Annotated in this window: 50 protein-coding genes (2 of these 50 only partly in view); 22 read left to right on the top strand and 28 right to left on the bottom strand. The window is 67.3% G+C overall.

The annotated features are described in order from the left end of the window. Positions 1-238, bottom strand: partial view of an ammonium transporter gene (locus DA1_RS04995; protein ID WP_034391392.1) — the 5' end (the start) only. Its footprint begins 1094 nt before the window's first position; only the first 238 of its 1332 coding nucleotides appear in the window; its start codon is at positions 236-238; its stop codon lies beyond the left edge, outside the window. 229 nt (positions 239-467) lie between these two features. On the opposite strand from DA1_RS04995, the gene blaOXA reads away from it, so the two are divergent. Further along, positions 468-1268 (top strand): class D beta-lactamase, encoded by an 801-nt coding sequence (gene blaOXA / locus DA1_RS04990; protein WP_255288103.1) that lies wholly within the window; start codon positions 468-470, stop codon positions 1266-1268. 38 nt (positions 1269-1306) lie between these two features. Here blaOXA and DA1_RS04985 read toward each other — a convergent pair whose 3' ends face one another. Beyond that, positions 1307-2047 carry an SOS response-associated peptidase gene (locus tag DA1_RS04985; protein WP_034391396.1) on the bottom strand — a complete coding sequence of 247 codons (741 nt, stop codon included), beginning with the start codon at positions 2045-2047 and terminating at the stop codon, positions 1307-1309. A 122-nt stretch (positions 2048-2169) separates the two neighbouring features. Here DA1_RS04985 and DA1_RS04980 point away from each other — a divergent pair, with 122 nt between their 5' ends. Further along, positions 2170-2577 (top strand): hypothetical protein, encoded by a 408-nt coding sequence (locus DA1_RS04980; RefSeq protein WP_034391398.1) that lies wholly within the window; start codon positions 2170-2172, stop codon positions 2575-2577. A gap of 39 nt (positions 2578-2616) precedes the next feature. Here DA1_RS04980 and DA1_RS04975 read toward each other — a convergent pair whose 3' ends face one another. Beyond that, positions 2617-3420 (bottom strand): PhzF family phenazine biosynthesis protein, encoded by an 804-nt coding sequence (locus DA1_RS04975; RefSeq protein WP_034391399.1) that lies wholly within the window; start codon positions 3418-3420, stop codon positions 2617-2619. 216 nt (positions 3421-3636) lie between these two features. Here DA1_RS04975 and DA1_RS04970 point away from each other — a divergent pair, with 216 nt between their 5' ends. The 7 genes from DA1_RS04970 to DA1_RS04940 all read left to right on the top strand — a co-directional run bounded on the left by DA1_RS04970 (position 3637) and on the right by DA1_RS04940 (position 9621). Next, a complete protein-coding gene (locus DA1_RS04970) occupies positions 3637-4236 on the top strand; it encodes a TetR/AcrR family transcriptional regulator (RefSeq protein ID WP_012204257.1) in 600 nt (199 codons plus the stop codon). A 78-nt stretch (positions 4237-4314) separates the two neighbouring features. Further along, positions 4315-5505, top strand: a complete 1191-nt coding sequence (locus DA1_RS04965) for an NAD(P)/FAD-dependent oxidoreductase (protein ID WP_013803503.1) — start codon at positions 4315-4317, stop codon at positions 5503-5505. Positions 5506-5556: 51 nt separating this feature from the next. Beyond that, positions 5557-5985, top strand: coding sequence for a helical membrane plugin domain-containing protein (locus tag DA1_RS04960; RefSeq protein ID WP_034391401.1), 429 nt, complete (start codon positions 5557-5559; stop codon positions 5983-5985). Between the two features lie 184 nt (positions 5986-6169). Beyond that, positions 6170-7081, top strand: coding sequence for an O-acetylserine/cysteine exporter (locus DA1_RS04955; protein WP_012204260.1), 912 nt, complete (start codon positions 6170-6172; stop codon positions 7079-7081). A gap of 244 nt (positions 7082-7325) precedes the next feature. Beyond that, the gene (locus tag DA1_RS04950; RefSeq protein WP_012204261.1) at positions 7326-7652 is read left to right on the top strand and encodes a DUF3649 domain-containing protein; all 327 of its coding nucleotides are present in this window, start codon (positions 7326-7328) and stop codon (positions 7650-7652) included. Next, a complete protein-coding gene (locus tag DA1_RS04945; protein ID WP_034391403.1) occupies positions 7649-9292 on the top strand; it encodes a PepSY-associated TM helix domain-containing protein in 1644 nt (547 codons plus the stop codon). Before DA1_RS04950 ends, DA1_RS04945 begins: the two co-directional genes overlap by 4 nt. Beyond that, positions 9289-9621 carry a DUF3325 domain-containing protein gene (locus DA1_RS04940; RefSeq protein ID WP_034391404.1) on the top strand — a complete coding sequence of 111 codons (333 nt, stop codon included), beginning with the start codon at positions 9289-9291 and terminating at the stop codon, positions 9619-9621. Before DA1_RS04945 ends, DA1_RS04940 begins: the two co-directional genes overlap by 4 nt. Before the next feature lies 1 nt (position 9622). On the opposite strand, the gene hpaI is transcribed toward DA1_RS04940, so the two are convergent. From hpaI to DA1_RS04920, 4 genes are read right to left on the bottom strand one after another with little or no spacing between them, the layout of a single operon-like run. Further along, on the bottom strand, positions 9623-10429 hold the full coding sequence (gene hpaI, locus DA1_RS04935; RefSeq protein WP_034391406.1) for a 4-hydroxy-2-oxoheptanedioate aldolase: 807 nt from the start codon (positions 10427-10429) through the stop codon (positions 9623-9625). Positions 10430-10459: 30 nt separating this feature from the next. Then, a complete protein-coding gene (locus DA1_RS04930) occupies positions 10460-11959 on the bottom strand; it encodes an NAD-dependent succinate-semialdehyde dehydrogenase (protein ID WP_034391408.1) in 1500 nt (499 codons plus the stop codon). Positions 11960-11994: 35 nt separating this feature from the next. Beyond that, positions 11995-13524: a UxaA family hydrolase gene (locus tag DA1_RS04925; protein WP_034398286.1), complete on the bottom strand. Its 1530-nt coding sequence runs from the start codon at positions 13522-13524 to the stop codon at positions 11995-11997. 42 nt (positions 13525-13566) lie between these two features. Further along, positions 13567-14562, bottom strand: a complete 996-nt coding sequence (locus DA1_RS04920) for a Bug family tripartite tricarboxylate transporter substrate binding protein (RefSeq protein WP_034391410.1) — start codon at positions 14560-14562, stop codon at positions 13567-13569. 137 nt (positions 14563-14699) lie between these two features. On the opposite strand from DA1_RS04920, the gene DA1_RS04915 reads away from it, so the two are divergent. Both DA1_RS04915 and DA1_RS30225 read left to right on the top strand, forming a co-directional pair. Next, a complete protein-coding gene (locus DA1_RS04915) occupies positions 14700-15629 on the top strand; it encodes a LysR substrate-binding domain-containing protein (protein WP_034391412.1) in 930 nt (309 codons plus the stop codon). Positions 15630-15682: 53 nt separating this feature from the next. After that, entirely contained in the window at positions 15683-16696 is a 1014-nt protein-coding gene (locus DA1_RS30225; RefSeq protein ID WP_155294192.1) for a hypothetical protein, read from the top strand. A 407-nt stretch (positions 16697-17103) separates the two neighbouring features. Here DA1_RS30225 and DA1_RS04910 read toward each other — a convergent pair whose 3' ends face one another. Genes DA1_RS04910 through DA1_RS04895 form a run of 4 tightly spaced genes read right to left on the bottom strand, consistent with a single transcriptional unit; the run spans position 17104 to position 20744 of the window. After that, positions 17104-17424 (bottom strand): 2Fe-2S iron-sulfur cluster-binding protein, encoded by a 321-nt coding sequence (locus tag DA1_RS04910; protein WP_034391415.1) that lies wholly within the window; start codon positions 17422-17424, stop codon positions 17104-17106. Then, positions 17421-18656 carry an NAD(P)/FAD-dependent oxidoreductase gene (locus tag DA1_RS04905; protein WP_034391417.1) on the bottom strand — a complete coding sequence of 412 codons (1236 nt, stop codon included), beginning with the start codon at positions 18654-18656 and terminating at the stop codon, positions 17421-17423. The genes DA1_RS04910 and DA1_RS04905 overlap by 4 nt, the downstream gene beginning before the upstream one ends. Then, positions 18653-19705, bottom strand: a complete 1053-nt coding sequence (locus DA1_RS04900; RefSeq protein ID WP_034391419.1) for an IolE/MocC family protein — start codon at positions 19703-19705, stop codon at positions 18653-18655. The genes DA1_RS04905 and DA1_RS04900 overlap by 4 nt, the downstream gene beginning before the upstream one ends. A gap of 10 nt (positions 19706-19715) precedes the next feature. Next, positions 19716-20744: an aromatic ring-hydroxylating dioxygenase subunit alpha gene (locus tag DA1_RS04895; RefSeq protein ID WP_034391421.1), complete on the bottom strand. Its 1029-nt coding sequence runs from the start codon at positions 20742-20744 to the stop codon at positions 19716-19718. A 116-nt stretch (positions 20745-20860) separates the two neighbouring features. On the opposite strand from DA1_RS04895, the gene DA1_RS04890 reads away from it, so the two are divergent. Continuing rightward, entirely contained in the window at positions 20861-21619 is a 759-nt protein-coding gene (locus tag DA1_RS04890; protein WP_034391423.1) for a TetR/AcrR family transcriptional regulator, read from the top strand. Here the strand turns inward: DA1_RS04890 and DA1_RS04885 are convergent. Further along, positions 21610-22689: a porin gene (locus DA1_RS04885; protein ID WP_062794103.1), complete on the bottom strand. Its 1080-nt coding sequence runs from the start codon at positions 22687-22689 to the stop codon at positions 21610-21612. The genes DA1_RS04890 and DA1_RS04885 overlap by 10 nt on opposite strands. 342 nt (positions 22690-23031) lie before the next feature. Between DA1_RS04885 and DA1_RS04880 the strand changes: the two genes are divergently transcribed. After that, complete coding sequence (locus DA1_RS04880; protein ID WP_373861016.1) at positions 23032-24366, top strand: MFS transporter; 1335 nt, start codon at positions 23032-23034, stop codon at positions 24364-24366. Positions 24367-24385: 19 nt separating this feature from the next. On the opposite strand, the gene gorA is transcribed toward DA1_RS04880, so the two are convergent. After that, positions 24386-25735, bottom strand: coding sequence for a glutathione-disulfide reductase (gene gorA / locus DA1_RS04875; protein ID WP_034391427.1), 1350 nt, complete (start codon positions 25733-25735; stop codon positions 24386-24388). A gap of 468 nt (positions 25736-26203) precedes the next feature. Between gorA and DA1_RS04870 the strand changes: the two genes are divergently transcribed. After that, entirely contained in the window at positions 26204-28162 is a 1959-nt protein-coding gene (locus DA1_RS04870; protein WP_230590733.1) for an Ig-like domain-containing protein, read from the top strand. A 40-nt stretch (positions 28163-28202) separates the two neighbouring features. Here DA1_RS04870 and DA1_RS04865 read toward each other — a convergent pair whose 3' ends face one another. Next, positions 28203-29291 carry a tartrate dehydrogenase gene (locus tag DA1_RS04865; RefSeq protein WP_034391429.1) on the bottom strand — a complete coding sequence of 363 codons (1089 nt, stop codon included), beginning with the start codon at positions 29289-29291 and terminating at the stop codon, positions 28203-28205. A gap of 130 nt (positions 29292-29421) precedes the next feature. Here DA1_RS04865 and DA1_RS04860 point away from each other — a divergent pair, with 130 nt between their 5' ends. After that, the gene (locus DA1_RS04860; RefSeq protein WP_170962064.1) at positions 29422-30336 is read left to right on the top strand and encodes a LysR substrate-binding domain-containing protein; all 915 of its coding nucleotides are present in this window, start codon (positions 29422-29424) and stop codon (positions 30334-30336) included. 25 nt (positions 30337-30361) lie between these two features. Here the strand turns inward: DA1_RS04860 and DA1_RS04855 are convergent, their stop codons facing one another. From DA1_RS04855 to DA1_RS04845, 3 genes are all read right to left on the bottom strand, one after another. Continuing rightward, entirely contained in the window at positions 30362-30808 is a 447-nt protein-coding gene (locus DA1_RS04855; protein WP_034391431.1) for a GatB/YqeY domain-containing protein, read from the bottom strand. Between the two features lie 122 nt (positions 30809-30930). After that, positions 30931-31143, bottom strand: a complete 213-nt coding sequence (gene rpsU / locus DA1_RS04850) for a 30S ribosomal protein S21 (protein ID WP_012204283.1) — start codon at positions 31141-31143, stop codon at positions 30931-30933. A 165-nt stretch (positions 31144-31308) separates the two neighbouring features. After that, positions 31309-32529: a BaiN/RdsA family NAD(P)/FAD-dependent oxidoreductase gene (locus tag DA1_RS04845; RefSeq protein WP_034391433.1), complete on the bottom strand. Its 1221-nt coding sequence runs from the start codon at positions 32527-32529 to the stop codon at positions 31309-31311. Positions 32530-32714: 185 nt separating this feature from the next. Here DA1_RS04845 and DA1_RS04840 point away from each other — a divergent pair, with 185 nt between their 5' ends. After that, a complete protein-coding gene (locus DA1_RS04840; protein ID WP_013803479.1) occupies positions 32715-33218 on the top strand; it encodes an acyl-CoA thioesterase in 504 nt (167 codons plus the stop codon). On the opposite strand, the gene DA1_RS04835 is transcribed toward DA1_RS04840, so the two are convergent. The 5 genes from DA1_RS04835 to DA1_RS04815 form a co-directional block, all read right to left on the bottom strand. Next, positions 33205-36246 (bottom strand): ATP-binding protein, encoded by a 3042-nt coding sequence (locus DA1_RS04835; RefSeq protein ID WP_230590734.1) that lies wholly within the window; start codon positions 36244-36246, stop codon positions 33205-33207. The genes DA1_RS04840 and DA1_RS04835 overlap by 14 nt on opposite strands. 149 nt (positions 36247-36395) lie before the next feature. Continuing rightward, positions 36396-37208, bottom strand: a complete 813-nt coding sequence (gene cobA, locus DA1_RS04830) for a uroporphyrinogen-III C-methyltransferase (RefSeq protein ID WP_013803477.1) — start codon at positions 37206-37208, stop codon at positions 36396-36398. A 27-nt stretch (positions 37209-37235) separates the two neighbouring features. Next, positions 37236-38150 (bottom strand): DNA-binding protein YbiB, encoded by a 915-nt coding sequence (gene ybiB / locus DA1_RS04825; protein ID WP_034391437.1) that lies wholly within the window; start codon positions 38148-38150, stop codon positions 37236-37238. A 98-nt stretch (positions 38151-38248) separates the two neighbouring features. Beyond that, complete coding sequence (locus DA1_RS04820; protein WP_034391439.1) at positions 38249-41086, bottom strand: nitrate reductase; 2838 nt, start codon at positions 41084-41086, stop codon at positions 38249-38251. Positions 41087-41130: 44 nt separating this feature from the next. Continuing rightward, the gene (locus DA1_RS04815) at positions 41131-42402 is read right to left on the bottom strand and encodes an NAD(P)/FAD-dependent oxidoreductase (protein ID WP_080736821.1); all 1272 of its coding nucleotides are present in this window, start codon (positions 42400-42402) and stop codon (positions 41131-41133) included. Positions 42403-42816: 414 nt separating this feature from the next. Between DA1_RS04815 and DA1_RS04810 the strand changes: the two genes are divergently transcribed. The 3 genes from DA1_RS04810 to DA1_RS04800 all read left to right on the top strand — a co-directional run bounded on the left by DA1_RS04810 (position 42817) and on the right by DA1_RS04800 (position 45894). Then, the gene (locus tag DA1_RS04810; RefSeq protein WP_034391441.1) at positions 42817-44544 is read left to right on the top strand and encodes a methyl-accepting chemotaxis protein; all 1728 of its coding nucleotides are present in this window, start codon (positions 42817-42819) and stop codon (positions 44542-44544) included. A gap of 130 nt (positions 44545-44674) precedes the next feature. Next, complete coding sequence (locus DA1_RS04805; RefSeq protein WP_034391443.1) at positions 44675-45331, top strand: DUF937 domain-containing protein; 657 nt, start codon at positions 44675-44677, stop codon at positions 45329-45331. Between the two features lie 122 nt (positions 45332-45453). Next, positions 45454-45894: a CBS domain-containing protein gene (locus tag DA1_RS04800; RefSeq protein WP_034391444.1), complete on the top strand. Its 441-nt coding sequence runs from the start codon at positions 45454-45456 to the stop codon at positions 45892-45894. Positions 45895-45954: 60 nt separating this feature from the next. On the opposite strand, the gene DA1_RS04795 is transcribed toward DA1_RS04800, so the two are convergent. The 4 genes from DA1_RS04795 to DA1_RS04780 all read right to left on the bottom strand — a co-directional run bounded on the left by DA1_RS04795 (position 45955) and on the right by DA1_RS04780 (position 50589). Then, entirely contained in the window at positions 45955-46761 is an 807-nt protein-coding gene (locus DA1_RS04795) for an ABC transporter ATP-binding protein (RefSeq protein ID WP_034391446.1), read from the bottom strand. Continuing rightward, complete coding sequence (gene ntrB / locus DA1_RS04790) at positions 46758-47693, bottom strand: nitrate ABC transporter permease (protein WP_034391448.1); 936 nt, start codon at positions 47691-47693, stop codon at positions 46758-46760. Before ntrB ends, DA1_RS04795 begins: the two co-directional genes overlap by 4 nt. 40 nt (positions 47694-47733) lie before the next feature. After that, complete coding sequence (locus DA1_RS04785; protein ID WP_034391450.1) at positions 47734-49014, bottom strand: CmpA/NrtA family ABC transporter substrate-binding protein; 1281 nt, start codon at positions 49012-49014, stop codon at positions 47734-47736. Positions 49015-49323: 309 nt separating this feature from the next. Next, positions 49324-50589 carry a nitrate regulatory protein gene (locus DA1_RS04780; protein WP_034391452.1) on the bottom strand — a complete coding sequence of 422 codons (1266 nt, stop codon included), beginning with the start codon at positions 50587-50589 and terminating at the stop codon, positions 49324-49326. Between the two features lie 330 nt (positions 50590-50919). Here DA1_RS04780 and DA1_RS04775 point away from each other — a divergent pair, with 330 nt between their 5' ends. Both DA1_RS04775 and tsaD read left to right on the top strand, forming a co-directional pair. Continuing rightward, positions 50920-52617 carry a putative bifunctional diguanylate cyclase/phosphodiesterase gene (locus DA1_RS04775; protein ID WP_034391454.1) on the top strand — a complete coding sequence of 566 codons (1698 nt, stop codon included), beginning with the start codon at positions 50920-50922 and terminating at the stop codon, positions 52615-52617. A 90-nt stretch (positions 52618-52707) separates the two neighbouring features. Next, complete coding sequence (gene tsaD / locus DA1_RS04770; RefSeq protein WP_034391457.1) at positions 52708-53748, top strand: tRNA (adenosine(37)-N6)-threonylcarbamoyltransferase complex transferase subunit TsaD; 1041 nt, start codon at positions 52708-52710, stop codon at positions 53746-53748. Between the two features lie 182 nt (positions 53749-53930). Here tsaD and DA1_RS04765 read toward each other — a convergent pair whose 3' ends face one another. Then, on the bottom strand, positions 53931-54311 hold the full coding sequence (locus DA1_RS04765) for an Hsp20/alpha crystallin family protein (RefSeq protein ID WP_034391459.1): 381 nt from the start codon (positions 54309-54311) through the stop codon (positions 53931-53933). Positions 54312-54409: 98 nt separating this feature from the next. On the opposite strand from DA1_RS04765, the gene DA1_RS04760 reads away from it, so the two are divergent. After that, complete coding sequence (locus DA1_RS04760; protein WP_034391461.1) at positions 54410-55720, top strand: branched-chain amino acid ABC transporter substrate-binding protein; 1311 nt, start codon at positions 54410-54412, stop codon at positions 55718-55720. Positions 55721-55747: 27 nt separating this feature from the next. Here the strand turns inward: DA1_RS04760 and mltB are convergent, their stop codons facing one another. Next, on the bottom strand, positions 55748-55961 hold the final stretch of the coding sequence (gene mltB / locus DA1_RS04755; protein WP_034398290.1) for a lytic murein transglycosylase B. Its footprint extends 965 nt past the window's final position; 214 of the gene's 1179 nt are visible here — the last part of the coding sequence; its start codon lies off the right edge, out of view — the gene reads right to left on this strand; it ends in the stop codon at positions 55748-55750.

Genomic DNA, 55961 nt, shown 5'->3' with positions numbered 1-55961 from the left:
TGTTGAGCACGTTCTTGCGGCGCACCATGCCCGCATAGAACAGCGCAATGCCGGGCAGCGTCATCAGCAGCACCAGCACGGTGGCCGTCATCAGCCAGACCGTGTCCACGGCGCTGATGGACTCCACCGCCACCAGCGACGGCCGCGTGATCGCCTGCTCGGCCGCCCGCGCCGCACCAAGGACTGCAGCCCATCCTCCCCCCACCAATGTTCTCAATGCCCGTGCGCACCTGTGCATGCAATGACTCCCTTGTTTGTTGTGGTCATGGGGCCGTCTGCCGTTGCCGCCATGGCTGCATTGGCCGGCCTGCAGCGGCCTTGCACAAGTCGTGCCAGCGCACACGGGGCCCTTGGGGCCCGTGCGATGCTGCCGGAACACCAAAACGGGAAAACCGCGAGTCAAAACAGGGCAGCCGGGCAGGCGGTGCACCATCGCCGTGCGGTGGTGCAGCTCTTAAACTGCCTGCATGAATCGAAGAAATCTGATGTGCGCCGCGCTGCTCGCCTGTCTGTCACAGGCGGCGCTGGCGGCTGCCGAACTGCAGGACAAGCCCGAGTGGGACCGCTTCTTTGCCGATGCCAAGGTCGATGGCAGCATCGTCGTGGTCGATGCCAGAGGCCAGGCCGAAGCCGTCTACGTCCACAACCGTGACCGCGCGGCGCGGCGCTACTCGCCCGCTTCCACCTTCAAGATCCCGCACAGCCTGTTCGCGCTGGACGCCGGGCTGCTGCGCGATGAATTCCAGCGCATTCCCTGGGATGGCGTGAAGCGCCAGTTGCCGGCCTGGAATGCCGATCAGGACCTGCGCTCGGCCATGCGCAACTCCACCGTCTGGGTGTACGAAGGCTTTGCCAGGGAGCTTGGCAGCGCGCGTGAGGCTGCCTACATGCGCAAGATCGACTACGGCAATGCGCTGGCCACGGGCGAGCAGCCGTTCTGGGTGGAAGGCGACCTGGCCATCTCGGCGCTGGAGCAGGTGGCCTTCCTGCAGCGGCTGTACCGCAATCGGCTGCCATTGCCGGTGGAGCACCAGCGGCTGGTGAAGGACGTGATGATCAACGAGGCAGGCCCGGACTGGATACTGCGCGCCAAAACCGGCTGGACGGGCCGTATCGGCTGGTGGGTGGGCTGGGTGGAATGGCCTGCCGGCCCCGTGTTCTTCGCCATGAACATGGACACGCCCCACCGGCTGGCCGACCTGCCCAAGCGCCAGGGCATCACGCGCGACATCCTGCGCTCCATCAACGCGTTGCCCAAGGCTCCGTAGCGCGCGGGACAAGGGCTATGCGTCAGCCCATCAGCCCATCAGCCCATCAGCCCTGGAGGCCGCTTGTCGGCCTTTCGCTCCACCGGATTGGCGGTGAGCCAGTTGGAGGGGTACTGGCGCATGAACTCGCGCGCCTTTTCCACGCGCGCGTTGAGCCAGGCGTCGTAGGCGCCTTCGTTGAGAATCGCCGGCATGCGCTTTTCCGCGCCGGGCTGCTGGTAGCGGTGCAGCAGCGCATGGCTGTTGGCGTTGACCGTGAGCAGGGCGTAGCTCAGCAGCACCTCGCCGTCCGGGCCCGTCCACTGCGCCCACACGCCGGCCACGCCCATGGGCTTGCCGTCGATGCGCGAGATGCGCGTGGGCAGGGCCTTGCCGTTGCGGTAGTCATCCTCGAAAAAGGCGGCCATGGGCACGATACAGCGCTGGCCATTGAGCCAGGCATCGCGGAAGGCCTGGGCCGTGGACACCGTTTCGGAGCGCGCATTCACCAGCTTGAGCGCGCGCAGCCGGCCGTCCGACGCCGACTTCACCCAGTGCGGCACCAGGCCCCATTGGGCGGCAACCAGCTCGCGTGCGGCAGTGGTGGGTGCTGCAGGCGGTGTGTCGGGAGCTGCAGGTTCTGCCTGTTCAGCGGCTGCCTCTGCAGCCACGGCGACGCTGCGGATGAAAAAGCCGGACTTGCGCGGCGTCATGTTGCGCTCGCTGGCCGCGGGCGCTTCCACGTCGAAGGCGTCGCGGTAGGCGTCGGCTTGCGACAGGGATTCGTAGTGGGTACTCATGCGCGGATGGTACCTGCGTGTCTCGGGGGTATCGGCAAGGCGAGAGACTATTCCCTGCGCATTGCGAGCCCGGTGCCGCGGCCGGGCCGATACACTGCCGCGGATCTGGAAAGGAAGCGTGAATGCGGATATGGGTACTGGGCCTTGCAGGCCTGTTGAGCGGCTGCGCAATCTCTGCAGGCATGTGCGATGCCCTGGGTCCCGGCACAACCGCGTCGCTGGTCCTGCCCCAAGGTGCCTCGGCCGAGCAGGCCTTTGCCTGCCTTGACGAAGCCATGGCTGGCAACGAGGGCGCCTACCACCTTGGCAACGGCCATGCCATCCGCGACACCCGGGCGGGCGTGCTGGAGACGGCTGACTACGGCGCGCCCAACGTGGCGGGCTTTCGGCTGAGGGCCGAGGTTTCCAGGAGCAAGCCAGCCACTCTGGATCTGTCACTGCGCGGGGCGGGTGCCTATTGCACCGACCTGGGCGTGGACAGGGAAATGGCCCGCCTTGTCGATGGCGCCGGTCGCTGCCTTCGGCGCTGATGCGCCTTCCGCGTCGGCTCCATCGGGACGAGCCCGGTGTCAGACGGTGATCGTCCCGGTCAGGTAACGCGCGCAGTGGCCAGCCACCTCGACGCTGGCATCCGTCACTTCGCAAAACAGCGTGCCCGTGCGGCGCGAGGCCTGGTGGCCGACCAGACGGTTCTTGCCCAGCCTGCCTGCCCAGTAAGGTGCAAGCGCCGCATGGATGGAGCCCGTGACGGGATCTTCCTCGCCGCCATTGGCGGGCCAGAAGTAACGGCTGACGAAGTCATACGAGGCGCCCGCATCCGCAGGCGCCGTCACCACCACGTCCAGCGGTCCCAGCGATTTGAGGCGCTCCAGGTCCGGCTTGACGGCCAGCACATCGGCCTCGGCGGCGTAGACCGCCACGTAGGCCTGCTGGTTCACAAGATAGGCCGTGGGTGCGGGCGTCAGGCCTTCGCGCAGCGCGGCAGGCACCTCGTCCACAGGCTTGGCGTCGCGGCGCGGGAAGGTCATGACGATGCGTCCGCCATCCTCCTGCGTGGCGGTGACCTTGCCCACGGCAGCGGCCCAGAACGTGATGCTGCGCAGCGCGGGGTCGGCCTCGAACAGCACGAAGGCGCTTGCCAGCGTGGCATGGCCGCAGAACGCGATCTCCGTGAGCGGGGAGAACCAGCGGATCTCAAAGGCGTCGCGCTCGGCACTCCAGACCAGGAACGAGGTTTCCGAGAGATTGTTCTCTGCGGCAATGGCCTGCAGCATGGAATCGGCAAGCCATGCATCCAGGGGAATGACGGCGGCCTGATTGCCCTTGAATCGTTCCGATGTGAATGCGTCGATGACGTGGATGGGGAGTTGCATTTGCAAAAGGCCTTTGGGTCGGATTCGTGTGCAGCCCGTCATTGTTGTCTCTGTCTCCAATGGCTGCGCGCGGATTCTACGGTCCCGCAGGGCAATGGCCGGGAATGGGCAAGGCATTGCGGCTGATGCACTGGGTACCGTCTTTTCTGGAAAACCCTGTGTAGTTTGCAAGTGCTTGTGAAAATAGAATGAAGATTCGTTCTACGATCATTTCCCATGCAAGACGAGGCCTGGACCTTCTTTCCGCATGCGGGTTCGCGCCATGTGCAGACGCTGCGCGTGGCGCTCAGGCTGTTTGTGGAGCGGGGCTTCTTTAATACCTCGATACAGGACCTGTGCGCCGAGGCCGGCGTGTCCATCGGTTTCTTCTACAACCACTTTGCCGACAAGGAAGGCATTGCGCGCGAGCTGTACCGGCATTTGCTGGCGCGCATGAATGTGCTGCTCGACGATATCGAGGAGCGGCACGCGGGCAGCGCCCAGCGCTGCCGCGAGGTGCTGCGCATGCTGTTCGGGCTGGCCGAGGCAGAGCCCGAGGCCATGGGCTTCGTGGTCAATGCGCGCCACCGCGAGTTTCTGCCCGACGAGCAGGCCATCTGCTCGGCCTCGGCCTTCGTGCGCATGCGCGGCTTCGTGTTCGCCGGCATGACCGATGGCGAGATCCGCCAGATGGAGCCCATGGTGGCGGCCAGCCTGATGTACGGCAGCGCGATCCGCATGATCTGCCTGCGGCTGGACGGCATCATCGACACGCCCATAGAGCCCCTGTTCGACGCGCTCTGGGACGGGGTGTGGCGATCGCTCAAGCCTGACTGAGCGGCGCATTTTCCGGCGCTGGCGCCGTGCGGCGCCAGCGGTTGTTCCACTGAGGCGAAAGCACAAGGAGTAGCAGGGATGGCGCATCACATCTTGATCATCGGAGGTGGCATTGGCGGCACCATGACCGCCAACCACCTGGTCAGCAAGCTGTATCCGGAGGTGGTCACGGGCAAGGTGCGCATCACCATGCTGTCGAACTCGCCCTGGCATTACTACAAGCCGGCCTTCATGTACGTGGCCTTCAATGCCTTCTTCCGCGACGAACTGCGGCGCAGGCAGCGCGGCCTGCTGCGGCCCGAGATCGACTTCCAGGTGGAAGAGGTGGAACGCTTCGACTTCGCGCTGCAGGCCGTGCACTGCAAGAGCGGCAAGCGCTTCGGCTACGACCATCTGGTGATCTCCACGGGCTGCGTGCCCTCGCCCGAGCGCATCGAAGGCCTGGCCGAGGCCGGCGACCACTTCTACCAGCACGCGCCCGCGCGGCAGCTGGCCGACAAGCTGGCGCGCATAGAAAAGGGCCGCATCTTCGTCACCGTCACCTTTCCCAAGACGCCCAATGTGCCGCACCAGTGCGGCATCGCGCCCATAGAGACCACGCTGATGCTGGACGACCTGCTGCGCCGGCGCGGCGTGCGCGACAAGGTGGAGATCGTCTACACCTATCCCACGGTCTCGCAGCTGCTGCGCAACTGCCTGTTCCTGCAGAAGGACACCTGCGAGATCCTGCCCACGGTGTTCGAGCAGCGCGGCATTCGCCACCAGCGCGGCTTCACGCTGGCGCGCGTGGACCCCGAGGCCAAGGTGGCTCATTCGGAAGAGGGCCAGGCCGAGGACTTCGACATCCTCATGGCCACGCCGCCCATACGCGCCGTGCAGGCCGTGCGCGACTGCGGCCTGTCGCAGGCGCAGGATGGCGAAGGCTGGCTGCCCACCGACCACGAGACCATGCAGGTGCTGGGCCAGAGCCATGTCTATGTGCTGGGCGATACGGTGGACCTGCCGGTGAGCAAGGCCGGCGGCGCCTGCCACAACCAGTCGCCCGTGGTGGTGAACAACATCGCCTCGCAGATCCGCTTCGGCCGCACCAGCGATGCCTACGACGGGCGCGTGGTGGCCATCGCCCAGATGGGCCTGGACGGCGGCATGCCGCTTTGGTACGACTACCAGGTCGACGTCAAGCCCACGCCGCCGACCAAGGTCGGCTCGATGATGCGCAAGGGCTTCAACCGCGGTATGTACTGGGCCGTGGCCCGCGCCCTGGTCTGAGGCCAGGGCCTTTGCATTGTCATTCCAAGCACGAAGACAAGGAGCACCGAGATGAACATCGCTTCCGACATTCCCGTGGCGCAGCCCGCCGCCGGCGGCCTGCTGCAGGACGACGCCGCGCTGCAGGGGCTGGCCGAACTGATGGGCAAACTGGAGCCGCTGCTGGCGGGCCGGCGCCTGAACCGCGTGGTCGATCTGCTGTCGGCCACGGCGGACCTGGTGGACATGGCAGACGACTACATGGTCGAGAAGGTCGCCAAGGCCTTCGAGGATGGCGTGGGCGGGGCCTGGGCCGCGGGCAATGCCGCACGCATGGCGGCGGCCCAGGTGCAGGCCATGGAGGAAACGCCCACCCTGATCGGCCTGATGCGCATGGCACGCGAGCCCGATGTGCGGCGCGGCCTGGCCTTCATCCTGGCCATGGCCGGCGCGCTGGGGCGCCAGCATGCCCACGATCCCATCGACTACGCGGCGGACTGAAACGCAGGGCCGAGCCACGGCCGCCCGGCAGTGCACGGGCTGCGGTGGTACAAACGCCGGGGGCGGATGTGATCCGCCCCTTTTCTTTTTGCCCATTGCCCGCCATGCCTTCTTCCTGTTCCTTGCCGGTGCTGCCGGCCGCTGTCCCTGACCATTGCAGGCCCCGCCGCACCGAGGGCAGGGCATGACCGCGCAGCACCTGAGCCGTGGCGACTGGGCGCGTGCGCTGCTGGTCATCCTGATCTGGGGCACCAACTTCGTGGCCATGAAGTTCGGTCTGCTGACGCTGTCGCCCATGCTGCTGAGTGCGCTGCGCTTTGTGGTGGCGTCGCTGCCCTTTTTGCTGTTCGTGCGCCCGCCCAAGTCGGTGGGCTGGCGCTATCTGGCCGCCTATGGGCTGGTGCAGGGCGTGGGCCAGTTCGGCATGCTGTTCCTGGGCCTGAAGCTGGGCATGCCGGCCGGCATGGCCTCGGTGGTGCTGCAGACGCAGGCCTTCGTCACGCTGCTGCTGGCCGCCTTCCTGCTGGGCGAGCCCGCGCGCCTGTGGCATTGGCTGGGCCTGGTGGTATCGCTGGGCGGGCTGGTTGCCATTGGCAGCGCCCATGGCGAAGGCGACAACGCCATGACGCTGGCCGGCTTTTTGCTGACCGTGGGCGCAGCCTGCATGTGGGCCGTGTCCAACATGATCACGCGCTATGCGGCGCGCAGCGGCCCCTACGAGCCCTTCCCCTTCATCGTCTGGAGCAGCATCTTTCCCATCGCGCCGCTGATGGCCCTGGCCGTCTGGACCGATGGCGCGGATACGGTCGTGCAGCAACTGGCGGGGATCGACCTGACCGCCGTGGCCTCCATCCTGTACCTGGCGCTGCTGGCCACGCTGCTGGGCTACGGCCTGTGGACGCGCCTGCTGCAGCGCTATGCGGCCGGCACGGTGGCGCCGCTGTCTCTGATGGTGCCCGTGGTGGGCCTGGTCTCGGCCATGCTGCTGCTGGGCGAGCGGCCTACCTTGATGCAGTGGATGGGCACGCTGGCCGTGCTGGCGGGCATGGTGATCAACCAGTTCGGCGGGCGCTGGCTGGCGGGGCGGGCGCGATAGGGGAACAGGCGCCAGGGAGATGGCCGGGGCCGGTGACAGGAGGCCGGCTTTGCATTTCTTTAAATGACTCGGGTAATAAAAATAATTATCATTCCCGCTCTTTGAGAGGCGGCGTGCTCCAGGCGCGCGGCCAACGCCCGGCGCCGCACAGACCTTGAACTGTTGTGGCGCCTTTGTCCGTCCGGGCCTGCGCTGCGGCCACGGCGTCCATGACGGGCAACGATCCGCAAGAAAGGTCATCCCCATGCAAGCCTCGACCCCGGGAGGGTCCTCTCCATCCTTGCTGCGCTACCGCGTGGCCGTGGCCTCGCGCGCCTTGGCGGCGATCGGCGGCGGCTATCTGCTGTCGGCCGCCTGCGCCGCTACGGGCGCGCGCGCCATGGTCTGGCTGGGCGTGGAACGGGCCGATGCGGCGCTGGGCTCGACGCTGCTGGCCTTCATCATCTACGCCGTGGCGGCCATGTGGGCCTTTGGCTGCGCCAGCGCCTGGCGCGCCTGGGCCGTGATCGGCCTGCCGGGCGCGGGCCTGGGACTTCTGGCCTGGATGCTGTCGAACGGAGCCGCCGCATGAGGGCAGACGGCAAACCCGAGGGACTGCGCCAGTCCATGTCCTGGCTGCACACCTGGAGCGGCCTGCTGCTGGGCTGGCTGCTCTACGCGGTGTTCTTCACGGGCACCCTGAGCTATTTCCGCGACGAGATCAACGACTGGATGCGGCCCGAGCTGCACGGCTCGGTGCAGGACGCCGACACCGCGCAGCGCGCATTGAACGCCATGCAGCGCATCGCGCCGGAGGCCACGACCTGGACGCTGGGCCTGCCCGGCCCGCGCCAGGTGGCGGTGGCCGCATCCTGGCGCGAGCCCGGCGCCGCCACGGGCCGCGCAGGCACCAAGCGCGCCGAGATCGACGCCGCCACGGGCGAGAAGCTGGAGCCGCGCGAGACACGCGCCGGCAACTTCTTCTACCGCTTCCACTTCGAGCTGCACGCCATGCCGCGCATCTGGGGCCGCTGGATCGTGGGCTTCGCCACCATGCTGATGTTCGTGGCCATCATCACGGGCGTGATCACGCACAAGAAGATCTTCACGGACTTCTTCACCTTCCGCCCGCGCAAGGGCCAGCGCTCCTGGCTGGATGCGCACAACGCCACGGCCGTGCTGGCATTGCCGTTTCACATCGTCATCACCTTCAGCGGCCTGGTGCTGCTGATGTTCATGCTCATGCCCTGGGGCATACAGGCGGCCTACAACGGCGACACCAATGCCTACTTCGCCGATGTGCGCGGGGCACGCGGGCAGGCGGCCAACCAGGGCCCGGGCGCGCGCGGTGGCAAACAGGAGCGCCAGGCCGCCGCGCTGGCCGATATCGCGCCCATGATGGCCGAGGGCGCGCGCCGCTGGCCCGAGCACGGCGTGGGCAGCATCACGGTCAACGCGCCCGGCACCTCGCGCGCGGTGGTCGAACTGCGCGAAGGCGGTGGCATGAGCCTCATCAACCGCGGCCAGTCCGAGACCCTGCGCTTCGACGGCGTGACCGGCCAGTTGCAGGCCAGCCCCGAGGCGCCCGCCATCTCCTGGGTGCGTGCCACCGGCAACGTGATCACCGGCGTGCACCTGGGCCGCTTTGCCGAGCCGGCCATGCGCTGGCTGCTGCTGCTCAGCGGCGTGGTCGGCACCTTCATGGCCGCGTCGGGCATGGTGCTGTGGGTGGTCAAGCGCATGCCCGAGCGCCGCAAGCTAGGCCGCACGCCCTTCGGCCACAGGCTGGTGGAGGTGCTCAACGTGGGCTCCATCGCGGGCCTGTCGGTGGCCGTGGCCGGTTTCTTCTGGCTCAACCGCCTGCTGCCCGTGCCCATGCAGGCGCGCAGTGATTGGGAGATCAACGGCTTCTTCATCATCTGGCTGCTGTGCCTGCTGCATCCGCTGCGGGTCTCGCACCGCAATGCCTGGCTGCAGCAGATGGCGCTGGCCGCCGTGCTGTATGCGCTGCTGCCCCTGCTCAACCTGCTGACGGGCGGTGCTTCGCTGGTGCAGACCCTGGCCAACGGGCAGTGGAGCATCGCCAGCTTCGAGCTGCTGATGCTGGGCCTGGCCGCCATCCACGGCGTGGTGGCCTGGTGGCTGCTGCGCGGCAAGCCGGCAGCGGCTGCAGTGCCCCGCACGCAAGCCCGGGCCGCCAGCCATGCCCCCACGCTGGAGCGCGCGTCATGATGATTCTTGCCACCCTTTGCCTGGCCTTTGCAGGCTTTGCCGTCATCGCCGCTTCCATGGACCGGCACCAGGACCAGCTGGGCACCGAAGGCCTGGCACCCGCGCGCCTGAAGGCCTGGCGGCTGGCCGGCTACGCGCTGCTGGCCCTATCGCTGGCGCCCTGCCTGCTGCGCTGGAATGCCTCGGTAGCCTTGGCCGCCTGGCTGGGCCTGCTGACCTTTGCGGCCCTAGCCTTGGGCCTGCTGCTGACCTATGCGCCGCAGTTCGTGCGGCGTGTGGCGGCCGCTGCAGCGGCGGCGGGGCTGCTGGCCTGGCTGGTGGCTGGCTGATTCAATAGGCGGCAGCTGCCTGCTGTGCAGGCGCGGCCACCGGCGAATCATCGAACTGCCCCCGCAGCCTTCGCGCCGCATTCGCAAACAGCAGCACATCCACGCCCACGGCCACGAAGCTGCAGCCCAGGTCCAGGTAGCGGCGGGCCAGGGCGGGGTCCGAAGTCAGGGTGCCGGCCGCCTTGCCGCTGGCGATGATGGTCCTCATGGCGCCCTCGATGGCGGCCTGCACTTCGGGGTGGCCCGGGTTGCCGCGGTGGCCCATGGAGGCGGCCAGGTCGGCGGGACCGATGAAGACGCCGTGCACGCCGTCCACCGCGCAGATGGCTTCAAGGTTGTGAAGCGCGGCCACGGTCTCGGCCTGTACCAGCAGGCAGACCTCGTCGTCGGCCACTTGCAGGTAGTCGGCGCGTGCGCTCCACTGCGATGCGCGGCCCACGGCGCTGCCCACGCCGCGCACGCCCAGCGGCGGGTAGCGCGTGGCGGCCACCACGGCGCGCGCCTGTTCGGCCGTGTCCACCATGGGCACGAGCAAGGTGGTGGCGCCTATGTCCAGGATCTGCTTGATCAGGGCCGTGCTGCCTTCGACCACGCGCACCACGGCCTGGGCCGGGTGCGGGGCCACGGCCTGCAGCGCGGCCAGGGTGCTGCGCACGTCGTTGGGGGCGTGCTCGCCGTCGATCAGCAGCCAGTCGTAGCCGCAGGTGGCGGCAGCCTCGGCCAAGTAGGGGTCGGCCATGGACAGCCACAGGCCGATGCGGGGCTGGCCTGCGGCCAGGGCGGTCTTGAAGGGGTTATGGGCTGGCATGGTGTCCGGTGATGTCGTTGAGGGAAAGATTCAGTCCAGCAGGCCCTGGCAGACGTACTTGGTGTGCAGGTAGTCGTCCAGGCCGTGGGTAGAGCCCTCGCGGCCATAGCCCGATTCCTTGACGCCGCCGAAGGGCGCTGCCTCGGCGGCCAATGCGCCTTCGTTGATGCCGACGATGCCGGTCTCCAACGCATCGGCCATGCGCCAGATGCGGCGTGCGTCGTTGCTGTAGAAGTAGGCGGCCAGGCCGAAGGGCGTGTCGTTGGCGGCGGCGATGACCTCGTCCTCGCTGTCGAAGACGGTGAGCGGCGCCACGGGGCCGAAGGTTTCCTCGCAGGCGCAGGCCATGGAGGCATCGGCGCCCGTGAGCACGGTGGGTGCGTAGTAGTTGGCGCCCAGGGCATCCAGGCGCCTGCCGCCCGTGAGCACCCTGGCGCCGCGCGCCACGGCGTCCTGCACATGGCGCTCGATCTTTTCCACGGCGCGCGCGTTGATCATGGGGCCGATCTGCGAGGCCGGGTCGCTGGCCGGGCCCACGTGCAGCGCGGCCACGCGCGCGGCCAGCTTCTGTGCAAACACGTCGTGCACGCTGCGGTGCACGAAGACGCGGTTGGGGCACACGCAGGTCTGGCCGCCATTGCGAAACTTGGCGGCCATGAAGCCGTCGACGGCGGCATCGATGTCGGCATCCCCGAAGACGATGAAGGGCGCATTGCCGCCCAGCTCCAGCGAGAGCTTCTTGAGCGTGTCGGCGCTGCGCCGCGCCAGGTGCTTGCCCACGGGCGTGGAGCCCGTGAAGGTGATCTTGCGCACGCGCGCATCGTCCAGCCAGACATCCACCACCTCGGGCGTCTTCTCGCGCGAGGCCGTGACGATGTTGAGTACGCCGGCCGGCACGCCCGCCTCCTGGGCCAGCAGCACCAGGGCCAGCGAGGTCAGCGGCGTGTCTTCCGCGGGCTTGCAGACCACGGTGCAGCCGGCAGCCAGTGCGGGCGCGATCTTGCGGGCGATCATGGCGGCCGGAAAGTTCCAGGGCGTGATGGCGGCCACCACGCCCACGGGCTCGCGCAGCGCAAACATGCGCCGGCCCGGCACGGGTGCGGGAATGATCTCGCCGTTCATGCGCGTGGCCTCTTCGGCAAACCATTCGATGTAGCTGGCCGCATAGGCGACCTCGCCCTTGCCCTCGGCCAGGGGCTTGCCCTGCTCGCGGCTGATGAGGCGGCCCAGGTCGTCCTGGTGGGCCAGCACCAGGTCGTTCCAGCGCTTGATGATGGCGGCGCGCTGTTTGGCAGGCGTCTTGCGCCAGGCGGGGAAGGCGGCATGCGCGGCGTCCAGCGCGGCGCGGGCATCGGCGGCGCCGGAGTCGGGCACCTCGGTGATCAATGCGCCCGTGGCGGGGTCGGTCACGGCCAGGCGTGGGGTTGGGGCGGAGGGCGTGGCAGTCGCAGTCGCAGTCGCAGTCGTCCATTGGCCGGCGATGAAGTTGGCGCTGCGTAGCAGCTCGGGGCGGGTCAGGGTCAGTGGCATGGAATCGGTGGATGCAGGTGTTGTAAGGGGGCCGCTCAGCTCACGATGCCCAGGTGCCAGGGCACGAACTCATGGTCGCCCAGGCCCAGGGCCTCGCTCTTGGTGGGCTCGCCGCTGGCGTGGCGCAGGATCTGCGCGAAGATGCGCTGCCCCATCTCGGGCACGCCGCATTCGCCGTCCACGATCAGGCCGCAGTTGATGTCCATGTCTTCCTCCAGGCGCCGGTACATGGGCGTGTTGCTGGCCAGCTTGATGGTGGGCGCGGGCTTGCTGCCGAACATGGAGCCGCGCCCCGTGGTGAAGCAGATCAGGTGCGCGCCGCTGGCAATCTGGCCCGTGGAGGCCACGGGGTCGTAGCCCGGCGAGTCCATGAAGACGAAGCCCGGCTCGGTGATGGGCTCGGCGTATTCGTAGACGGCGCGCAGCGGCGTGGTGCCGCCCTTCATGGCCGAGCCCAGCGATTTCTCGAAGATGTTGGCCAGGCCGCCGGCCTGGTTGCCGTGGCCGACCACGCCGTTGAACTGCGCGTTCTGGCCAGCCGCGTAGCGCTCCCACCAGGCCAGGCGGTCCAGCAGCTTCTGCCCCACGGCAGGCGTGATGGCGCGGCGCGTGAGCATGAATTCCACGCCATGGATCTCGGGCGTTTCCGACAGGATGGCCGTGCCGCCGTGGCGCACCAGGATGTCCATGGCCGCGCCCAGGGCCGGGTTGGCCGTGATGCCCGAAAAGCCGTCCGAGCCGCCGCACTCCAGCCCGATCTTCAGGTGGCTGGCGCTGACCGTGCTGCGCCGCGCGGCGTCGGCCTCAGGGAGCATCTCTTCGATGGCGCGGATGCCTGCCTCTATGGTCACGCGCGTGCCGCCCACTTCCTGCATCACCAGGGTGCGCATGAGCCGGCCTTCGCTCAGGCCCTGCGACTCCACCAGGGCATCGACCTGGTTGCGCTCGCAGCCCAGGCCCACGATGAGCACGCCGGCCAGGTTGGGGTGGCGCGCATAGCCGGCCAGCGTGCGGCGCAGCACGTCGAAATGCTCGCTGGGCGAGGACATGCCGCAGCCGCTGGTCTGGGCAAACGCCACCACGCCGTCCACGTTGGGGAATGCCGCCATGCGCTCGGCCGTGAAATGCGCGGCAATGCGCTTGATCACCGTGGCCGAGCAGTTCACCGACGACAGGATGCCGATGAAGTTGCGCGTGCCCACGCCGCCGCCCGCGCGCACAAAGCCCTGGAAGCTGGCGCGCTGCGCCTCGGGCACATAGTCCACGGGCCGCACATCGGCGCCGAAGGCCGGGTCGCGGTAGTAGTCCACGATGCGCAGGTTGTGGCTGTGCACATAGTCGCCGGCCTCCAGTTCGCGCATGGCCACGCCGATCACGGTGTCGTACTTCTTCACCTGCTCGCCCTCTGCGATGCGGCGCGCGGCGATCTTGTGGCCCGCGGGCACCTGGGCGCGGGCGCGCACGCCCAGTTCGGGAATCTCCTGGCCCAGCGACAGAGCGGTCTTGGCGACCAGCACGTTGTCGTTGGGATGCAGGTGCAGCAGGGGGCTATCGGTGCGGGACATGCGGGGCATGAGGGGCTTTCATCGATGTGGGTTCGCGGGCTGTCAGCCCTTCATCAATTCGCGCAGCTTGAGCTTGTCGATGAGGACGGTCTCTTTTTGATAGACCGTGTTGACGTATTTCTCGTAGTCCGGGCCGTCCAGGTAGAGCAGCGGCGCATCCAGCTTCTCGGCCACGGACTTGAACTCGGGGCTGGCCACGGCGGCGCGGAAGGCCTCGCGCAGCCTGGCCGCCACGGCCGGGTCCAGGCCACGCGGCGCGCCAATGCCGTTGGGCGCATCGACCACCACGTCGTAGCCGCATTCGCGCAGCGTGGGCACGTCCTTGAAGCGCGCCGTGCGCTGCTCGCCCCAGGTGGCCAGCAGGCGCAGCTTGCCGGCCTCCACATGGGGAGCCCAGGAGCTGGAGTCGGCCAGCGCATCCACATGGCCGCCCAGCACGCCCTGCAGTGCCTCGGCGCCGCCCTTGTAGGGCACATGGTTGAGCTGTATGCCGGCCACGCCCGCAAATTCCTCCATGCCCACATGCGTGGCACCGCCCACGCCTGCATGGGCATAGGTCACCTGGCCAGGCCGGGCCTTGGCGGCGGCCACGAAGTCCTTGAGCGTCTTGAAAGGCGAATTGGCGGGCACGGCAATGCCGAAGGTCTGGCCCGAGGTGCGCGCGATGTAGGTGTAGTCCTTGCGCGGATCGGCCTGCAGGCTGCCCAGCTGCGAAAAGCGCGTGACCGAGATGGGAATCTGGCCGATGGTGTAGCCGTCCGCCCTGGCCGAGGCCAGCGCCTTGGCGCCGATCATTCCCGATGCGCCCGCGCGGTTCTCCACCGCGATCGGCTGGCCCAGCAGCTTGCCGGCCACCGTGCACAGCGCGCGCATGGACTGGTCGGCCGTGCCGCCCGCTGGCCAGGGGCAGATGAAGGTGATGGGGCGTTCGGGCCAGTTCTGGGCGAAAAGAGGTCCGGTGGCGGCCAGTGCGCTGGCGCCGAGCGTGGCGAGCACGAATTCGCGCCGGCTTGCATGGCGTGTGCGTGGGGTGTTCATCGCTTGTCTCCTGTATTGGCTTTTTGCAGCCCTGTGATCCGGGCCTTGGGCTGACTGGCGCGATTGTTCAGCGCCTGATCATGACAATCCAATGAAAAGATAGACTGGCTTCATAACCTCAAAGCTATGAAGACCCCATGAGCAAGATAGACCGCGTGCTGCGCTCCAACCTCAAGCTGCGCCACCTGCAGCTGCTGGTGGCCCTGGACCAGTTCCGCCACCTGGGCCGCGCCGCCGAGTTCCTGGCCGTCACCCAGCCCGCCGTCTCCAAGACCCTGGCCGAGATAGAGCGCATGCTGGACATGACGCTGTTCGAGCGCTCCACGCGCGGCACCGAGCCCACGGCGGCCGGCGTCAGCATGGTGCGCTTTGCGCGCTCGGTGCTGGCGGGCTTTGAACGCACGCGCGATGAAATGGCGGCCGAGGCCAGCGGCACACGCGGGCGCACCAGCGTGGGCGCCATGGTGGTGGCCACGCCCGTGCTGCTGGCCCGGGCCGTCGAGCAGTTGAAGGCGCGATCGGCCCAGACCACGGTGCTGGTCGAGGAGGGCGATCTCACGCGGCTGCTGCCCAAGCTGCGCATGGGCGAGCTGGACCTGTTCGTGGGCCGGCTCGAACCCGGCTATGCCTCGCCCGACCTGGAGACCGAAGCCCTGTACGACGAGCCCATGGTCGCCGTCGTGCGCCCCGGCCATGCGTTGCTGGCGCAGGCTGCGAGCTGGCAGGCGCTGGCCGACATGCCCTGCGTCATGCCCCCGCCCTGGGCATCGCTGCGCGTGAAGCTGGAGCAGCAGTTCTTCGCCCACGGCCTGCATCCGCCGGCCGATCTGGTCGAGTCCGCCTCATTCCTGTCGCAGATCAGCTTCCTGCACCAGCGCGGCGCCGTGGCCTTCATGGCGCGCGGCGTGGCGCAGCATTTCGCGCAGCAGGGGCTGGTCGCCGTGCTGGACCTGCCCGTGCCGATCGACCTGCCGCCCGTGGGCCTGATCACCCTGCGCGGCCAGCCGATGACGGCGACGACGAGATTGCTGGTGGAGTGTTTGCGGGCGGTAGCGGGTAGACGCTAAGACTGATGGAGTGTCAAATGTGGTGGGATTTAAATTTGGGATGAGAAAGAATTATGTTGAAGGTTTTTTGCGTTGTTTTGATTGTTTTTATTTATTTGTTGGTGAATGTGTTTCTTGCAGCTTGGATATGCAGGAGTTGGAGTTTTTACAGAAGGATGGCTTCTGTTATTTTTGAAAAACAGCTCAGATCAATATCTGGTACATGGGTCTGGATTATATCTTTTTTACATATTTCATCGATGGCTTTATTGTTTTTTTCTCTGAATAATTCGTTTAATCTATTTTGGTTTTTAGTGATTGTTCTGGGTTATGTTTTCTTGGTTTCTTCTTTGACCTTGTCTGTTTTTTCAAAAATAAATTTCTTCAGAATTCTCTGGGCTGATGTATTCTTTAGAATTGCTTTGTTGGTTCTTCCTGTATTTGTTGTTTATCTGGCCAGAGGTTATGCATCTGTAATGGTTGGCGATATTTTGAAAATTCATGCCTCAACTGTGCCTATGGCAAGTATTGCGGCAATATGTATTTTTTTGTTGACGTTTGTTTCTCTTTTATTGAGTATTTTTGCGTTGATGTTTGAGGTTGCCTTTCTTACTGTGTTTTCTAAAATAGGTGATAAGAAGCGAAAATCCACAGGTAAAATATTTCCTGTGTTGTTTTCTTTGAATAGATCAAGTGATGTCGGAATACTTGTTCATACGCGGGTCCATTTGAGAAAGATCGGAATGGCTATTTTGCTGTTCATGAGTTTTTTGGCCTCTTATACAGGTGTGCACGTGGCAACAATGGGGTTTTCTAAAAATTTCGTAGAGATTATTCTGTCGGCAATAGTTTTTGAATTTGATGCTGGCCCAGCAAATAAGTGTGCTCTCACCGAAGAAGAAATGAAATTGGTAGTATCTACTGATCCAGTAATGAAAGTGATCCCTGTTCCTAGCAATCACGAGAGGGCCTTTTTGATAAGCAGAAAAAGCGATCTTTTTAGGAAAATCTCATGGAATCAGATGAAAGTAAAATCGGCAGAGCAAAGGGGGATTATTTTTCATAGAATGGTGGATTGCTATAAGTAAGGGCTAATGGTGTGGGTGAGTAGTAGATCCGAAAGAATCTAAGACTGTATGCGGGGCTTCATCAGTCGTCTTGCTCTAGGCAACGGGGTTTGGGATTGCTGGTCACAGTGGCCTGAGTACGATATAGCTCAAGTCTCGAGTGCAGCAGTAGCGCCCCCTTCTTAGTTGCAGAGCAGCGAGAGTCTAGATCTAGAATTCCAAATAGTTGAGTCGGCGTTTGACATGTTCAAGACAGTGGCTCCGGTGATGGCAGAGAGTGGGATTCTGCTCACGATAGCAGCAGCTATGTCTGTCTTGGTCGGTCTCTCACCCATTGCAATGCTAGTCAACGCGCAGGAATATCCAGCCATACGCGTTCAAAGGCAGTTTCTGAAGATGCCTCCCGAATGCCGAGGGCGGTACCTGCGTCAGCTTTGCGCCACCGGCATGCCCACTACCAGCCCATTCAGCTGTGGCGATACCGTGATCTGGCAGGCCAGCCGCGAGTCGCCGCGCACGTCGAGGGCGAAGTCCAGCATCTCCCTTTCGCCGCCCTGGGCCGGGCCCACGCGGTCCAGCCACTCCGGTTGTATGTAGACATGGCAGGTGGCGCAGGCACAGGCGCCGCCGCATTCGGCATCGATGCCCGGCACGCCGTTGGAGACGGCGGCGCGCATGAGGCTCTGGCCGTCCGTGGCCTGTACCACGTGCTCGCGGCCGCTGTGTTCTATGAAGGTGATGGTGGTCATGGCGTGGGTGGGGCTTTTGGGGGGAGGGGCGGGAAACTGGGGTGGGCGCAGTGCGTGGCGGCGATGGCCTTGCGCGCTGCCATGAATTCGCCCGGTGAGTTCACGCATTCGGCGGCGCGCAGCTGGCCACCGCGCAGGTGCAGGACGGCGAACCTGCCGCTGGCCGGGTCGCCGCGCAGCACGGTCTGGTCGCCATGGCCGGGCAGGCCGGCGATCTGCAGCTTGGTGTCGTACTGATCGGACCAGAACCAGGGCGCTTCATGGGCGGGCAGTGCGCGGCCCGTGATGGAGCAGGCTGCGCGCCGGGCCTGTTCGAGCGCGCTGGGCACGCTTTCGAGCCGGTGCAGCCCGGGGTAGCCGGCCAGGGGGCGGCGCGTGGCATCGCCTATGGCGTAGATGCCGGCCATGGCGGTACGGCCTTCGCCGTCCACGGCAATCCCGCCCGCGCAGTCCAGGCCGAGGGACTGCGCCAGCTCCACGCTGGGCGCTGCGCCCACGCCGATGAGCACGGCATCGCACTCCAGGCGGGAGCCATCGGCCATCCTCAGGCCCGTGATGCCGGTGGGGCTGTCGCCCTGGATGGCGGTGACCGAGGCGTTGAAATGCACCTCCACGCCCTGGCCTGCATGCAGGCCGTGCAGATGTGCGGCCATCTGGGGCGAGGTGCTGCGCGACAGCAGCCTGCCTTCGCGCTCGATGACCCGGACCTGCACCCCCAGCTTGCGGGCCGTGGATGCGACTTCGAGACCCACATAGCCGCCGCCGATGATGGCCAGGCAGCGGGCGGTCTGCAGGTGGCCCCGCAGCGCCTGCGCGTCTTCCATGGTGCGCAGGTAGGTCACGCCGGGCCGCTCACCCCCGGGCAGGGCCAGCCAGCGCGGTGCGGCGCCTGTGGCAATGACCAGGTGGTCGTAGTGCAGTGCCGACCCGTCGTTCAGCGCTACCTGCCGCGAGCCCGGCTCTATGGCCATGGCGCGCACGCCCAGGCGCAAGGCAATGGCCTGGTCGGCATAGGCGCTGGCGGGCCGCAGCAGCAGATCGTCCGGGCCCATGGCCTGCTGCAGCCAGGCCTTGGACAGCGGCGGGCGCTGGTAGGGCGGCAGGTCTTCGCCGCCGACCAGGGTGATGGGGCCCGGGTGGCCGTACTGGCGCAGCAGGGCGGCCAGGGTGCCGCCGGCATGCCCGGCGCCGATGATGACGGCATGGCCTTGGGCGTGTTGTGCGGGGGTCATGATGCACCTTTGCACGAGGCCTGGACTGCGGGGCGGGCGCAGATTTCGGCCCAGGCTTGCCGCATGAAGCGTGCGGCCGCCACGTTCTGCGCCAGCAGGTCATAGCGTGCGCCCAGGCCGTAGTCGGGCAGGTTGATGAATTCGGTGGTGAGGTGGCGCAGCGGGCTGTGCGGGTGCGCGTGGTGGTAGGCCAGCACCTTGCGGATGGCCTCTTTGGAGGGCTCCAGCAGATAGGCGTGCCAGGGCGAATGCCATTCGCCGGGGCCGGGCCGCAGCATGGGGTACTGGATGCCCCGGCCCGGGCTGCCGTCTTCGTTGCGGTGCCACAGGTTCAGGGGCTGGTTGGGGCCGGCTGCGCGCAGCTGGGCCCAGCGCACGATGCCCATGTCCAGCCATTGTTCGCACAGCGAGCCGGGCTCGAAGGGGTCCAGCACCAGTTCGCCGCTCTCGACCAGCTCGCGCACGCCCGACAGTTCCTGCTCGGCCGGGTTGCCGATCTTGAAGTTCACATGGCTGTAGTCCAGCGTGAAGTGGAAGGGCACGCCATGCGCCTGCACGCGCCGGGCCACCTCGCGTACGCGCAGGAAATCCTCGGTCCACATGTTGACGTGCAGCTCGAAGCTGGGCTCCACGCCCAGAGCCATGGCGTCGTCGTAGACGCGCAGGTAGTGGTCGGTGATCTCGGCATCGTCCAGCACATGGCCGTCGCGGTGGTGCTTGAAGGTCATGATGTTGTGGCAGCGCGCGCCTATGGCCTGGCAGATGCGCAGGTTGTGGGCCAGCAGGGCCTCGTCCTCGCCCAGGCGGTAGAACCAGCTGGCCGTGTGCACGGGCAGGTTGAACTCGGCGATGGCGGCCTCGTACTCGGCCATTTGCGTGCGCAGAGGCAGGCGGTCGAAGCAGTCGAAGGCGCCGGTTTCACTGACCAGGCGGAACTGCTCGCGTATGGGCAGCTCCTGAAGGCCGATGGGCTGGTGGCGCGAGGAGCGCTGCACGCCACGGCCGTTGCAGCCGATCGGCGGGAGGGTCGGGTGGGTATCGTCGTGCATGGCCCGCTCCTCAGCCGCCCGTGGGCGCGCCCTCGATCATGCGGTCCACCATGCGGCGCATGCGCCGGGGGGCCGCATCGATGGCGATCTTGATGGTCTTGCGCGTGGCAAAGCGCTTTTCGTTGCGCTCTATGGCTTCGAGGATGGCCTTGTCCTCGGCGAAGGCGACGCGGAAGTCGGCAGAGAGGGCCGCATTGGTGTCGGCATCGGCCGTGAAGTTCTTGACGTGCAGCCAGTGGTCGATGGAGGTGTTCCGGTCCACGGGCGTCATGAAGTGGCAGGCATAGATCTGCATGCAGTTGTCGCGCCGGCCCTCGGGGGCGCCCGTGCCCGTGGCGGCACTGCCGAAGTCGATGATGGCGATGCTGGGCGCGTGGTAGTGGTAGTAGTGCCAGCGGTCCACGTTGCCGCTGAAATTGCCGTACTTGGCGAACAGCGGAATGGCCGGCGCATCGATGATCCAGCGCCAGGTGACGATGCGGCCGTCCAGCTCCTCGTGGTGCACGGGGATGTCCTCGCTGGCCGCGTTGCCCAGCGTGCTCAGGTGAACGAAGCTCACATGGGCGGGGTCGCAGAGGTTGTCGGCCAGGTTCAGGTAGTTGGCCTCTATGCGCAGCGCATCGCCTTCGACGGCGCTCCACGCCGGGTCGTGGTACTGGGGCAGGTCGAACACCGGCACGCTGTCGGCGCGCGAGGGATCGCCCATCCAGATCCAGACCAGGCCCATGTTCTCCTTGACCGGATAGGTGGTCACCACGGCGTTGCCCGGGATCATGTCCTGGCCCGGCACGCGCGTGCAGCGGCCGCTGCAGTCGAAGGTCAGGCCGTGGTAGCCGCATTCGATGGCATCGCCCTTGAGCTTGCCCATGGACAGCGGCAGCAGGCGGTGGGGGCAGGCGTCCTCCATGGCCACGACGGCGCCGGCCTCGGTGCGGTAGAGCACCACGTCGCGTTCGACGATGCGGTGCGCCGACAGCTGGCGGCCCACGTTGCGCGACCAGGTCAGCGGGTACCAGGTATCGAGTACATAGGTTTCCATGGGGGCTCTCCTTGTTGAGTGTTCACTCAATTTTGTTTGAGTGAACACTCAATTTCAATATGGCGTTTTTCCCTAGAATGGCCGACGCAACGCCCCATTCACCTGACGCCGTGCCCATGACCACTGATCCCGAGGAAGTTCCCGCCACCCCGAAGCGCAAGGCTGCGCCCGCCAGGAAAGCCGCTGCGAAGTCGGCCCCTGCCAAGGCGTCTGCGGGGCGCAAGCGGACTGCCAAGACCGGCAAGACGACCAAGGAGGCCATCTTGCTGGCGGCCGAGATCGAGTTCGCCAGAAGTGGCTACGACGGCGCCAGCGTGCAGCGCATCGGCAAGCAGGCCAAGTGCTACGAGAGCCTTCTCTACTACCACTACGGCAGCAAGGACAAGCTGTTCGCCGCCGTGCTGGAGAACGCCTACCGCAAGCTGGTGGAGGCCGAGGCGAAGCTGCTGGTGGACTTCGACGATCCGCGCGCGGCGCTGGAGGCCGTGGTGCGCTTCATGTGGCGCTACTACCAGGAGCACCCGGAACTGATCTTCCTGCTCAACACCGAAAACCTGCTCAAGGGCAAGCACCTGAAGAAGGCCTCGGGCATACGCGACTTCTTTCCCAATGCCATCACGCTGCTGCGCAAGGCCGTGGAATCGGGAATGGCCCAGGGCCTGTTCCGCCCCGATGTGCACATCGACGATCTCTACATCACGGTCATGGGACTGGGCTACTTCTACCTCTCCAATCGCCACACGCTGAGCGCCTTCTTCGACAAGGAGCTGCTGCAGCAGGCCGAGCTGCAGCGCTGGGGCGACCACATGGTGGAGACGGTGTTGCGCGTGGTGCAGCAGCCACCGGTCCAGCCCCAGCCCAGGACTCAGAAATAGTGGCGCAGGCCCAGGCCCCAGGTCTGGCCGCTGCCGGCGCCCGTGCCCGTGATGCGGTCGTGCAGGCTGTTGAGGTAGATGTCCGTGCGCTTGGACAGGGGGTAGTCATAGCCCACGGCCCAGGTGTTGCGCCTGGCCTCTTCGGCGCCCGAGGTGCGCGCATGGCCATATGAGGCCAGCACGGCGCCCGGGCCTGCGGGAATCGACAGGCCGAACTGGCCGCTGTTCCTGCGGCGGTCTGCGCCGGCCACGGTGTCGGCCAGCCGCTGGTATTGGGCGAACAGCTTGACCATGCCCAGATCGTAGGAGCCGCCCAGCAGCCAGGCGCTCTGGCGGTCAAAGCCGGTGGCGGTAGCGGTGGTGGCGGCATTGGGATAGGCCACGTTCTGGTAGGCGAGGGCGGCGGCGAATGCGCCGCCCGCATAGCCGAGGCTGGCGCCGTACTTGTCCGCATCGCGGCGCTGGGACGCGGGCGTGCCGGCAGGCGGCTCGAACGAATACTGCAGCCGTGCCGTGAATCCGCCCCAGGACGGGCTGGTGTAGAGCAGGCTGTCACTCCAGCCCGAGTCGCCCCGCAGCGGCGCGGCGGCCGTGCCGTTGGGCCCGAAGCTGTGCAGCACCGCGGGTGAGAACGAAAAGGACCCTGCATACGGGTTGACGGCGATGGTGGCCAGCCAGTAGGGCGTGGTGTTGCGCCCCAGTTGCAGCGTGCCCCAGCCGCTGCTCAGTCCCACATAGGCGCTGCGCGCAAAGAAGGCGTCATTGGCAAAACGCCCTTCGGCGCCGCTGTCCGCGCGGTAGAAGGCCTCCAGTGCAAACACGGCCTTCAATCCAGAACCCAGGTCCTCCGTTCCGCGCAAGGCCCAGAAATTCGTCTGCATGCCGCCTGGCGTGAGCACGCCCGTGCCCTTGTCCGCGCCCAGCGGGCGCGAAAACCCCGCGAAGGCATCGATCTGACCCTGCAGCGTGACCTGCGCGCCCGCCGGCAGCGAGGCGATGGCATGGAGCAGGGCAAGTGCCGGGGCGGCCAGGGCAATGGCGTGTCCTGTCCTTGAATGCAGTCTGGGCATGGGTGTCTCCTTGGTTCTGATCACGGATGTCATTCCGCGGGTTCGGTGTTTTTAAAGCGTATGCACTTGAATTGAGTCGGGTTCACTACAAAGGAGCACCAAGGCATTGCGTGAGTTGATGCCCCTTGTTTCCCTTGCGTGCAGGGATTTTTGTGCGACTTGATCGATGATTGCTATCGGGAAACTACTTGATTTGTTTTTGACTATCGTGCGTAGCATTGAGCGTAGGCACTTGAAATTTCCACTGCAGACAGATGTTTCCGCCGGATCCGGCTGCAGTGCGCCAACGCGGCGACGCAGGGCCATGAACGGTGGCAATGGTCAACACAGCAAGGAGCTGAAATGTCAGTTCACAGCAATGCAGGCATTGGCGGTATGCAGGGGCAGGGGGTCCATTTGCGGGAGCAGGAGAAGGAGCGGCGGCAGCTGTACGGGCGCGTGACGTGGCGGCTCGTGCCCTTCTTCTGCCTGTGCTACCTGGCCGCCTATCTGGACCGCATCAACGTGGGGCTGGCCAAGCTGCAGATGCAGCAGGACCTGGGCTTCAGCGAGACGGTCTACGGCCTGGGTGCGGGCCTGTTCTTCGTGGGCTACATCCTCTTCGAGGTGCCCAGCAACCTGGTGCTGGCGCGCACGGGCGCGCGGCTGTGGATCGCGCGGATCATGATCACCTGGGGCCTGATCTCGGGCGCGACCATGTTCGTGAGCACGCCCATGCAGTTCTATGTGCTGCGCTTTCTGCTGGGTGTGGCCGAGGCGGGGTTCTTTCCCGGTGTCATGCTGTACCTGACCTACTGGTATCCCACGCGCATGCGCAGCAAGATCATGGCGCTGTTCCTGATCGGCCTGCCGCTGGCCAGCCTGGTCGGGGCTCCGCTGTCGGGCTGGATCATGACGGCCTTTGCCGGCGTGCGTGGCCATGCGGGCTGGCAGTGGCTGTTCTTCCTGGAGGCGATTCCCTCGGTGGTGCTGGGCCTGCTGGTCTTCGTCTACCTGCCCAACAGCATCGAGTCGGCCAAATGGCTGTCGCCGCGCGACAAGGGCGTGCTGCGCGCCAACCTCGACAGCGACAGGCTGGCCGAGTCCCACCATTCGCTGTGGGCGGCGCTGTCCAGCGGCCGGGTCTGGCTGCTGGGCATGATCGACCTGAGCCTGATGATGTCCACCTATGCCATCAGCTTCTGGCTGCCCACCATCATCCGCGAGGCCGGGGTCAGGAGCACGGCCGAGATCGGCCTGCTCACGGCCGTTCCCAATGCCTTTGCCATCGCTGCGCTGCTGCTCAACGGCATCAGCTCCGACCGGCGCCGCGAGCGGCGCTGGCACATCGTGCTGCCGGCACTGGCGGGCGCGGCCGCCATGGCGCTGAGCACGCTGTACACCGGCCATGTGTTCGCCACCGTGCTGCTGTTCTCTCTGGCGACGGCGGGCATCATGGCAGCCTTTCCCGTGTTCTGGTGCCTGCCCGCCACGTTCCTGACGGGGCCGGCGGCGGCCGCAGGCATTGCGCTGATCGCCTCCATTGCCAACCTGGGAGGCTTTGCGGCCACCTATTTGCTGGGCTGGCTCAAGGATCTCACGCACTCGTCGAGCGCAGGCCTGCTGCTGTTCGCAGCGTGCCTGGTGGCCGGCAGCCTCTTGACGCTGGCCCTGCCCAAGGCCGTGGTCAACCGCTGAGGTCAGGCTGTGCGCCTGTTCAGCGCATGGTCACGAACTCCTCGGCCGCCGTGGGGTGGATGGCCACGGTGTCGTCGAAGTCCCGCTTGGTGGCGCCCATCTTGAGCGCCACGGCAAAGCCCTGCAGCATCTCGTCCATCCCCAGGCCGATGCCGTGTATGCCCACGATGCGCTCCTCGGGGCCCACGCAGACCAGCTTCATGCGCGCGGGCTGGCGGTGGCGCGTGACGGCCGTGTACATGGCCGTGAAGGCCGATTGGTAGACCTTGACCTGATCGTCGCCAAAGCGCTCGCGTGCCTGCGGTTCGGTCAGGCCCACGGTGCCGATGGGCGGGTGGCTGAAGACCACGGTGGGTACGTTGTCGTAGTCCAGGTGCTCGCCGGTCTTGCCGTTGAACAGGCGCTCGGACAGGCGCCGGCCTGCGGCCACGGCAACGGGCGTGAGTTCGATGCGGCCCGTGATGTCGCCCACGGCGTGGATGCCGGGCACATTGGTGTCCTGGAACTTGTCCACCGCGATGTGGCCGCTGTCCTGCAGCGCCACGCCTGCGGCCTCCAGGTTCAGGCCCGAGGTGTCGGGTCGGCGGCCCACGGCCCAGACCACGCAGTCCACGGTGTGGCTGCTGCCGTCCTGCAGTTGCAGATCCAGGCTGCCGTCGGCATTGCGGACCACGGCCTTCGGGGTGGCCTGGCGGTGCACGGCGGGGCCTTCGGCCTCCATGATCTCCATCAGGGTCTGGCTCAGCAGCGGATCGAACCCGCGCAGTGCCGAGTTCTGGCGCAGGAACAGATGGGTCTGCGAGCCCAGCGCGTGCAGCACGCCGGCAATCTCCACGGCGATATAGCCGGCACCCACCACGGCCGTGCGCGCAGGCAGGGCCTTGAGGGCGAAGAAGCCGTCCGAGTCAATGCCCAGCTCGGCGCCCGGAATGTCGGGCCGTGCCGGGCGCGTGCCCGTGGCGATGAGGATGTGATCGGCACTGAGCCGCTGGCCGCCCACCTCCACGGTGCGCGCATCCACGAAGCGGCCAAAGCCCTGGATCAGCTCGACCTTGTTGCGTGCCAGGCCGCTTTCATACGAGGCATGGATGCGGTCGATGTAGGCGCTGCGGCTGTCCAGCAGGCGCTGCCAGTCCAGGCGGTCGACGGTGGCATCCCAGCCGTAGTCGGGGCCGTAGCGGTGCATGGCCTCGCCGATCTGGGCCGCATGCCACATGACCTTCTTGGGCACGCAGCCCACGTTGACGCAGGTGCCGCCGATCTCGCCGGCTTCGATCAGCGCGCAGTGGCGCCCGTGCATGGCGGCGCGGTTGGCCGATGCAATGCCGCCGCTGCCGCCGCCGATGACGATGTAGTCGTAGTGCTTCATGGAGATTCCGTGCTGTGTCTGAGCGGCCCGAATGCCGCAGCCGGCCATCTTGCCCTGTTCGCCGGCCAGGGGCCTGCGGCGGGGGCAATGCCGCCATCTCCGCGCCCAGACGACGGCCCGGTCGACCGGCACATCGCCGCTTTGCAGGCCCGGGGGGCGGCAGGAGTGTGCTGGCGGGTGACGGGACCGTGGCGCGGCAGCCCGCGTTGCGCAGGGGGGCGGGACGCACTGTCAAGAAAAGCGCAACGCGCAGTCAAGGCGCGGGCAGGTGCGGCCGCTAGGCTCCTGCATTGCCGGTACACCCGGCATGGACCAGAAGAACAGCAAGTTGAAACGGGAGTGCATATGAGAGAACGAGGCAGTCGCCTTCAGGCGGAATTTTCCAGGGCCATGATGCCGTGGGTGGCGGTATTCGGAGCAGGCCTGCATTGCGCTGCTGCCGTGGCCGCGCCAGCACAGGGGTTGGTCATGACGGGCTACCAGACGCAGTCCAACGCTTTGTATACGAGCATGGTGACCGAGTACACGTTCAGCGTGGGCGGTGTGGTGCAGCAAGGCGGCACGCCACCGGCCACAGCGGACTGGGCCACCCCTTCCAACTACTGGGATGGAGGCTGGGCGCTCAACAGCTGGAACGAGCGCTACACATACAGCTACCAGGGCCAGATCCTGCAGACGACCAACCCCCTGGACATTCCTGCGGCGGCAGCCTGGGCCACGATCAGCTCCTTTCAGATCGAGGGGTCCTCCTTCCCGCGTCCCATCGACAGTACTGTTTTCCACTATTCGCTCGATGGCATCCAGACCCTGCTTGCCATGGACGCATCGTCCATCCCCGCCAATGCGGTCTGGGCGGGCCTGTCATCCCTGTCCGATGGGTGGAATGCAACACAAAACCATGGGTTTGCCAGCTATGTGCTGGGCCGCCCGGTCTTCAGTCTGCCTCCCGCCGTCGACCCGCAGGCGGGCGGTGTGACGGCCAAGGCCCACGTGGCGCTGGACCGGGACGGCACGGGTTACTGGCAGGTACTTGCTGCGGCCGCGGCGGCGCCGGATGCCGCCGCGCTGCAGGCCGGCGGCTCCCCGGTCGGCATGACGGCAGGCGTGGTCCACGATATCGATATCGGGGGGCTGGCGGTGAATACGGCCTACAGGCTGCACTTCATCGCCAGGGATGGCGCAGGCCGCGTGCAGCCGGATGTGGCCAGCGTACCCTTCACCACGCTCAGGCGGGAGCAGACCATCGACTTTGCGCAGCCGGCGGCGCAAACCTTCGGCACGACATTCACGCCTGTTGCAACAGCTACCTCCGGCCTGGCCGTGACGTTTTCCGCATCTGCGCCAGAGGTTTGCACTGTCGATGCCGCAGGGGTGTTCAGCTTCCATTCCGCAGGCACTTGCAGGATGACGGCCCGGCAGGGCGGCGATGCGACCTATGGTCCCGCCCCCGAGGTGGCTTACCCTGTGACGGTGCAGCCTGCTGCGCAGAACATCGTCTGGAGCATGCCGGCGGCCCTGGTCGTGGATGCACGGGTGGCTCTGAGCGCCGCCGGCGGTGGCTCGTCCCAGGCCGTGCAGTTCAGCTCCCTGACGCCGGCGGCGTGCTCCGTCAGCGGTGCCGAGGTGGCCGGCAGGCTGGCGGGTACGGACAACTGCCTGCTGGCCGCCGATCAACAGGGGGATGCCAACCATCTGCCTGCGGCCCGGCAAGTCCTGTCCTTGAGCATCGGCAAGGGCCCGCAGGCCATTGCCTTCACTTCCGTGGCGCCAGCGGCTGCCAAGGTGGGCGATACCTATGCCGTGGCAGCAACGGGCGGGGCTTCCGGCAAGGTGGTGGTGTTCTCCGTGGATGCGGCGACGGCTGCCCATTGCACCATCGCGGGCAGTTCTGTCTCCTTCACTGCGCCGGGACCCTGCCGCATCCTGGCCGACCAGGCCGGCGACGCGAACTACGAGGCGGCGGCAAGGCAGCAGCAAAGCGTGCAGATCGCCCAGGCCACAACCACCCTGGCGATCACCTCGACCCCCAACCCTTCCCGGCCCGGCGACGATGTGACCATCAGCGTGTCGGCCGTGACCGGGGCACAGGATCGACGGGGGGCGCTGCGGGCGATGGCGGCGGCGCTCCCCTCGGGCAGCATCACGGTCTCGTACAACGGGGCGCAGCTGGGGTCGGCTCCCCTGGTTGGCGGCGCCGCCAGCACCACGGTCCGGCTGCCCGTGGCGGCCGGATCCCACGGCCTTGTGGTCGACTACAGCGGGGATGCAGTCCACGCCCCGATGAGCCAGGGCTTCACACAGGCCGTGGTGGCGGCGCCGGTGCCCACACCTGTGCCGGCCCTGCACACCGTGGCGCTGGTCATGCTGAGCCTGCTGGCGGCCGGGATGGGGGCCGGCAGGCTGCGCAGGGGCCGCATGGGCCGGTAGGCCGGGCTGCCGGGCGGCATGAGAACCCCGGCGTGGCGCCTCAGGCGGCAGCGATGCGCCGGGCGATGGCCTGGCCCACTTCGGTGGTGCTGGCCGTGCCGCCCAGGTCGGGCGTGCGGGGGCCGTTCTTGATGACTTCCTCGATGGCCGAGACGATGGCGTCGTGCGCCGCGCGGCCTGCGCCCTGGCCGTGGGTCAGGAAGTCCAGCATCAGCGCTGCCGACCAGACCATGGCGATGGGGTTGGCGATGTTCTTGCCGTAGATGTCGGGCGCCGAGCCGTGCACGGGCTCGAACAGGCTGGGGAAGCTGCGGTCGGGGTTGAGGTTGGCCGAGGGGGCCAGGCCGATGGTGCCCGTGGTGGCCGGGCCCAGGTCGCTGAGGATGTCGCCGAACAGGTTGGTGGCGGCCACCACGTCGAAGCGGCCCGGCTGCAGCACGAAGCGCGCGGTCAGGATGTCGATGTGCTGCTTGTCCAGCGTGACGTCCGGGTAGGCCTTGGCCACGTCCTCGGCGCGCTGGTCCCACCAGGGCATGCTGATGGCGATGCCGTTGCTCTTGGTGGCCAGGGTGACGTGCTTGCGCTCGCGGCTTTGGGCCAGGTCGAAGGCGTACTTGAGCAGGCGCTCGGCACCCTTGCGCGAGTAGACCGATTCCTGGATCACGATCTCGCGGTCCGTGCCCTCGTACATGATGCCGCCCAGCGAGGTGTATTCGCCTTCGGTGTTCTCGCGCACCACGTAGTAGTCGATGTCGCCGGGCTTGCGGCCGGCCAGCGGGCAGGGCACGCCCTCGAACAGGCGCACGGGGCGCAGGTTGATGTACTGGTCGAACTCGCGGCGGAACTTGAGCAGCGAGCCCCACAGCGAGACATGGTCGGGCACGGTGGCGGGCCAGCCCACGGCGCCGAAGAAGATGGCGTCCATGCCGCAGAGCTGCGCCTTCCAGTCGTCGGGCATCATTTTTCCGTGGGCCAGGTAGTAGTCGCAGTGGGCCCAGTCGAAATGGTGGAATTCGAGCTTGATCGCAAAGCGGCTGGCGGCGGCCTCCAGCGTGCGCAGGCCTTCGGGCATGACTTCCTTGCCAATGCCGTCACCGGCGATGACGGCGATCTTGAATGTGTCTTGCATGGTGTCTGTCCTTGGATCGAATGGATGGATATGAAGCGGCGCCGCTGACAGCCTGGCCGCATGCATGGCATTGTTGGCTGCGCCAGGGCTAAATACAATCGGCCAACTGTGGTTCCATTGTTTACAGATCGTGAATAAACAACCGGCTCCCGAAGACCTGCGTGTCTTCACCGTGGTGGCTCGCAAATCCGGCTTTGCCGCTGCGGCCGAGGAATTGGGTGCATCGCCCGCCTATGTGAGCAAGCGCATCCGCCTGCTGGAGCAGGAGTTGGGCGTGAAGCTGCTGCACCGCACCACGCGCCGCGTGGCCGTGACCGAGGAGGGCGAGCGCGTATTCCACTGGGCGCAGCGCATCCTTGACGACATGGACCAGCTGATGCAGGAGGTGGCCATTACGCGCAGCGAGCCGCGCGGCCTGCTGCGCGTGAGTAGCAGCTTCGGCTTCGGGCGGCATGTGATCGCACCGGCGCTGTCCCGGCTGGTGGAGCGCCATCCGGGGCTGCAGGTGCGGCTGGATGTGTTCGACCGGCTGGTGGATGTGGCGGGGGAGGGCTTCGATCTGGATGTGCGCGTGGGCGACGAGATCGCGCCCCACCTGATTGCGCGGCGGCTGGCCGACAACCACCGCGTGCTGTGCGCGGCGCCTGCCTACCTGGCGCGCCGTGGCACGCCGCGCACGCCGGCCGAGCTGTCGGCCCACGACTGCCTGGCCATCAAGGAGCGCGACCAGGCCTTTGGCGTGTGGCGGCTGCGCGCGGGCGCCGCCGAGCAATCGGTGAAGGTCACGGGGCCGCTGTCGGCCAACAACGGGGAGATGGTGGTGCAGTGGGCCGTGGACGGGCGCGGCATTGCGCTGCGCTCGCTATGGGATGTGGGCGCCCATCTGCAGGCCGGGCGCCTGGTGCAGCTGCTGCCCGAATGGCGGCAGGAGGCCAATGTCTGGGCGGTCTATCCGACGCGGCTGCAGCTGTCGGCCAAGGTGCGTGTCTGTGTCGAATTCCTGCAGGAGCACTTTCAGCAGGAATGGGCGGCAGCAGCGTCCTGAAAAGGGCGCGGCTGCCGCAGCGGGCTCAACCTGCCAGGGCGGCCTTGACGGCAGCGGACACCTGGCCCATGTCGGCCTTGCCAGCCAGTTGCGCCTTGACCGCGCCCATGACCTTGCCCATGTCGCCGGGGCCGGAGGCACCCAGCTCGGCCACGATGGCCTTCACGGCGGTGGCCACTTCCTCGGCCGACATGCGTGCGGGCAGGTAGGCGGTCAGCACGGCCGTTTCGGCCTTTTCCTTGTCGGCCAGGTCCTGGCGGCCCGCGCCCTCGAAGGCGGCAATGCTGTCCTTGCGCTGCTTGATCAGCTTGTCCACGATGGCGATGACGGCGGCGTCGTCGAGCTCGACGCGCTCATCGACTTCCTTTTGCTTCATCGCGGCCAGCAGCAGGCGGATGGTGCCCAGGCGTTCGCTGTCCTTGGCGCGCATGGCGGTCTTCATGTCTTCGGTGATCTGGGCCTTGAGGCTCATGGCATTTCTCCTGAGGTAGTGGCGTCGGAAAACAAAAACCAAAAAACAAAAACAAAAAACCCGCGCCTGGCGTCCCGAGCGCGGGTTTTGCGGCTGACGAGAGCCGGCTGGTCAAGGGCTGATCAGTACAGCTTCTTGGGCAGCTGCATGCTGCGAACGCGCTTGTAGTGACGCTTGACGGCGGCAGCCTTCTTGCGCTTGCGTTCGGATGTGGGCTTCTCGTAGAACTCGCGAGCGCGCAGGTCGGTCAGCAGGCCGAGCTTTTCGATGGTGCGCTTGAAGCGGCGCAGGGCAACTTCATAGGGCTCGTTTTCTTTTACGCGGATGGTGGTCATTAGCTAGATTTCCAGATATCTGTGCTGACAGCGGGTTCTCGGGAAGATCGGGCCTGAGAGCCATGTTCAGCGGTTGGTCCCCGTCAATAGTTAACTAGTATTGGCCGACGGGGCAATTGCCAGCAAAGCGGGCGATTATACGCGAGACGAAAGCGATCTGACAAATCACGCACAAGGCAAGGCCTGCGCGCACGCATACCCGCTGGCCCAGGCCCATTGGAAGTTGTATCCGCCCAGCCAACCGGTGATGTCCACCACTTCGCCGATGCAGTACAGGCCGGGCTGGGTCTTGCATTCCATGGTCTGTTGCGAAAGCGCACGCGTGTCCACGCCGCCCAGTGTCACTTCGGCCTTCTTGTAGCCTTCGGTGCCGGTGGGCACGATCTCCCAGCGCGACAGGCGCTCGGCCAGCTGGTTCAGGGCCTTGTCCGAGGCTTCGGCAATGGGGCGCTGCCAGGCCGCGTCCTGCTGCACCCAGGCATCGGCCAGGCGCGAGGGCAGCCACTGCGCCAGTTCGTTGGCGATGAGCTTGCGCGAGCGCGACTTGGCCTTGAGCAATTCGTCCTGCAGGTCCACCTCGGGAGCGAGGTTGATGCACAGGGGCGTGCCGGGCTTCCAGTAGCTCGAGATCTGCAGCACGGCGGGGCCGGACAGGCCGCGGTGCGTGAACAGCAGGTCTTCCATGAAGGCCATGCGCTCTTTCTTGCTGCCGGTGCTGATCTCCACGGGCAGGGCCAGGCCGGCGAGCTGGGCGTAGGGTGCCCAGGCCTCGCCGTCGAAGGTCAGCGGCACCAGGCCCGGCACGCGCTCGACCAGGGGCAGGTCGAACTGCTGGGCCAGGCGGTAGCCGAAGTCGGTGGCGCCGATCTTGGGAATGGACAGCCCGCCCGTGGCGATGACCAGGCTGGGCGCCTGCACGGCGCCACGGCTGGTCTGCAGGCGGTACTGGCCATCCGCATGAACGACGGAATCGACCTTGCAGGGCTGCCAGCGCTGCACGCCGCCGGCCTGGCATTCGGCCAGCAGCATGGCGATGATGTCCTCGGCCGAGCGGTCGGCGAACAGCTGGCCCTTGTGCTTTTCATGATGGGCAATGCCGTGCCTGTCCATCAGCGCGATGAAGTCGGCCGGCGTGTAGCGCGACAGGGCCGAGCGGCAGAACTGCGGGTTGCCGCCCACGAAGTGCTTGTGCGGCGCACGCACGTCCAGGTCGCGGTTGGTGAAGTTGCAACGGCCGCCGCCCGAGATGCGGATCTTCTCGGCCACCTTCTCCGCGTGGTCCAGGAGCAGCACCGACAGGCCCCGCTGTCCGGCCTGGGCCGCACAGAACAGACCGGCCGCGCCGGCGCCGATGACGATGGCGTCGAAAGAGAGGGAAGAGGTCACAAAAACGTCACTCGGGGGGGCAAAAGGGCGCCCATTCTCGCGCACTTGAGCCAGCCCTTCGCGTGCCCTGTGAAACTGGCGTGTCCTGAAGCCAGGGACACCGAGGAAGGGCCGCCCCGCACCGAGGGTGTCGTCCCCCTCTGGGGGAAGGCGCGCAGCGACTCAGGGGGACCTAAAATCCCGTGATGAATTTCCCATCGCACCAGCTGAGCATGACCGTGCTCATGTCGCCCGACATGGCGAACTTTTCGGGCAACGTCCATGGCGGCGCCGTTCTCAAGCAGCTCGACCAGGTGGCCTATGCCTGCGCCAGCCGCTACGCGGGCCGCTATGTGGTCACGCTGAGCGTGGACCAGGTGATGTTCCTGCAGCCCATCCATGTGGGCGAGCTGGTGACCTTCCTGGCCAGCGTCAACCACACGGGCAAGTCGTCGATGGAGATCGGCATCAAGGTGGTGGCCGAGGACATCCGCACCCAGGTGGTGCGCCATGTCAACAGCTGCTTTTTCACCATGGTGGCGGTGGACGAGAACAAGCAGCCTGCGCCCGTGCCCACGCTGGTGCCGGCCACCGACGAGGAAAAGCGCCGCTGGCAGGCCGCGCTGATCCGCAAGGACCTGCGCCGCGAGCTGGCCCAGCGCTTCGAGCAAAGCCGCGTGACGGCCAGCAGTTCGGTCAAGCCGGGCTGAGCGTGGAGGGTGCGGCGGGTGGCCGATGCCAGGTGCCGGGCGCGCTGCCCTGCAACTCGTCCCGCACCTGCTCGATGACGCGCCTGAGGTCTTCCATGGAAGCCGGCTTGGACAGCACCTCGTCGGCACCGGCCTGCAGGTAGCGCAGGGCCTCGGAGGCCTCGGGACTGGCGGTCAGCGCAATCACGCGGCAGCGGCGCAGCTGGTTTTCGGCTTCCCGCCGACGCAGACGCCGGATGAACTCGAAGCCGTCCATGATCGGCATGCGGCCGTCGGTGATGATGAGATCGAAGGACTCGACCAGGCAACGCGCCCAGGCCTCCTGCCCATCGCCGGCCAGCGAGATGCCGTGGCCCAGCGCGGTGAACTGGCTCTTGAGCAGTTCGCGATTGAACAGATAGTCTTCCACGGCCAGGATTCTGAGTTCAGGCTCGGCCGGGACTTCGGGCAGGGGCTCGGTGCCTGTATCGGCCTTTGCACGCAGCTCCAGGGGCACGGGCATGATCCGGGGCAATACTTCTTCGGCCGACGGCCTGTCGTCCGGCTCCACCAGCGGCAGGCTCAACCTGACCGTGAAGCGTGAGCCCCGGCCCGGCACGCTCTCCAGGGTGATGGTCCCACCCATGTGCTCCAGCAGGCGGCGCGTGATGCTCAGGCCCAGGCCGCTGCCGAAGGCCTGGTCCTGATGGGCGCCCGGCACCTGCGAAAAGGGCTTGAACAGCCGGGCCTGGTCCTGCGGCGCAATGCCGATGCCGGTGTCCTCCACCTCCATCTGCAGCAGCAGGCGGTCATGGCGGCGGGTGCCTTGCGCGCGCAGGGTGACGCTGCCGCGTTCGGTGAATTTGATGGCATTGCTCAGCAGGTTGAACAGCACCTGCTTGAGGTGCAGCGGGTCGGCCGTCACGCTGTGGTCCACGCCCTTGCCAACCTGGGTGCGCAGCGACAGCCGCTTGCCGTGCGCCAGGCCCTGCAGCAGCGGGGCCATGTCTTCGATCAGCGGCCGCAGCGCCACGGGCTGGGGCGTGGAGTCGATGTGGCCCGACTCGATGCGGTGCAGGTCCAGCACATTGCCCAGCAGCAGCAGCATGCCCTGGGAGGCCTTGTGGGCCGCGGCCAGCGTATCGCGGTGGGGCAGGCCGCGTTTTTCGCGGTCCTGCGCCAGCTCCAGCAGGCCGATGATGGCGCTCAGCGGCGTGCGTATCTCGTGGCTGGTGGTGGACAGGAACAGGCTTTTGGCCCGGTTGGCGGCCTCGGCGCGCCGCTCGGCACGGCGCGTCCTGCGCATCTGGCGGCTCAGGTAAAAGCCCCAGACCAGGGAAGTGGCCGTGGCCAGCGCCAGCGCTGCCAGCAGCAGCAGCAGGCGCTGGCGGTGCTCGCGCCAAAAGCGCGTGCCGCTGCCGCTATCGCGCGGTGCCCACAGGCGCACGATTTCGGCCATTTCTTCGGGTGAGATGGACAGCTGGGCCTTCTCCAGAATGCTCAGAAGCTCGGGCTCGGCGGCATGCACGGCCAGGCTCACGGGGCGGGTGTAGTCCTCCAGGATGCCGGTGAGCTGCAACTGGTTGCCCAATTGCTGGGCGTTGGCATAGCGCGCTGCGTAGTCGTTGCCGACGAAGGCATCGCTGTCATCGGCCGCCACGCTGGCCAGGGCCTGGGCCAGGTCGGGATACAGCTGCAGCCGTATGCGCGGATGCTCGCGGCGCACCGTGTCTTCCAGGAAGAAGCCAGCGACCATGGCCACGCGCTTGCCCTCCAGTCCCTGCAGGTGGTGTATGCCCTTGTCACGCTGTGTGCCCGCATTCGCCTCGGGCCGGGCCATCACCACCACCGCGCTGCGCAGGTAGGGCGGCAGCAGCTTGATATCGGGCGATGCAATCGGCGGCGAGGTGTAGACGGGGGTGAGCAGGGCCTTGCCCGAGCCCAGAATGGCCTCGAGTTCGGTGTAGTTGCGTGCGGTCACGTAGTCGAACTGCAGGCCGGCGCGGTGGCTGATCAGGTCCAGGTAGTCGGGTCCTATGCCCTCGGCCTGGCGGTCGGCATTCAGCTTTCCCAGCGATCCCAGGGAGCTGTTGAGCACCACGGGAATGCGGGGATGGGCATCCAGCCACTGCTTTTCCGAGGGTGTCAGGGCCACGCGGTCGCTTCCCAGCAGCGGACGGCGGCTGCCGCTCCAGCTGTGCAGAATGTCGTCGCCATGCTGCAAGGTGATGGTGGGCAGGGCCTGGTCCAGATAGGCCTTCAGCTGCGTATCGTTATGCCGCACCAGCATGCCGAAGCCTCGGCTCTCTATGGGGGCAAAGCCCTGCACGCGCAGGTTGAGCAGGTAGTTGGCCTGGATCAGGTAGTGCACCGTGACCGTGTCGCCGACGAAGCCGTCGATCTCGCCCAGGCTCAGCGCCTCCAGCGCGCGGCGGGGTGTTTCATAGGTCAGCAGCTCGCTGAGAGGATAGGCGGCCGCAACCTGGGAGCGCAGCAGCTGGTTGGGCGTCATGGCCAGCCGCGCGCCCCGGCGCTCCGCGTCGAAGGGCGCATGCGAGAGCGACACCAGCACGGGCTGGCTGGGCAGGTAGGGCACGCTCAGGGCCAGGTCGGCGCGTTCGGCCTCCAGCTCGGTGCCCTCGCAGGCCAGGTCGATCTCGCCGCGCCGCAGCGCATCGAGCACGGCCACGCGCGATCCATAGGTCTTGAAGCGCACCGGTGCGGGAAACAGCAGTCCCAGGTGGTCGGCCGTGATGCCCTGGAAGCGCTCGCCATCGATCATTTCCAGGGGAGGATGGTCGGGCAGGGAAATGCCCACGGTCAGCGGCCCGCGCGCCTGCAGCCACTGGCGGTGCGCGGGTGTGAGCCAGGGCTTTGCAGCGGCCGTGACGCGCGTGGCCAGCACCATGTCGGCGCCTGCAGCCAGGCCGGGCATGAGCAGGGCCATGCCAAGCGCGCAGCCGGCCAGCAGCGGCGACCACGTGCGCCGCCATGCGGACAGCCGTATCTGCGCAGCTGTGGAAGTGAAAGTAAGGCCTGGTGTTTTCATGGAATCCCCCGATGGCGCTACCGCCGCCTGGCGGAGCTGACGGTCTGCCAAAACGGTCTAAACGCCGTTTCGGCAGCCAACAGGGGATTTTTAATGAAAACTAATGACTTTTATGAATCGATAGATTTTTGATTGCAGCAATCTCGCACTCAGGCGGCTGCAACCGCAGCGGTGAGCTGCGTCTGAGGTTCGGCCATTGCCCGTACGCCATGGACCACATCGCCAACGACGATGACGCTGGGGCTGCCCAGGCCCGTGTCGGCAATGCACTCCACCAGCGCGCCCAGCGTGGTCAGCGCGTGGCGCTGTTGTGGCAGGCTGGCGTGCTGGATCACGGCCACGGGCGTGGCTGCGGGCAGGCCATTGAGCAGCTCGGCGCGGATGTGCTCCACGCTGCTCACGCCCATGTAGATCACCAGGGTGAGCCGCGCATCGCGTGCGGTGGCGGCCAGCTGGCGCCAGTCGGTGCCGCTGTCGCCGGGCTTGGCGTGGCCCGTGATGAAGACCACGCCGTGCGCGCGGTCGCGGTGCGTGAGCGGGGCGCCCAGGCTGGTGAGCCCGGCCAGGCCAGCGGTGATGCCGTTGATGACCTGGACCTCGACGCCCGCTTCGCGCAGGTGCTCCACCTCTTCGCCGCCGCGCCCGAAGATGAAGGGATCGCCGCCCTTCAGGCGCACCACGGTCTCGCCCTCCTGCACGGCGCTCAGCATGAGCTTTTCGATGAAGGCCTGGGGCGTGCTCTTGCAGCCGCCGCGCTTGCCCACGTAGACGATGCGCGCCGTGGGCGCGGCATGGGCCACGATGGCGTCGCTGACCAGGTCATCGACCAGCAGCACGGTGGCAGCCTGTATGGCCTTGAGGGCCTTGATGGTCAGCAGCTCCGGGTCGCCGGGGCCGGCGCCGACCAGGGTGCAGGTGCCGCGCCGGGCGGTGTTCGCGGGGGTGTGGGACGGGGTCGTCATGGCGGGGCTCCGTTTTTTCTGGGGTATTCAGCGAATCTGATCGGCAAGGTGGACGATGTGTTCCACCTGGCGTGTGAGCGCGGGCGGCACGGGCAGCCGGCCCGCGAGCACGTCTTCGGTGTAGCGCGCCGTGGTGTCCACGTCGATCTCGGCGGGCAGGCCCGGCACGTCGGAGGCGGTGCCGCTTTGCTGCTCGGCCAGCAGCTGGTGGGCGCCTGCCACAAAGCCGTCGTAGCGCGGCAGCCGGCGCGGGTCGGCCGCGACCTCGCCTTCCAGCCCGCGCGAGAGCAGGACATTCATGCCCAATGTCCCGAAGGTGCCGTGCAGCATGGGCAGGTACTCGGGATGGGTGTAGGCCGTCACCAGCAGGGAGGGGCCGTCGCAGGGTGCCAGCAGCTTGACCACGCTGTGGCCCGGGTTGCGCAGGCCGATGACCTCGCGCACGGACAGCAGGCGCGCCAGGGCCGGGTGCAGATGTTCGGTATGGATATGGGCCACCTGGCCGCCGGCCAGGGCCTGGGGAGATGGCAGCGGCGCAATGCCCAGGGCCTGCAGCACATCGCTGGCCAGGATGCGGCGCGCCTCGGTGCGCATGCCGTGCAGCAGCACGGGCAGGCCTTCGCGCGCCAGCAGCAGGGCCAGCAGGGGCGTGAGCACGGGCAGGCGGCGCGCGCCGTTGTAGCTGGGCAGCACGATCACGGGGCGGCCATTGGCCGAGGCGGGAAAACGGGCGACGCGCGCATGCACGGCGTCCAGGAAGCCGCTCATCTCCTCGACGGTCTCGCCCTTGATGCGCATGGCGATGCAAAAGGCCCCGATCTCCAGGTCGCTGACGCCGCCGTCCAGCACCTGGCCGAACAGGTCGGCCGCCTGCGTGCGCTCCAGCGCCTTGGCTCCGCGTGCGCCGCGGCCTATTTCCTTGATGTATTGGCTGATGCCCATGGCGTTGCAATCGTGGGTGGAATCCTGTGGGGGCATATTTTCCCGCAGGTTTCATTACTTTTCGCTATATATGCAAACCCGTTGTTCCATCGCCTCTTTCATGCGGACTCCTGGCTCTCCGCCAGGGGTATGTGGCGCACCAGGCGCTTGAGCTCGGGCAGGCAGGAGCCGCAATTGGTGCCGCATCGCAACTGGCCCTGCAGCGCGGCCAGGCGAGCGTCGTCGCTGCCCTCGCAGCGCGCAAGCGCGCCTGCGATCGCGGTCTCGTCCACATCGAAGCAGGTACAGACCTGGCGCGCACGCGGCTGGATGGCCAGCGGCGCCGAGCCCGAGGGCATGAGCAGCAGGCGGCCATAGTCCTGTGCCGGCATCTGGTCCTGCAGCAGGGTGGACAGCCAGCTGCCCGCGCGCGTGTCGCCGGCCAGCAGCAGGGCCTCGACCGTGGTGGACAGGCTGTGGCGGTCCAGCCGCAGCGCGCGGCTGTGCTGGCGGCGGCGGTCGGTGTAGCGCAGGGTGTCGGCGGCATCCAGGCCCAGCAGGGATTCGATCCGTGCGAGGACGGCCTCGCCCGGCGCCCCATGCGCGGCGGCGCGCAGCAGCACGCCGTGCCGGGCCCGGGCGGCGTCCTGCAGCGGGACGGCATTGCCAAAGGGCACGCAGCTGGCAAAGCCGAAGTGCGGCATGAGGGCGGACAACTGCTCGCGCACGGCCAGCACCCGGTCCTCGGGCAGCCAGGCCATGGCCAGCAGGGTCCAGGGCAGTTCGGCCTTTTGCAGCTTCACGGCCGTGTGCTTGAGTTCGGGCTGCTTGGAGCCGGGGCACAAGGCCGGTGTGGTCAGGGCGTTGATGCCGCCCATTGAAGTGCCGCCCAGGTACTCGCCGCCCCAGTGCATGGCCATGAAGAGCTGGGAGGGCGTCAGCGTGTCATCGGGCTGCACCGGCACCAGCAGGGCGCCGCGCCGGCTGCTCATCTGCACCAGGTCGCCCGCGCGCAGGCCGCGCTCGGCCATGTCCCGCGGGTGCATTTGCAGGCAGGGCTCGGCCGCATGGCCGAACAAGCGGCCCAGCTGGCCCGTGCGGCTCATGCCGTGCCACTGGTCGCGCAGCCGGCCCGTGGTCAGGCTGAAGGGATAGTGCGCATCGGGAGGCTCGGCCAGCGGCTGCCAGGGCAGCAGGGCAAAGCGTGCGCGGCCATCGGGCGTGGGAAAGCGGCCGTCTTCGTAGAGCCGTGCGCGGCCCTGGGCTGCGCCTTCGGGCAGCGGCCATTGCTGGGGGCCTTGCGCGTCCAGCAAATCCCAGGACAGGCCGGTGATGTCCAGGTCACGCCCGCGCGTGCTCTCGCGGTGCTCGTTCCAGATGGCCTGGGCGCCGGCAGTGGCGTCTTCGGTGTCGTAGGGGAAGAGGCTGGGCCGGCCCGGGCGCAGCCGTGCCTCCATGCGCCGCGCGCAGTCCACGGCAATGCGCCAGTCATGGCGTGCGGCGCCGGGTGCGGCCACGGCGGGGCGCACGCGCGAGATGCGCCTTTCGCTGTTGGTCACCGTGCCGATCTTCTCGCCCCAGGTGGTGGCAGGCAGCAGCAGGTCGGCGTAGGCGCAGGTGGCGGTGGTGGCAAAGGCCTCCTGCACGATGACGAATTCGGCCCGCTGCAGCGCGCGCCGCACCAGGGCCTGGTCGGGCATGCTTTGCGCAGGGTTGGTGCAGGCTATCCACAGCGCGCGGATCTCGCCCTCGGCGGCGGCCTCGAACATCTCCACGGCGGTCTTGCCGGGGCGGGGCGGCACGGCGTCCACGCCCCACAGTGCGGCCACTTCGGCGCGGTGGGCCGGGTTGGCCAGGTCGCGGTGGGCCGACAGCAGGTTGGCCAGCCCGCCCACCTCGCGCCCGCCCATGGCATTGGGCTGGCCCGTGAGCGAAAACGGCCCCGCGCCCGCGCGCCCGATCTGGCCCGTGGCCAGGTGCAGGCCGATCAGCGCGGCGTTCTTGGCCGTGCCGTTGCTGCTCTGGTTCAGGCCCTGGCAGTACAGGCTGAGCGTTGCGCCACGGGCGGCGCCGTCGCGTGCATCCCCGCCCAGCGCAAACCATTGCGCGGCCTGGAACAGATCGTGCCGGGGCAGGCCGCAGAGATCGCCCACGCGCTCGGGCGTGGCCTCCCGCACCAGGGCCTGCAGGTCGGCAAAGCCGCTGGTGTGGCGTGCGATGTAGGCCTGGTCCAGCCAGCCTTCCAGTTCCATGATGTGCAGCATGCCGTGGAACAGCAGGGTGTCGCTGCCCGGGCGCAGCGGCAGGAAGAGGTCGGCCATGCCGGCCGTGTCGGTGCGGCGCGGGTCGGCCACGATGATCTTCATCTGCGGCCGCGCGGCACGCGCCTGCTCGATGCGCCGCGTGAGCACGGGATGCGCCCAGGCCGCGTTGCTGCCCGCGATGAAAAGGCAGTCCGCATGGTCCACATCCTCGTAGCAGGCCGGTGGCGCGTCAGCGCCCAGCGTGAGCTTGTAGCCGGCCACGGCGCTGCTCATGCAAAGGCGCGAATTGGTGTCGATGTTGTTGGTGCCGATCAGGCCCTTGGCCAGCTTGTTGAAGACGTAGTAGTCCTCGGTCAGCAACTGGCCGCTCACATACAGGCCCACGGCGTCGGGGCCGTGCTCCTGCACGATGGAGGCCAGCCTGCCGGCGGCCAGGTCCAGTGCGGCATCCCAGCCCACATCCTGGGGCGCCGCGCCGCGCGTGGCACGCAGCGCGGGCTGCAGCAGCCGCGTCTGCTGTGCCAGGGCGGGCGAGGCCGTCAGGTGCAGGGTACTGCCCTTGGTGCACAGGCGGCCGTGGTTGGCGGGGTGCGCCGGATCGCCGCGCACGCCCGTGATGCGCGCACCATCGCTTTCGATGAGGACGCCGCAGCCTACGCCGCAATAGGGGCAGGTGGATCGGGTTTCTTGCATGGTGGGCCTGGGGTGGATGAGGGAAGGGCAGGGCACGGGCGCCGTCACGCGCCGCTGGCCTGGTTGGCCTTGCTGGCCTGGCTGGCTTGGCCTGCTTGACTTTCGCCGAACATGAGGCGGTCGCGCAGCTCCTGCACTGCCACGCCATCGCGCAGCAGGCGGAAGTACCAGCCACCGTCCTCTGTGTCGCCATACAGGCAGGCGCCGACCAGCCTGTCACCGCGCAGCACAAGCTTGCGGTATACGCCCGCGCCGGGGTCGCTGAGCACGATTTCCTCCGTGCCCTCGTCGCCGCGGAAGTCGCCCGCGCTGAACAGATGGATGCCCGTGACCTTGAGCTTGGCCGAGGTCTGCGAGCCCGGATAGCGGCCGATGCCCATCTCCGCCAGGTGGTTGGCCAGCACCTTGCCTTGCTCGAACAGCGGCGCCACCAGCCCGTAGGCCACGCCCCGGTGCGCCGCGCACTCGCCCACGGCGTAGATGCGCGGGTCGGTCACGGTCTGCAGCGTGTCGCTGACCACGATGCCGCGCTGCACGTGCAGGTGCATCTGCTCGGCCAGCGTGGTCTCGGGCCGGATGCCCACGGCCATGACCACCAGCGAGGCCGGTGCCTCGCGCCCGTCCTGCAGGTGCACGCAGGCCACGCGGCCCTGGCCGTCGCCCGTCAGCGCCCGGGTCTGGGCCTGCATCAGAAAGCGCATGCCGCGCTCGGCCAGCGAGGCCTGCAGCATGGCGGCGGCGGTCTCGTCGAGCTGGCGGTCCAGCAGGCGTTCGCCTGCATGCACCACGGTAACGTCCATGCCGCGCTTCATGAGTCCGTTGGCGGCCTCCAGGCCCAGCAGGCCGCCGCCGATGACCACGGCATGGCGGTGGCTGGCGGCCGCCGCGATCATGGCCTGGGTGTCGGCAATGTCGCGGTAGCCCAGCACGCCTTCCAGCTCGCGTCCGGGCACGGGCAGCATGAAGGGGCGCGAGCCCGTGGCCAGGATCAGCCGGTCGTACTCGGCGCTCACCGGCTGTCCGGCCGCGTCCATGGCGTGCACCACGCGGCGCGCCCGGTCGACTGCGTGCACGCGGCAGCCCGCATGCAGGGTGATGCCGTGCTGCGCATACCAGGACCAGTCGTTGAGGATGATCTCGTCCAGCTGCTGCTCGCCCGCCAGCACGGGCGACAGCATGATGCGGTTGTAGTTGGGGTGGGGCTCGGCCCCGAATACCGTGATCTCGTAGAGGTCGGGCGCGATCTTGAGCAGCTCCTCCAGCGTGCGGACGCCGGCCATGCCGTTGCCCACCATCACCAGCCTGGATTTTTTCATCGTGCCCCCGTTGCGTTTCGGAAAACAAAAAAGGCGTCCCCACGCTGCGCGGCCGATGGCTGCGCGCGGGGTGACGCCTTTGTCCCGGGCCGTGGCACGTCGTTGCGCCTGGCCCTGCGGCCCTTCATGGCCACGCCCGGGATTTAGCAAGCTGCGTGCCAGGCCTGCTGCCCTGTGGCGACTGATTGCGCGGGGACGCGAGCCCGCGCGGCCGTGCCAGGCTGGTGCGCCGCATGCATCAAAGCGGTGCGCGTGCTATCGATACGGTCCTATCAGATGTCTGAATCCAATGGAGGTTTTGTTTTTATTTGTTTCAAATGGGGCGGTTCGGGGTAAAAACTTTGAACTCCGGCCAGCGGCTCGCTGGGCCGGATGGGGCACGCAGGATTTTTCTTCTTCAAGGGAGGGATGCCTATGAGAGTTAATCTGCCGGTCAGTACGCGCGAGTACTCGTTTCCCAAGGGCCAGACCCTGGTCTCCACCACGGACCTGAAGGGCCGCATCCTCTACTGCAACCCGATGTTCATCGAGGTCAGCGGCTACGAGCGCGAAGACCTGCTGGGCCAGCCCCACAACATGATCCGCCACCCCGACATGCCCGAGGAAGCCTTCCGCGACATGTGGGAGACCATCTCGGCGGGCCTGCCCTGGTCCGCCCCCGTGAAGAACCGGCGCAAGAACGGCGACTTCTACTGGGTCATGGCCAATGTCACCCCGCTGATGGAGGGTGACCGGCCCTCGGGCTACATGTCGGTGCGCACCGAGGCCACGCGCGAGCAGACCGATGCGGCCGAGCGCCTCTACGCCACCATGCGCGCCGAGAAGGACGCCGGGCGCCGGGTCCACGTGCTGCGTGCCGGCCACCTGTTGCGCAACAACCTGCGCGGCCGCCTGGCCAACGCATTGAGCCTGGGCCTGGCCGGCAAGCTGGTGCTGATCTTCTTCATGGTGGTGGCGGCGGCCTTTGGCGCGGCGCTGGCCGGTGGGCATACGCTGGACGCATGGTCTGCGCTGGCCTGGCTGGCGGTCTGCATCTTCACGGGCCTGGCCGGGGCCTGGGCCTACCGGCTGACCGTGGCGCCGCTGGCGCAGATGGTGCTGCTGGCCAACCGCCTGGCGGCCGGCGACCTGACGCAGACCATACGCATCACGCGCAAGGACGTGGTGGGCGATCTGCAGAAGGCGTTGAGCCAGCTCAACGTGAACCTGCTGTCCATCGTGCGCGATGCGCGCGAGGAAAGCGACAAGATGCAGATCTCCAGCCGGGAAATCGCGCAGGGCAACCATGACCTGTCCGCGCGCACCGAAACCCAGGCGGGCAACCTGCAGCAGACGGCGGCCTCCATGGAGGAGATCACGGGCACCGTCAAGCACACGGCCGACTCGGCTCGCCAGGCCACGGACCTGGCCGCCCAGGCCAGCGAGGTGGCCGAACGCAGCAGCGGCGCCGTCGATGGCGTGGCCGCCACCATGAAGCAGATCCAGGCCGCGTCGGGGCGCATCGGCGAGATCACGCAGCTCATCGACTCCATCGCCTTCCAGACCAATATCCTGGCGCTGAACGCTGCGGTGGAAGCCGCGCGCGCAGGCGACCAGGGCCGGGGCTTTGCGGTCGTGGCGGCCGAGGTGCGCAGCCTCTCGCAGCGCACGCTGGCGGCGGCCAAGGAGATCCGCGAGCTCATCGACGACTCCGCCGCCAAGGTGCTGGACGGTAACCAGAGGACCGAGGTGGCGCAGAAGACCATGATCGAATCGCTGGATCTGGTGCGGCGCGTGAGTCTGTTGATCGGCGAGATCCACAGCGCCTCCAGCGAGCAGCTCAGCGGCATCTCGCAGGTCAACGCGGCCGTGGCGCATCTGGACAGCATCACGCAGCAGAACGCGGCCCTGGTCGAGCAGAACGCGGCATCGGCCATGGCCTTGCAGGCCCAGGCGCAGACCGTGTCGGAAACCGTGCAGGTGTTCCGGCTGGACGCCACGGGCCGCTCGCCTGCCGCAGCGGGCGATGCCGTGGCCCTGCGCCGGTCCATGAAGGCCCAGGCACAGAGCCCGGCAGGCGGCCAGGCACGCAGCCAGGTGCAGAGCCCGCCACAGATGCGGCAGGCGCGCGCGCAGCCGCAGAGGGTGCTGACCACGACCTGACCTCTGCGGGGTACTGCGGCCGCTGGAAAACATCGTTGACACTTGGGCGTGGCGCCGTCATGTGCGCTGCGCAGGCTTGCGCATACCATGTGGTTTTGTGTTGACCGGGCGACCGGATGAAGGAACGACCATGAACTCCAGCTCTTCCCTGGCCGCCGAACTGATGGCCCAACTGCAGGGCGCGCCCATGCAGCAGATGGCGGACCAGATCGGCGCCAGCCCCGCCCAGACCGAAAGCGCCGTGGGCGCGGCCCTGCCCGTGCTGCTGGCCTCGCTGGGCCGCAATGCGGCCGATCCGCAGGGCGCGGCCAATCTCTTCGGCGCGCTGCAGCGCGACCATGGCGCGGCCAGCGGCGGTGCCGGTGGCCTGGACCTCGGCGGCCTGCTGGGCTCGCTGCTGGGCGGCGGCGCAGGCGCGGGCGCGGGCGGCAATGCAGGTGGCGGGCTCGATGGAGCGGCCATCCTCGGCCACATCCTGGGCGGCAACCAGCAGCGCGCGCAGGACGGACTGGGCCAGGCCACGGGCCTGGGCAGCGGCGGCGCGGCCCAGCTGCTGCAGCTGCTGGCCCCCATCGTCATGTCCTTTCTTGCACAGCGCGTGAGCGCAGGCGGCATGGATGCCGGCGGCCTGGGCCAGGTGCTGGGCCGCGAGCATGCGCAGGCCCAGCAGCAGGGCGGCCTGGGTGGTGGTTTGCTGGGCAGCCTGCTCGATCAGGATGGCGACGGCCAGGTAGGTCTCAGCGATCTGATGAAGATTGGTGGCAGCCTGCTGGGCGGCCGCCGCTGAAGGGCCGCATTCACTGAATCGGGCAGGGCCGGTGCGTGTGCATACACGCGCTGGCCCTGTTGCTTTTTGGGCGCAGTTCGGATGACACTAGAACCGAATTGGCGAACGACTGAAAGGCACCCATGACAGCAGTTGCAGACATTCTCAAGGCCAAGGCCAGCGGCGCGGTGTACAGCATCGCGCCTACCGATTCCGTGCTCGACGCGCTGCGGCTCATGGCCGACAAGGGCATTGGCGCCCTGCTCGTGATGGAGGGCAGCGAGATCGCAGGCATCGTCACCGAGCGCGACTACGCGCGCAAGATCGCGCTGCTGGGGCGCACCTCGGGCGCCACCCTGGTGCGCGACGTGATGACGCGCGACGTGCTCTTCGTCGGCCCCACCCAGACCACGCAGGAATGCATGGCGGTGATGACCGAGAACCGGCTGCGCCACCTGCCCGTGGTGGACGAGGGCGGCAAGCTGTTGGGCCTGATCTCCATCGGAGACCTGGTCAAGGACATCATCTCCGAGCAGAAGTTCATCATCGAGCAGCTGGAGCACTACATCTCGGGCCGGCACTGAACCGGGGCTCGGCCGGCCCGCTCTGTGCAGGGCCTGGAAGGCGGCAGGACCGGCGAAGGTTCAGGCCGCCTTTTCCACATGCCCCTGGCGCGTATAGAGGAAGTCGATCACCGCCTTGCGGCACTCGCGGTAGCGGTCGTCCTCGGCCAGCGCCACGCGGTTGCGCGGCCGGGCGATGCCGACTTCCAGCACCTCGCCGATGGTGGCTGCCGGGCCGTTGGTCATCATCACGATCTTGTCGGACAGCAGCACGGCCTCGTCCACATCGTGGGTGACCATGACCACGGTGCTTTGCGTGCGCGCCACGATCTCCAGCAGCTCGTCCTGCAGCTTGGCGCGCGTGAGCGCATCGAGCGCGCCGAAGGGCTCGTCCATCAGCAGCACCTGCGGCTCCATCGACAGCGCGCGCGCAATGCCCACGCGCTGCTTCATGCCGCCCGAGATTTCACCGGGCCGCTTGTGCGCGGCATGGGCCAGGCCCACCAGCTCCAGCGCGGCCAGGGTGCGTGCCTTGAGCTGGGTGCGGCTTTCCGTGCGGCCATAGACGCGCTCCACGGCCAGGTGGATATTGCCCTCGCAGGTCAGCCAGGGCAGCAGCGAGTGGTTCTGGAAGACCACGGCGCGCTCGGGCCCGGGGCCCTTGATCTCCTTGTTGGCGCACAGCAGCACGCCCGTGGTGGGCGTGGTCAGGCCCGCGATCAGGTTCAGCAGGGTGGACTTACCGCAGCCCGAGTGGCCGATCAGCGAGACGAACTCGCCCCGCGCAATGGTCAGGTCGATATTGCGCAGCGCCGGAAACAGGCCCTTGGCGGTCTTGAAGCTCTGCTCCACGCCCTGGACCTCGATGAACTTGGACGATGCATTCATGCCTTCACCTCTTCGAACGTAAATGCCGTTGCCAGCTTGACCAGGGCCATCTCCAGCAGCAGGCCCACGATGCCGATCACGAAGATCGCGATGATGATGTTCTTGACGTTGAGGTTGTTCCACTCGTCCCAGACCCAGAAGCCGATGCCCACGCCGCCGGTGAGCATCTCGGCCGCGACGATGACCAGCCAGGCCGTGCCCACGGCCAGGCGCACGCCGGTCAGCATGTAGGGCAGCACGGCCGGGAACAGGATGGTGGTGGCGATCTTCCATTCGCTGAGGTTGAGCACGCGCGCCACGTTCATGTAGTCCTGGGGCACGCGCTGCACGCCCACGGCGGTGTTGATGAGCATGGGCCAGATCGAGCAGATGAAGATGGTCCAGATGGCCGCCGGGTTGGCGCCCTTGAAGACCAGCAGGCCGATGGGCAGCCAGGCCAGCGGCGACACCGGGCGCAGCAGGCTGATCAGCGGGTTGAACATGCGCGACAGGAAGTTGAAGCGCCCGATCACGAAGCCGGCCGGAATGCCGACCAGCGCCGCCAGGCCAAAGCCCACGGCCACGCGCTGCAGCGAGGCCAGCACATTCCAGCCCACGCCCTGGTCATTGGGGCCGTTGCGGTAGAACGGGTCGCTGAAAATCTCCACCGCCTGCTGCCAGGTCGCCAATGGCCCCGGAATGCTCTGGCCCGAGCCTGCAGCCACCAGGGACCACACGCCCACCAGCAAACCCAAGCCGCACAGCGGCGGCAGCACGGCCAGCCAGAAGGCACGCGAGAGCGCTGCCCAGTCGCGCGGGGCGGCGGGTGCCCGGGCCTGGGGGGCCGGCGCGGCTGGAGCGGCGGGCCCTGAGACCTGCGCGGAGATCGGTGTGGAGGCGGCTGCCGGCGCGGCAGCGGATTCGGCCGGGAAGTGGAAGACGGCGCTGACCATGGTGTGTTCCTCTGTGGGGTGGGGCTTCAAAGGGGATCTCTCAGGCCTTGATGGCAAAGCTGTCCGCGTACTTGCGCGGGTCCTTGCCGTCCCAGACCGTGCCATCCATGAGCTTGCTGCTGCGCATCTCCGCCTTGGGCAGCGGGGCCTTGGCGGCGGTGGCGGCCTGCTGGTAGATGTCCAGGCGGTTGATGGAGCGGGCCACGCCCAGGTAGTCGGGGTGGTCCTTGAGCAGGCCCCAGCGCTTGTGCTGGGTCAGGAACCACATGCCGTCGGACAGGTAGGGGTAGCCCACGCTGCCGTCGCCGTAGAACTTCATGTGGTTGGGGTCGTCCCAGGTCTTGCCCATGCCGTCCTGGTAGCGGCCCAGGATGCGCTGGTTGATGGCATCCACGCCCGTGTTCACATAGGCCTTGCCAGCGATGGTCTCGGCCATGCGGGTCTTGTTGGCCAGGCTCTCGTCGATCCAGCGGCTGGCCTCGATGATGGCCGCCGTCACGGCGCGTGCCGTGTTGGGGTTCTGGCGTGCGAACTCGGCCGTGGTGCCCAGCACCTTTTCGGGGTGGTCCTGCCAGATGGACTGGGTGGTGGTGGCCGTGACGCCGATGCCGTCCATGATGGCGCGGTGGTTCCAGGGCTCGCCCACGCAAAAGCCGTCCATGTTGCCCACGCGCATATTGGCCACCATCTGCGGCGGCGGCACGGTGATGACCTTGGCATCCTTGAGCGGGTGGATGCCGTTGGCCGCCAGCCAGTAGTACAGCCACATGGCGTGCGTGCCCGTGGGAAAGGTCTGGGCAAAGGTGTATTCGCGCTTTTCGCTGGCCATCAGCTTGGCCAGGCCCGCGCCATTGACGGCCCCCTTGTCGGCCAGTTTCTTCGACAGCGATATGGCCTGGCCGTTGTGGTTGAGCGTCATCAGCACGGCCATGTCCTTCTTGGCGCCGCCCACGCCCAGGTGCACGCCGTAGACCAGGCCGTAGAGCACGTGGGCAAAGTCCAGCTCGCCGTTGACCAGCTTGTCGCGCACGCTGGCCCAGCTCGCTTCCTTGGAAGGAATGATCTTGACGCCGTACTTCTGATCGATCCCCAGCACCGAGGCCATCACCACGCTGGCGCAGTCGGTCAGCGGGATGAAGCCGATGCGCACCTCTTTCTTCTCTGGCGCATCCGAGCCGGCCGCCCAGGCGCCATGGTGGCCCAGCTGGGTGTAGAGCGCCGCACCGCCTGCCAGCATGCCGGCCTGGCGCAGAAAGTCGCGCCGGGGCAGGGCCGGGCCGGCGGTGAGAGGGCCTGTGGTGGGCTTGGGGCTTGACGCCATGGCGGAACTCCTTCGATCGTCGGGAATGGAACACTTGCAAACGGGCCCTGTTCCAAGCAAAACGGCGTCCTCTCCAGCCGCGCTGCGCGGGGAGAGTGACGCCGTTGTCCTGGGGCCTTGAATCAAGACCGGGGTCCCGGCCGCCTTTGGCCGGGAGTTGCCAGAGTCAATGCAGAAAGCGTGCCAGGCCGTGTTCACAGGGGGCCATGCCGTCCATCGGCCTTGCAGTCCTCGCCGGGCCACCTTCTGGTGCGTTCCATGGCACCAAGTCGGTGCTGCACTGCAGCATGGCTCGCACCGGCCCGGCGTTCAAGGCGCAGGTGGCAGGAGATCGGCCATGGAAAGCACGGCCTGCGCCACATCGGCCAGGCGGCGGTTCTGGTTCATTGCGGTTTGGCGCAGCAGCTTGTGGGCTTCGCCTTCGCTGAGCTGGCGCCGCGCCATCAGCAGGCCCTTGGCGCGTTCCAGCAGCTTGCGCTCCGTGAGCGTGGCCCGTACGGTCTCCAGCTCGGCCTGCATGGCCTGCAAGCGCTGCGACTGGTCCTGCACCAGGTCCATCACGGAACGGTCCAATTGCGGCCCCAGCCGTGCGGCCGGGGGCTGCAGCTCGCCCGGCGCCAGCGTGGCCGAGACCGGCGTGGTCGCCAATGCCTGCGGCGCCTGCAGCAGCGTCTGCAGGGCGGCGCGGGCATCGGCAATGCGGTGCTGGCATTGCTGCTGCAGCTCGGCCGTCAGGCGGGCCTCGACGGTCTGCAGCGCGTCCATGCGCTGCGAGCAGCTGTCGAACCAGGGCTCGGCCATCTCCACGGACAAAGGCGCGCCCGCCGTGGCCGTGCAGCCCACGCGGCGCAGCCGCTCGATCACGGCCAGCGTGGCGTCGGCCACGCTGCTTTCTTTCCACAGGGCCAGGGAATGGGGCGGCGCGAACTCCGCAAAGACCTGAAAGCAGCGCTCCTGCGAGGCGATCAGGTGCAGCCAGTGCTGCTGGCGCGGCGCATCGCTCACGCCCGCACCGAACGCCGCCACGCCCGTGGCGCGCTCCTGGCCCGCGAATTCCTTTCCCTGCATGAAATTGAACAAGGCCACCAGCAGGCGCGAGATGCCGGGCTCGGGTGCGCTGTCCGCCGCCTCGAAGACCACGGCCAGCAGGCCGGCCACCAGATCGATATAGAGGGCCGTGGCCGCCTCCGGCGACAGCGCGCGGCTGGCGACGCGCTCGCGCAGCGCGGGCAGGGCGTCCAGGCACTGCAGCACATGGGCGATTCGGCTGAACAGCCGCGCGCCATGACCGGGGTGGCCGGTGAGTCCCGCACCACCGGGCTGCATGTCCACCAGCTCGAAGCCGTCGCGCGCCGCAGCGGCCATGCGGTCGCACTCGGCCATCTGCGCCAGCCTGGCCGGGCCGCCGCGCGCGCCTGCGCTGGCCAGAAACACGTTGGACAGGCCGCGCTCCTTTTGCAGCGCATGGATGAGGCGGCTGAGCAGATCCACCAGGGCGCTGGTGCGCTGCAGTTGCTCCAGCTCGCCGATTTCGCACTGCCGCGCGGCCACAAGAAAGTTGAGAGCGGTTTTCATGGGGGCTTGGTCCTGTCTGCCTGCCTTGATGCAGTTTGCCTTGGTGCAAGGGACCTGGATGCAATTCCCATGCCGGGGCGTCGCGCGGTGCTTGCATGGGCACGGGATCGATGATTTGATAGAATTTTTTTAATGATTTGAAATTTTCGATACACAAACTGACGTGTAAGCGTGTCGAATGTTTGCAAAGCGAATGGGGCGGTATTTCAAGAAAAGCCCCGTTCATCCGGCGCACATGGCAGCGCAGACCACGGCATTGGGCTGCGCAATGCGGCAGTGAGGCTGAATCGGCATGAGTTTGAAATATCACGAGAAGATCGGTTTTTCCCCATGCATTGGCTGTTCATGACCGAGGGGGTGTCCCGGTGGATACCTGCGCGCTGGCGCGGCCCGACATTTGCGTGCTGGCTGGCTTCGCTGCTGCCCTGCATGGCGCAGGGTCAGGTGCTTGCGGCTGCCCAGGACGGCGTCGCGTCGGCGCAATTTGCCGATGAGGGCGTCTGGTTCGCTGGATGGCATGCCCTCGGCCCGTGGGGTGCTGGTGTGTTCGTGGCGTTCCTGCTGGTGTGCTCGGTGCTCTACATCCGCATGCGCTGCAAGGCGCAGCGCCTGACGCAGTCGCTCAAGCAGAGCAATGAGAAATTGCTGCGCGCCAATGTGAAGCTCAAGCGCATCGCCTTCAGGGACCCGTTGACCGGTACGGCCAACCGGGCGCTGTTCGAATACCGGCTGGGCCGCACGATTGCGCGCGCCGACAGCTCGGTGGAGCAGCCGGGGCCCTGCGGGCCGGTGCGCGTGGGCCTGCTGTACATCGACCTGGATGGATTCAAGCCCATCAACGATGTGGAAGGCCATGCCGCAGGCGATGCGCTGCTGTGCCAGGTGGCCGTGCGCCTGGGCCATATGACGCGCAAATCGGACACGCTGGCGCGCGTGGGTGGCGACGAGTTCGTGCTGCTGCTGGGCTGCCTGGCTTCGGTGGACGATGCCGTGGCCATGGCCGGACGGGTGCAGAAGGCCTTGAGCCAGCCGTTCGACCTGCCAGGAAAAGCGGTCTCCATCAGCAGCTCCATCGGCGTGGCCATCTATCCCGACCATGGCAAGAAGGAAAAGCTCATGGCGGCGGCCGATGCCGCCATGTACACGGCCAAGCGTGCCGGCGGGAACACCTACGCCATCTTCAAGGAAAGCATGCGCCAGGGCGTGGTCGCGCAGTTCGACCTGCAGCAGGCCCTGCGCCGCGCCGTGGCCAGCGAGCAGCTGGTGCTGTTCTATCAGCCCAAGATCGATACCCGCACGGGCCGCATCCGCAGCGTGGAGGCGCTGGCGCGCTGGAACCACCCGCAGTTCGGCCTGATCAGTCCCCGCGTGTTCATCCCGCTGGCCGAGCGCTTCGGCCTGATCAGCGAGATCGGCGACTGGGTCATCGACGAGGCCTGCCGCCAGACCGCGCAATGGGCGCGCGAGCGGCGCTTCATGCGGGTGTCCATCAATATCTCGGGCTACCAGCTCTTTCAGACGCGGCTGGCGCAGTTCATCGCCGAGGCGATCGCAAGGCACAGCATCCGGCCCGAGCAACTGGTCTTCGAGATCACCGAGTCCGTGGCCATGGAGGACGACAAGACCACGATGGCCGTGATTGCCGAACTCACGGGCATGGGCGTGCAGATCTCCATCGACGACTTCGGCACCGGCTACTCCAGCCTGGCCCTGCTGCGCCAGCTGTGCGCCGACGAGGTGAAGATCGACCGCAGCTTTGTGCGCGACGTGGCCCTCAAGAGCGATGCGCGGGCGGTGGTCGACGCCATCGTGCGCCTGGCCCATGCGCTGGAGCTGCGCGTGGTGGCCGAAGGCGTGACCAACCAGCAGCAGCGCGAAGTGCTGCAGGCGCTGGGCTGCGACGAGCTGCAGGGCTTTTACTTTGCCCGCCCCATGGATGCCCAGGCACTGATCGCCAGCGAAATCTGGACCTCCGACGGCTTCGAGCCCGTGCGGTTCTCGCGCTCTTCCTACATAGACAACCTGTAGCGGAGCGCCGGCCGTGCAACTGCCCGCCTGCCAGGGGCCATTGATGCCGGTGGCCGTGCGCCGCGCCCGCAGGTTCTACACTTCAGCCCCATGAGTTTGCTGATTCTGGGGATCGAATCCTCCTGCGATGAAACCGGCGTGGCCCTGGTCGAGGCCCCCGATGGCACGGGCGTGCCCACGCTGCTGTCCCATGCGCTGCACAGCCAGATCGACATGCACCGCGCCTACGGCGGCGTGGTGCCCGAGCTGGCCAGCCGAGACCACATCCGCCGCGTGCTGCCGCTGACCGAAAACGTGCTGGGCGAGTCCGGCCGCACGCTGGACCAGGTCGATGTGATCGCCTTCACGCGCGGCCCCGGCCTGGCCGGCGCGCTGCTGGTGGGTGCGGGCGTGGCCTGCGCCATGGCTGCGGCATTGAACAAGCCCGTGCTGGGCGTGCACCACCTGGAAGGCCATCTGCTGTCGCCCTTCCTGAGCGCCGATCCCCCCGAATTCCCCTTCGTGGCCCTGCTGGTCTCGGGCGGCCACACGCAGCTGATGCGCGTGGACGGCGTGGGCAGCTACGCCATCCTGGGCGAGACCATCGATGACGCTGCCGGCGAGGCCTTCGACAAATCGGCCAAGCTCATGGGCCTGCCCTATCCGGGTGGCCCCGTGCTCTCGCGCCTGGCCGAAGGCGGCGATGCCCAGGCCTTCAAGCTGCCCCGGCCGCTGCTGCATTCGGGCGACCTGGACTTCTCCTTCGCCGGCCTGAAGACGGCCGTGCTGACCCAGGCGAAGAAGCTGGGCGATGACCTGGAGGCGCGCAAGGCCGACCTGGCCGCCAGCACGCAGGCCGCCATCGTCGAGGTGCTGGTCAAGAAGACCCTGGCCGCGCTGGAGCAGACCGGCATGAAGCGCGTGGTCGTGGCCGGCGGCGTGGGTGCCAACCGGCTGCTGCGCTCCCAGCTGGATGCGGCCTGCGCCAAGCGCAAGCTGCGCGTGCACTACCCCGAGCTGCACCTGTGCACCGACAACGGCGCCATGATCGCCATGGCCGCCGCCATGCGCCTGCAGGCGGGCCGGGAAGTGGCCAACAGGCACTACGCCTTCGACGTCAAGCCGCGCTGGCCGCTCGATTCGCTGGCCTGATTCTTCGGCCGCCTCTGTCTTCCCCATCGCCGCGCCGTGCGGCGGGCCACCTTGAGGCGCAGCCTGTGCAGCACAAAAAAAGCCCGGCATGTGCCGGGCTTTGAAAACGGGCTGTCACCTTGCTAAGAGGAGGGAAGAAAGGATTGGTTGACAGCCCGGGTGCACAAACTCGCTGACCGGATTTACTGGATGCTCAGCGTGGTGGCCTTGCTCTGCGGCTCCAGGCGGGCCAGGGACAGCGTGAGCACGCCGTTTTCCAGCTTTGCGCTGCTGGCGGCAGTGTCGATCTCATGGTCCAGCTCCCAGGCGCGCTGCACCTGGCGGGGCGCACCCTCGACGCTGGACAGACGGACCACGGCGCCTTCGATGCTCAGCTGCAGCTGCTCGCGGGACAGGCCGGGCACATCCAGCTGCAGCGTCGTGGCCTTTTCATCGCGCTGCACCTGCACCGACGAGGGAGAGTGGGCGGCGTTGCCCAGGGTGCCTTGCAGGAAGCGTTGCAGGGCCAGATCGGCGGCTTGGGGGTTGAAGGCGTTGCGGCGGAGAACAGGCGAGAAAATCATGGTGAAGTGGCTCCTATAAACTGCGCGGCTTCATCGAAGTTGTCGCCGCATGGAGCGTAGTTGAGCGGCGTTGAACGCATTTCAAGAGGGAAAAAGCCATGAATAAATTGCGCCGCAAGGTCTTGAAAAGCGGTGCCATGGCGCTATTTGCTGCGCCCGTGCTGGCGGCCCTGGCCGCAAACGAACGCGGACAGCCCGTGCCCCCGCCGCTTGGCGAGCCCATACGGCTGGCGCTGATCGAAAGCCTGTCCGGCCCCTTCGCCAATACGGGCGAGGCCGTGTTCCGCAACCTGTTGTGGGCCACCGAGCGCGTGAATGCGCGCGGCGGTGTGCCACTGCCGGCCGCGCAGGGCGGCGCCCGGCCCCTGGCCATCGAACGCCATGACAGCAAGGGCCAGAACGAGGAGGCGCTGTCCGCGCTGCGCGCAGCCATCGACGGCGGTGCGCGCGTGGTCATGCAGGGCAATTCTTCGGCCGTGGCGGCCGTGCTGGTCGATGCCATTGCCAAGCACAACGAGCGCGATCCGGCCCGGCGCGTGCTGTACCTGAACTACTCGGCCGTCGATCCTGCGCTCACCAACGAGCGCTGCAGCTTCTGGCACTTTCGCTTCGACGCCCATGCCGACATGCGCATGGCCGCGCTGATGCAGGTGCTGCGCGAGGACGCGGCCGTGCGCAGCGCCTACCTGATCGGGCAGGACTACAGCTTTGGCCAGGCCGTGCTGCGCGAAGCACGGCGCCAGCTGGCCGCGCAGCGGCCCGATGTGGCCATCGTGGGCGACGAGCTGCACCCCGTGGGCCGCGTCAAGGACTTTGCGCCCTATGCCGCCAAGATCAAGGCCAGTGGCGCCCAGGCCGTGATCACGGGCAACTGGGGCAACGATCTGATGCTGCTGGTCAAGGCCGCGCGGGAGGCGGGTTTTGACGGCCGCTTCTACACCTTCTATGGCAATGCGCTGGGCGCGCCAGCCGCCCTGGGCGAGGCCGGCGTGGGCAAGGTGCTGGCCGTGGCCGACTGGCTGCCCAACGTGCCGGGCCCCGACAGCCAGGCCTTCTACAAGTCATTCCGCGAGCGCTTTCCCAGGCCTGCCGATGACTATGTGCACATGCGCATGCAGCTGATGATCGAGGCCCTGGCCCAGTCCATGGCGCGTGCGGGCAGCACCGACACGGTGGCCGTGGCGCAGGCGCTGGAAGGCGCCGAGGTGGCGCTGGCCGGGCGCAAGGGCCGCATGCGCGCGGCCGACCACCAGTTCCAGCAGGCGCTGGTGGTCGGTGTCATGGACAGGCAGGGCGCGCCCGGCGTGCCCTTCGATGTGGAGGGCTCGGGCTACGGCTTCCGCGTGGTGCGAGAGATCGAGGCGGCGCGTGCCGAGCAGCCTGCGATGTGCCGCATGCGGCGGCCCTGACGGCCTCGACGGTTTGGATGGCCCGGATCAGCGGCCCATGGCTGCCGCGACTTCCTGGCCCAGTTCGATCACGGACAGCGCGTAGTAGCTGGACCAGTTGTAGCGCGTGATGGCATAGAAGTTCTCCGTGCCCGCGATGTACAGCGGCTGGCCCTGCGCGCCGTTTTCCAGCTTGACCAGGGCCAGCGGCCCTTGATGCGCCGCGCCGCCGCCCGGCAGCTGTACGCCGCGCGCAGCCATC

This window comes from Delftia acidovorans NBRC 14950, from assembly GCF_001598795.1.
In the GTDB taxonomy this organism is placed as follows: domain Bacteria; phylum Pseudomonadota; class Gammaproteobacteria; order Burkholderiales; family Burkholderiaceae_C; genus Comamonas; species Comamonas acidovorans.
Note: the sequence above shows the minus strand (reverse complement) of the source record. Positions and strands in the feature narration are given on the sequence as shown.

Coding starts and splice junctions, on each gene's coding strand:
- DA1_RS04980 (WP_034391398.1), top strand. CDS start 2,170: ATGCGGATATGGGTACTGGGCCTTGCAGGCCTGTTGAGCGGCTGCGCA.
- DA1_RS04915 (WP_034391412.1), top strand. CDS start 14,700: ATGAGCAAGATAGACCGCGTGCTGCGCTCCAACCTCAAGCTGCGCCAC.
- DA1_RS04800 (WP_034391444.1), top strand. CDS start 45,454: ATGACAGCAGTTGCAGACATTCTCAAGGCCAAGGCCAGCGGCGCGGTG.
- DA1_RS04855 (WP_034391431.1), bottom strand. CDS start 30,808: ATGAGCCTCAAGGCCCAGATCACCGAAGACATGAAGACCGCCATGCGC.
- DA1_RS04815 (WP_080736821.1), bottom strand. CDS start 42,402: ATGAAAAAATCCAGGCTGGTGATGGTGGGCAACGGCATGGCCGGCGTC.
- DA1_RS04880 (WP_373861016.1), top strand. CDS start 23,032: ATGTCAGTTCACAGCAATGCAGGCATTGGCGGTATGCAGGGGCAGGGG.
- rpsU (WP_012204283.1), bottom strand. CDS start 31,143: ATGACCACCATCCGCGTAAAAGAAAACGAGCCCTATGAAGTTGCCCTG.
- DA1_RS04870 (WP_230590733.1), top strand. CDS start 26,204: ATGACGGGCTACCAGACGCAGTCCAACGCTTTGTATACGAGCATGGTG.
- DA1_RS04955 (WP_012204260.1), top strand. CDS start 6,170: ATGACCGCGCAGCACCTGAGCCGTGGCGACTGGGCGCGTGCGCTGCTG.
- DA1_RS04985 (WP_034391396.1), bottom strand. CDS start 2,047: ATGAGTACCCACTACGAATCCCTGTCGCAAGCCGACGCCTACCGCGAC.
- hpaI (WP_034391406.1), bottom strand. CDS start 10,429: ATGCCAGCCCATAACCCCTTCAAGACCGCCCTGGCCGCAGGCCAGCCC.
- DA1_RS04835 (WP_230590734.1), bottom strand. CDS start 36,246: ATGAAAACACCAGGCCTTACTTTCACTTCCACAGCTGCGCAGATACGG.
- DA1_RS30225 (WP_155294192.1), top strand. CDS start 15,683: ATGTTGAAGGTTTTTTGCGTTGTTTTGATTGTTTTTATTTATTTGTTG.
- DA1_RS04885 (WP_062794103.1), bottom strand. CDS start 22,689: ATGCCCAGACTGCATTCAAGGACAGGACACGCCATTGCCCTGGCCGCC.
- DA1_RS04930 (WP_034391408.1), bottom strand. CDS start 11,959: ATGCCACTGACCCTGACCCGCCCCGAGCTGCTACGCAGCGCCAACTTC.
- DA1_RS04890 (WP_034391423.1), top strand. CDS start 20,861: ATGACCACTGATCCCGAGGAAGTTCCCGCCACCCCGAAGCGCAAGGCT.
- DA1_RS04970 (WP_012204257.1), top strand. CDS start 3,637: ATGCAAGACGAGGCCTGGACCTTCTTTCCGCATGCGGGTTCGCGCCAT.
- DA1_RS04945 (WP_034391403.1), top strand. CDS start 7,649: ATGAGGGCAGACGGCAAACCCGAGGGACTGCGCCAGTCCATGTCCTGG.
- DA1_RS04765 (WP_034391459.1), bottom strand. CDS start 54,311: ATGATTTTCTCGCCTGTTCTCCGCCGCAACGCCTTCAACCCCCAAGCC.
- blaOXA (WP_255288103.1), top strand. CDS start 468: ATGAATCGAAGAAATCTGATGTGCGCCGCGCTGCTCGCCTGTCTGTCA.
- DA1_RS04795 (WP_034391446.1), bottom strand. CDS start 46,761: ATGAATGCATCGTCCAAGTTCATCGAGGTCCAGGGCGTGGAGCAGAGC.
- DA1_RS04895 (WP_034391421.1), bottom strand. CDS start 20,744: ATGGAAACCTATGTACTCGATACCTGGTACCCGCTGACCTGGTCGCGC.
- DA1_RS04805 (WP_034391443.1), top strand. CDS start 44,675: ATGAACTCCAGCTCTTCCCTGGCCGCCGAACTGATGGCCCAACTGCAG.
- DA1_RS04910 (WP_034391415.1), bottom strand. CDS start 17,424: ATGACCACCATCACCTTCATAGAACACAGCGGCCGCGAGCACGTGGTA.
- DA1_RS04965 (WP_013803503.1), top strand. CDS start 4,315: ATGGCGCATCACATCTTGATCATCGGAGGTGGCATTGGCGGCACCATG.
- DA1_RS04960 (WP_034391401.1), top strand. CDS start 5,557: ATGAACATCGCTTCCGACATTCCCGTGGCGCAGCCCGCCGCCGGCGGC.
- DA1_RS04900 (WP_034391419.1), bottom strand. CDS start 19,705: ATGCACGACGATACCCACCCGACCCTCCCGCCGATCGGCTGCAACGGC.
- DA1_RS04840 (WP_013803479.1), top strand. CDS start 32,715: ATGAATTTCCCATCGCACCAGCTGAGCATGACCGTGCTCATGTCGCCC.
- ybiB (WP_034391437.1), bottom strand. CDS start 38,150: ATGGGCATCAGCCAATACATCAAGGAAATAGGCCGCGGCGCACGCGGA.
- gorA (WP_034391427.1), bottom strand. CDS start 25,735: ATGAAGCACTACGACTACATCGTCATCGGCGGCGGCAGCGGCGGCATT.
- DA1_RS04975 (WP_034391399.1), bottom strand. CDS start 3,420: ATGCAACTCCCCATCCACGTCATCGACGCATTCACATCGGAACGATTC.
- DA1_RS04950 (WP_012204261.1), top strand. CDS start 7,326: ATGCAAGCCTCGACCCCGGGAGGGTCCTCTCCATCCTTGCTGCGCTAC.
- ntrB (WP_034391448.1), bottom strand. CDS start 47,693: ATGGTCAGCGCCGTCTTCCACTTCCCGGCCGAATCCGCTGCCGCGCCG.
- DA1_RS04810 (WP_034391441.1), top strand. CDS start 42,817: ATGAGAGTTAATCTGCCGGTCAGTACGCGCGAGTACTCGTTTCCCAAG.
- DA1_RS04785 (WP_034391450.1), bottom strand. CDS start 49,014: ATGGCGTCAAGCCCCAAGCCCACCACAGGCCCTCTCACCGCCGGCCCG.
- DA1_RS04940 (WP_034391404.1), top strand. CDS start 9,289: ATGATGATTCTTGCCACCCTTTGCCTGGCCTTTGCAGGCTTTGCCGTC.
- DA1_RS04865 (WP_034391429.1), bottom strand. CDS start 29,291: ATGCAAGACACATTCAAGATCGCCGTCATCGCCGGTGACGGCATTGGC.
- DA1_RS04920 (WP_034391410.1), bottom strand. CDS start 14,562: ATGAACACCCCACGCACACGCCATGCAAGCCGGCGCGAATTCGTGCTC.
- cobA (WP_013803477.1), bottom strand. CDS start 37,208: ATGACGACCCCGTCCCACACCCCCGCGAACACCGCCCGGCGCGGCACC.
- tsaD (WP_034391457.1), top strand. CDS start 52,708: ATGAGTTTGCTGATTCTGGGGATCGAATCCTCCTGCGATGAAACCGGC.
- DA1_RS04760 (WP_034391461.1), top strand. CDS start 54,410: ATGAATAAATTGCGCCGCAAGGTCTTGAAAAGCGGTGCCATGGCGCTA.
- DA1_RS04905 (WP_034391417.1), bottom strand. CDS start 18,656: ATGACCCCCGCACAACACGCCCAAGGCCATGCCGTCATCATCGGCGCC.
- DA1_RS04775 (WP_034391454.1), top strand. CDS start 50,920: ATGCATTGGCTGTTCATGACCGAGGGGGTGTCCCGGTGGATACCTGCG.
- DA1_RS04780 (WP_034391452.1), bottom strand. CDS start 50,589: ATGAAAACCGCTCTCAACTTTCTTGTGGCCGCGCGGCAGTGCGAAATC.
- DA1_RS04820 (WP_034391439.1), bottom strand. CDS start 41,086: ATGCAAGAAACCCGATCCACCTGCCCCTATTGCGGCGTAGGCTGCGGC.
- DA1_RS04925 (WP_034398286.1), bottom strand. CDS start 13,524: ATGTCCCGCACCGATAGCCCCCTGCTGCACCTGCATCCCAACGACAAC.